Source organism: Bacillus stercoris (assembly GCF_029772985.1).
GTDB classification, from domain to species: domain Bacteria; phylum Bacillota; class Bacilli; order Bacillales; family Bacillaceae; genus Bacillus; species Bacillus stercoris.
This window is the reverse complement of sequence record NZ_CP121861.1, coordinates 3854916-3912586: the sequence shown is the minus strand read 5'-3', so window position 1 is coordinate 3912586 and position 57671 is coordinate 3854916. Positions and strand designations below refer to the sequence as shown.

Annotated in this window: 60 protein-coding genes and 2 riboswitches (2 of these 62 cut by a window edge); of the genes, 46 read left to right on the top strand and 14 right to left on the bottom strand. The window is 46.0% G+C overall.

Annotated elements, in window-relative coordinates:
• From QA442_RS20290 to sipU, 3 genes are all read left to right on the top strand, one after another.
• Window positions 1-973 carry the 3' portion of a mannitol-1-phosphate 5-dehydrogenase gene (locus QA442_RS20290; RefSeq protein WP_095431760.1) on the top strand. 149 nt of this gene lie to the left of the window's left edge, so 973 of the gene's 1122 nt are visible here — the last part of the coding sequence; the start codon falls outside the window, past its left edge; it ends in the stop codon at window positions 971-973.
• A gap of 93 nt (window positions 974-1066) precedes the next feature.
• Window positions 1067-2131 (top strand): tartrate dehydrogenase, encoded by a 1065-nt coding sequence (locus QA442_RS20285; RefSeq protein ID WP_095431759.1) that lies wholly within the window; start codon window positions 1067-1069, stop codon window positions 2129-2131.
• A 133-nt stretch (window positions 2132-2264) separates the two neighbouring features.
• Window positions 2265-2828, top strand: coding sequence for a signal peptidase I sipU (gene sipU / locus QA442_RS20280; protein ID WP_071581038.1), 564 nt, complete (start codon window positions 2265-2267; stop codon window positions 2826-2828).
• Window positions 2829-2889: 61 nt separating this feature from the next.
• Here the strand turns inward: sipU and QA442_RS20275 are convergent, their stop codons facing one another.
• Window positions 2890-3498: a dienelactone hydrolase family protein gene (locus tag QA442_RS20275; RefSeq protein WP_095431758.1), complete on the bottom strand. Its 609-nt coding sequence runs from the start codon at window positions 3496-3498 to the stop codon at window positions 2890-2892.
• An 85-nt stretch (window positions 3499-3583) separates the two neighbouring features.
• On the opposite strand from QA442_RS20275, the gene QA442_RS20270 reads away from it, so the two are divergent.
• Complete coding sequence (locus tag QA442_RS20270; protein ID WP_095431757.1) at window positions 3584-3976, top strand: 3-hydroxyacyl-ACP dehydratase FabZ family protein; 393 nt, start codon at window positions 3584-3586, stop codon at window positions 3974-3976.
• A gap of 32 nt (window positions 3977-4008) precedes the next feature.
• On the opposite strand, the gene QA442_RS20265 is transcribed toward QA442_RS20270, so the two are convergent.
• The gene (locus tag QA442_RS20265) at window positions 4009-4173 is read right to left on the bottom strand and encodes a hypothetical protein (RefSeq protein WP_014662796.1); all 165 of its coding nucleotides are present in this window, start codon (window positions 4171-4173) and stop codon (window positions 4009-4011) included.
• 132 nt (window positions 4174-4305) lie between these two features.
• Here QA442_RS20265 and QA442_RS20260 point away from each other — a divergent pair, with 132 nt between their 5' ends.
• The 9 genes from QA442_RS20260 to QA442_RS20220 all read left to right on the top strand — a co-directional run bounded on the left by QA442_RS20260 (window position 4306) and on the right by QA442_RS20220 (window position 11724).
• Window positions 4306-5055 (top strand): Cof-type HAD-IIB family hydrolase, encoded by a 750-nt coding sequence (locus tag QA442_RS20260; protein WP_095431756.1) that lies wholly within the window; start codon window positions 4306-4308, stop codon window positions 5053-5055.
• Window positions 5056-5256: 201 nt separating this feature from the next.
• Window positions 5257-6030, top strand: a complete 774-nt coding sequence (gene pxpA, locus QA442_RS20255; RefSeq protein WP_071578357.1) for a 5-oxoprolinase subunit PpxA — start codon at window positions 5257-5259, stop codon at window positions 6028-6030.
• Window positions 6031-6044: 14 nt separating this feature from the next.
• Window positions 6045-7259 carry an NRAMP family divalent metal transporter gene (locus QA442_RS20250; RefSeq protein ID WP_095431755.1) on the top strand — a complete coding sequence of 405 codons (1215 nt, stop codon included), beginning with the start codon at window positions 6045-6047 and terminating at the stop codon, window positions 7257-7259.
• Between the two features lie 23 nt (window positions 7260-7282).
• Window positions 7283-8056 (top strand): putative hydro-lyase, encoded by a 774-nt coding sequence (locus tag QA442_RS20245; protein ID WP_080478305.1) that lies wholly within the window; start codon window positions 7283-7285, stop codon window positions 8054-8056.
• A gap of 44 nt (window positions 8057-8100) precedes the next feature.
• Complete coding sequence (pxpB, locus tag QA442_RS20240) at window positions 8101-8823, top strand: 5-oxoprolinase subunit PxpB (protein ID WP_014662801.1); 723 nt, start codon at window positions 8101-8103, stop codon at window positions 8821-8823.
• A gap of 2 nt (window positions 8824-8825) precedes the next feature.
• A complete protein-coding gene (gene pxpC, locus QA442_RS20235; protein WP_080488047.1) occupies window positions 8826-9833 on the top strand; it encodes a 5-oxoprolinase subunit PxpC in 1008 nt (335 codons plus the stop codon).
• 15 nt (window positions 9834-9848) lie between these two features.
• Window positions 9849-10601 (top strand): IclR family transcriptional regulator, encoded by a 753-nt coding sequence (locus QA442_RS20230; RefSeq protein ID WP_071581032.1) that lies wholly within the window; start codon window positions 9849-9851, stop codon window positions 10599-10601.
• A 63-nt stretch (window positions 10602-10664) separates the two neighbouring features.
• The gene (gene lipC / locus QA442_RS20225; protein ID WP_071581031.1) at window positions 10665-11306 is read left to right on the top strand and encodes a spore germination lipase LipC; all 642 of its coding nucleotides are present in this window, start codon (window positions 10665-10667) and stop codon (window positions 11304-11306) included.
• A 172-nt stretch (window positions 11307-11478) separates the two neighbouring features.
• Window positions 11479-11724, top strand: a complete 246-nt coding sequence (locus QA442_RS20220; RefSeq protein WP_014662805.1) for a YczI family protein — start codon at window positions 11479-11481, stop codon at window positions 11722-11724.
• 5 nt (window positions 11725-11729) lie between these two features.
• On the opposite strand, the gene QA442_RS20215 is transcribed toward QA442_RS20220, so the two are convergent.
• On the bottom strand, window positions 11730-12017 hold the full coding sequence (locus QA442_RS20215; RefSeq protein ID WP_069839882.1) for an antibiotic biosynthesis monooxygenase family protein: 288 nt from the start codon (window positions 12015-12017) through the stop codon (window positions 11730-11732).
• 150 nt (window positions 12018-12167) lie between these two features.
• Between QA442_RS20215 and pbpC the strand changes: the two genes are divergently transcribed.
• The 4 genes from pbpC to QA442_RS20195 all read left to right on the top strand — a co-directional run bounded on the left by pbpC (window position 12168) and on the right by QA442_RS20195 (window position 19171).
• The gene (gene pbpC / locus QA442_RS20210) at window positions 12168-14174 is read left to right on the top strand and encodes a penicillin-binding protein 3 (RefSeq protein ID WP_071581030.1); all 2007 of its coding nucleotides are present in this window, start codon (window positions 12168-12170) and stop codon (window positions 14172-14174) included.
• Window positions 14175-14274: 100 nt separating this feature from the next.
• Window positions 14275-15177: an aldo/keto reductase gene (locus QA442_RS20205; protein WP_071581029.1), complete on the top strand. Its 903-nt coding sequence runs from the start codon at window positions 14275-14277 to the stop codon at window positions 15175-15177.
• A gap of 186 nt (window positions 15178-15363) precedes the next feature.
• Window positions 15364-17448, top strand: coding sequence for a mannitol operon transcriptional activator MtlR (mtlR, locus tag QA442_RS20200; protein ID WP_071581028.1), 2085 nt, complete (start codon window positions 15364-15366; stop codon window positions 17446-17448).
• A gap of 211 nt (window positions 17449-17659) precedes the next feature.
• Window positions 17660-19171 (top strand): class I adenylate-forming enzyme family protein, encoded by a 1512-nt coding sequence (locus tag QA442_RS20195; RefSeq protein WP_071581027.1) that lies wholly within the window; start codon window positions 17660-17662, stop codon window positions 19169-19171.
• Window positions 19172-19189: 18 nt separating this feature from the next.
• Here QA442_RS20195 and QA442_RS20190 read toward each other — a convergent pair whose 3' ends face one another.
• Entirely contained in the window at window positions 19190-19786 is a 597-nt protein-coding gene (locus tag QA442_RS20190) for a class I SAM-dependent methyltransferase (protein WP_071581026.1), read from the bottom strand.
• 154 nt (window positions 19787-19940) lie between these two features.
• Here QA442_RS20190 and QA442_RS20185 point away from each other — a divergent pair, with 154 nt between their 5' ends.
• The 5 genes from QA442_RS20185 to amj all read left to right on the top strand — a co-directional run bounded on the left by QA442_RS20185 (window position 19941) and on the right by amj (window position 23773).
• Complete coding sequence (locus QA442_RS20185) at window positions 19941-20801, top strand: SDR family oxidoreductase (protein WP_095431754.1); 861 nt, start codon at window positions 19941-19943, stop codon at window positions 20799-20801.
• Between the two features lie 15 nt (window positions 20802-20816).
• A complete protein-coding gene (gene lyxE / locus QA442_RS20180; protein ID WP_095431753.1) occupies window positions 20817-21320 on the top strand; it encodes a D-lyxose ketol-isomerase in 504 nt (167 codons plus the stop codon).
• Window positions 21321-21407: 87 nt separating this feature from the next.
• Entirely contained in the window at window positions 21408-21953 is a 546-nt protein-coding gene (locus QA442_RS20175; protein ID WP_095431752.1) for a GNAT family N-acetyltransferase, read from the top strand.
• Between the two features lie 83 nt (window positions 21954-22036).
• Entirely contained in the window at window positions 22037-22459 is a 423-nt protein-coding gene (locus QA442_RS20170) for a pyridoxamine 5'-phosphate oxidase family protein (protein ID WP_069839891.1), read from the top strand.
• A gap of 504 nt (window positions 22460-22963) precedes the next feature.
• On the top strand, window positions 22964-23773 hold the full coding sequence (gene amj / locus QA442_RS20165; RefSeq protein ID WP_003234394.1) for a lipid II flippase Amj: 810 nt from the start codon (window positions 22964-22966) through the stop codon (window positions 23771-23773).
• A 44-nt stretch (window positions 23774-23817) separates the two neighbouring features.
• Here amj and QA442_RS20160 read toward each other — a convergent pair whose 3' ends face one another.
• Window positions 23818-24108 (bottom strand): DUF3817 domain-containing protein, encoded by a 291-nt coding sequence (locus QA442_RS20160; RefSeq protein WP_095431751.1) that lies wholly within the window; start codon window positions 24106-24108, stop codon window positions 23818-23820.
• A gap of 184 nt (window positions 24109-24292) precedes the next feature.
• Between QA442_RS20160 and lrpC the strand changes: the two genes are divergently transcribed.
• The 10 genes from lrpC (at window position 24293) to QA442_RS20110 (ending at window position 38782) form a co-directional block, all read left to right on the top strand.
• On the top strand, window positions 24293-24727 hold the full coding sequence (gene lrpC, locus QA442_RS20155; protein ID WP_071581021.1) for a transcriptional regulator LrpC: 435 nt from the start codon (window positions 24293-24295) through the stop codon (window positions 24725-24727).
• Between the two features lie 64 nt (window positions 24728-24791).
• Window positions 24792-26975, top strand: a complete 2184-nt coding sequence (locus QA442_RS20150) for a DNA topoisomerase III (RefSeq protein ID WP_251199216.1) — start codon at window positions 24792-24794, stop codon at window positions 26973-26975.
• 201 nt (window positions 26976-27176) lie between these two features.
• Window positions 27177-28265 carry a lipoprotein YdaJ gene (locus QA442_RS20145; protein WP_095431749.1) on the top strand — a complete coding sequence of 363 codons (1089 nt, stop codon included), beginning with the start codon at window positions 27177-27179 and terminating at the stop codon, window positions 28263-28265.
• On the top strand, window positions 28246-29097 hold the full coding sequence (gene epsK, locus QA442_RS20140; protein WP_095431748.1) for a cyclic-di-GMP receptor EpsK: 852 nt from the start codon (window positions 28246-28248) through the stop codon (window positions 29095-29097). The genes QA442_RS20145 and epsK overlap by 20 nt, the downstream gene beginning before the upstream one ends.
• 10 nt (window positions 29098-29107) lie before the next feature.
• Window positions 29108-30817, top strand: a complete 1710-nt coding sequence (locus QA442_RS20135) for a DUF2334 domain-containing protein (RefSeq protein WP_095431769.1) — start codon at window positions 29108-29110, stop codon at window positions 30815-30817.
• Complete coding sequence (locus QA442_RS20130; RefSeq protein ID WP_069839898.1) at window positions 30810-32072, top strand: glycosyltransferase family 2 protein; 1263 nt, start codon at window positions 30810-30812, stop codon at window positions 32070-32072. Before QA442_RS20135 ends, QA442_RS20130 begins: the two co-directional genes overlap by 8 nt.
• 5 nt (window positions 32073-32077) lie before the next feature.
• Window positions 32078-34189, top strand: coding sequence for a cellulose biosynthesis cyclic di-GMP-binding regulatory protein BcsB (locus QA442_RS20125; RefSeq protein ID WP_071581017.1), 2112 nt, complete (start codon window positions 32078-32080; stop codon window positions 34187-34189).
• Window positions 34190-34324: 135 nt separating this feature from the next.
• Window positions 34325-34468: riboswitch (cyclic di-AMP (ydaO/yuaA leader) on the top strand.
• 193 nt (window positions 34469-34661) lie between these two features.
• A complete protein-coding gene (gene kimA, locus QA442_RS20120) occupies window positions 34662-36485 on the top strand; it encodes a potassium transporter KimA (RefSeq protein WP_014662824.1) in 1824 nt (607 codons plus the stop codon).
• 56 nt (window positions 36486-36541) lie between these two features.
• On the top strand, window positions 36542-36991 hold the full coding sequence (locus QA442_RS20115; protein ID WP_071581075.1) for an NUDIX hydrolase: 450 nt from the start codon (window positions 36542-36544) through the stop codon (window positions 36989-36991).
• A 66-nt stretch (window positions 36992-37057) separates the two neighbouring features.
• The gene (locus QA442_RS20110) at window positions 37058-38782 is read left to right on the top strand and encodes a pyruvate oxidase (RefSeq protein ID WP_095431747.1); all 1725 of its coding nucleotides are present in this window, start codon (window positions 37058-37060) and stop codon (window positions 38780-38782) included.
• A gap of 293 nt (window positions 38783-39075) precedes the next feature.
• Here QA442_RS20110 and QA442_RS20105 read toward each other — a convergent pair whose 3' ends face one another.
• The 4 genes from QA442_RS20105 to QA442_RS20090 form a co-directional block, all read right to left on the bottom strand.
• Window positions 39076-39342, bottom strand: a complete 267-nt coding sequence (locus QA442_RS20105; RefSeq protein WP_064671966.1) for a hypothetical protein — start codon at window positions 39340-39342, stop codon at window positions 39076-39078.
• A gap of 104 nt (window positions 39343-39446) precedes the next feature.
• Window positions 39447-40724 (bottom strand): Nramp family divalent metal transporter, encoded by a 1278-nt coding sequence (locus QA442_RS20100; protein WP_071581013.1) that lies wholly within the window; start codon window positions 40722-40724, stop codon window positions 39447-39449.
• A gap of 229 nt (window positions 40725-40953) precedes the next feature.
• A complete protein-coding gene (locus QA442_RS20095; protein WP_003246519.1) occupies window positions 40954-41211 on the bottom strand; it encodes a GlsB/YeaQ/YmgE family stress response membrane protein in 258 nt (85 codons plus the stop codon).
• A gap of 77 nt (window positions 41212-41288) precedes the next feature.
• Entirely contained in the window at window positions 41289-41741 is a 453-nt protein-coding gene (locus QA442_RS20090) for a DUF2188 domain-containing protein (RefSeq protein ID WP_095431745.1), read from the bottom strand.
• Between the two features lie 117 nt (window positions 41742-41858).
• On the opposite strand from QA442_RS20090, the gene QA442_RS20085 reads away from it, so the two are divergent.
• The 4 genes from QA442_RS20085 (at window position 41859) to QA442_RS20070 (ending at window position 44005) form a co-directional block, all read left to right on the top strand.
• Window positions 41859-42677, top strand: a complete 819-nt coding sequence (locus QA442_RS20085) for an EcsC family protein (protein ID WP_095431744.1) — start codon at window positions 41859-41861, stop codon at window positions 42675-42677.
• Window positions 42678-42805: 128 nt separating this feature from the next.
• Window positions 42806-43177 (top strand): glucose starvation-inducible protein GsiB, encoded by a 372-nt coding sequence (gene gsiB, locus QA442_RS20080; protein ID WP_024714471.1) that lies wholly within the window; start codon window positions 42806-42808, stop codon window positions 43175-43177.
• Between the two features lie 133 nt (window positions 43178-43310).
• Window positions 43311-43643, top strand: a complete 333-nt coding sequence (locus QA442_RS20075; protein WP_095432099.1) for a cupin domain-containing protein — start codon at window positions 43311-43313, stop codon at window positions 43641-43643.
• Window positions 43644-43645: 2 nt separating this feature from the next.
• Window positions 43646-44005: a YdbC family protein gene (locus QA442_RS20070; RefSeq protein WP_095432098.1), complete on the top strand. Its 360-nt coding sequence runs from the start codon at window positions 43646-43648 to the stop codon at window positions 44003-44005.
• Between the two features lie 36 nt (window positions 44006-44041).
• Here QA442_RS20070 and QA442_RS20065 read toward each other — a convergent pair whose 3' ends face one another.
• A complete protein-coding gene (locus QA442_RS20065) occupies window positions 44042-44863 on the bottom strand; it encodes a manganese catalase (RefSeq protein ID WP_095432097.1) in 822 nt (273 codons plus the stop codon).
• An 84-nt stretch (window positions 44864-44947) separates the two neighbouring features.
• Window positions 44948-46000, bottom strand: coding sequence for a C4-dicarboxylate TRAP transporter substrate-binding protein DctB (dctB, locus tag QA442_RS20060; RefSeq protein WP_095432096.1), 1053 nt, complete (start codon window positions 45998-46000; stop codon window positions 44948-44950).
• Between the two features lie 69 nt (window positions 46001-46069).
• On the opposite strand from dctB, the gene dctS reads away from it, so the two are divergent.
• The 9 genes from dctS (at window position 46070) to QA442_RS20015 (ending at window position 55898) form a co-directional block, all read left to right on the top strand.
• On the top strand, window positions 46070-47677 hold the full coding sequence (gene dctS, locus QA442_RS20055; protein ID WP_071581008.1) for a two-component system sensor histidine kinase DctS: 1608 nt from the start codon (window positions 46070-46072) through the stop codon (window positions 47675-47677).
• Window positions 47667-48341 (top strand): two-component system response regulator DctR, encoded by a 675-nt coding sequence (dctR, locus tag QA442_RS20050; protein WP_279473386.1) that lies wholly within the window; start codon window positions 47667-47669, stop codon window positions 48339-48341. The genes dctS and dctR overlap by 11 nt, the downstream gene beginning before the upstream one ends.
• Before the next feature lie 119 nt (window positions 48342-48460).
• The gene (gene dctP / locus QA442_RS20045) at window positions 48461-49726 is read left to right on the top strand and encodes a C4-dicarboxylate transporter DctP (RefSeq protein ID WP_095432095.1); all 1266 of its coding nucleotides are present in this window, start codon (window positions 48461-48463) and stop codon (window positions 49724-49726) included.
• A 147-nt stretch (window positions 49727-49873) separates the two neighbouring features.
• Window positions 49874-50926: an AI-2E family transporter gene (locus QA442_RS20040; protein ID WP_014662839.1), complete on the top strand. Its 1053-nt coding sequence runs from the start codon at window positions 49874-49876 to the stop codon at window positions 50924-50926.
• 48 nt (window positions 50927-50974) lie between these two features.
• Window positions 50975-51105, top strand: a riboswitch (cyclic di-AMP (ydaO/yuaA leader).
• Between the two features lie 72 nt (window positions 51106-51177).
• The gene (locus QA442_RS20035) at window positions 51178-52416 is read left to right on the top strand and encodes a dicarboxylate/amino acid:cation symporter (protein WP_041521244.1); all 1239 of its coding nucleotides are present in this window, start codon (window positions 51178-51180) and stop codon (window positions 52414-52416) included.
• Window positions 52417-52506: 90 nt separating this feature from the next.
• A complete protein-coding gene (locus QA442_RS20030) occupies window positions 52507-53433 on the top strand; it encodes an ABC transporter ATP-binding protein (protein ID WP_095432094.1) in 927 nt (308 codons plus the stop codon).
• A 19-nt stretch (window positions 53434-53452) separates the two neighbouring features.
• Window positions 53453-54193: a DUF2705 family protein gene (locus QA442_RS20025; protein WP_231560786.1), complete on the top strand. Its 741-nt coding sequence runs from the start codon at window positions 53453-53455 to the stop codon at window positions 54191-54193.
• A 94-nt stretch (window positions 54194-54287) separates the two neighbouring features.
• Window positions 54288-54623: a hypothetical protein gene (locus tag QA442_RS20020; RefSeq protein WP_003225151.1), complete on the top strand. Its 336-nt coding sequence runs from the start codon at window positions 54288-54290 to the stop codon at window positions 54621-54623.
• A gap of 129 nt (window positions 54624-54752) precedes the next feature.
• Window positions 54753-55898: an acyl-CoA dehydrogenase family protein gene (locus QA442_RS20015; protein ID WP_069148989.1), complete on the top strand. Its 1146-nt coding sequence runs from the start codon at window positions 54753-54755 to the stop codon at window positions 55896-55898.
• Between the two features lie 24 nt (window positions 55899-55922).
• On the opposite strand, the gene fbpB is transcribed toward QA442_RS20015, so the two are convergent.
• Together fbpB and QA442_RS20005 are read right to left on the bottom strand one after the other, a co-directional pair.
• Complete coding sequence (gene fbpB, locus QA442_RS20010) at window positions 55923-56102, bottom strand: Fur-regulated basic protein FbpB (protein ID WP_080478162.1); 180 nt, start codon at window positions 56100-56102, stop codon at window positions 55923-55925.
• A complete protein-coding gene (locus QA442_RS20005; RefSeq protein ID WP_003225157.1) occupies window positions 56056-56220 on the bottom strand; it encodes a Fur-regulated basic protein FbpA in 165 nt (54 codons plus the stop codon). Before QA442_RS20005 ends, fbpB begins: the two co-directional genes overlap by 47 nt.
• A gap of 246 nt (window positions 56221-56466) precedes the next feature.
• Here QA442_RS20005 and QA442_RS20000 point away from each other — a divergent pair, with 246 nt between their 5' ends.
• Window positions 56467-57339, top strand: coding sequence for a cation diffusion facilitator family transporter (locus tag QA442_RS20000; protein WP_095432093.1), 873 nt, complete (start codon window positions 56467-56469; stop codon window positions 57337-57339).
• A 14-nt stretch (window positions 57340-57353) separates the two neighbouring features.
• Here QA442_RS20000 and QA442_RS19995 read toward each other — a convergent pair whose 3' ends face one another.
• Window positions 57354-57671: the 3' portion of a thioredoxin family protein gene (locus tag QA442_RS19995; RefSeq protein ID WP_003234326.1), read on the bottom strand. The gene runs 3 nt beyond the window's last position; the window shows 318 of its 321 coding nt (coding positions 4-321); its start codon lies beyond the right edge, outside the window — the gene reads right to left on this strand; it ends in the stop codon at window positions 57354-57356.

Here is a 57671-nt window from a genome sequence, read left to right as displayed (position 1 = left end):
GGCAGAAGAAGGACGTTCATCAGAGGTCATTGGCCCGGTCAGCGCGATTAACAGCGGCAGCCAGCCGGAGGAGCTGTACCGGCTGATTAATGAGGCTTCGCTTATCACAACAGCTGTCGGCCCGAACGTGCTGAAGCTGATCGCTCCATCTATCGCGGAAGGTTTAAGACGGAGAAGCGCTGCCAACACACTGAATATTATTGCGTGCGAAAATATGATTGGCGGAAGCAGCTTCTTAAAGAAAGAGATATACAGCCATTTAACGGAAGCAGAGCAGGAATCCGTCAGTGAAACGGTAGGTTTCCCGAATTCTGCCGTTGACCGGATCGTGCCGATTCAGCATCATGAAGACCCGCTGAAAGTATCGGTTGAACCATTTTTCGAATGGGTCATTGATGAATCAGGCTTTAAAGGGAATACACCAGTCATAAACGGCGCGCTGTTTGTTGATGATTTAACGCCGTACATCGAACGGAAGCTGTTTACGGTTAATACCGGACATGCGGTGACAGCGTATGTCGGCTATCAGCGCGGACTTAAAACAGTCAAAGAAGCAATCGATCATCCGGAAATCCGCCGTGTCGTTCATTCGGCGCTGCTTGAAACTGGTGACTATCTCGTTAAATCGTATGGCTTTAAGCAAACTGAACACGAACAATATATCAAAAAAATCATCGGGCGCTTTGAAAATCCTTTCATTTCGGACGATGTGACCCGCGTAGCGAGATCGCCTCTCAGAAAATTGGGAGAGAATGATAGACTCGTAGGCCCGGCAAAGAAAATAAAAGAGCCGAACGCACTGGCGGAAGGAATTGCCGCAGCCCTGCGCTTCGATTTCACCGGTGACCCTGAAGCGGTTGAACTGCAGGCGCTGATCGAAGAAAAAGGATACAGCGGCGTACTTCAAGTGGTGTGCGGCATTCAGTCCCATGAACCGCTGCACGCCATTGTTTTAAAGAAACTCAATCAATAACCAACCACCACCCGTGACACAATGTCACGGGCTTTTTTTACAATCTCGCTATCTAGTATAATAGAAAACGCTTACGATAACAGGGGGAGGAGAATGACGATGAAACAATTCGAGATTGCGGCAATACCGGGAGACGGAGTAGGAAAAGAGGTTGTAGCGGCTGCTGAAAAAGTGCTTCATACAGCGGCTGAGGTGCACGGGGGTTTGTCATTCTCATTCACGGCTTTTCCATGGAGCTGTGATTACTACTTGGAGCATGGCAAAATGATGCCTGAAGATGGAATACATACGCTTACTCAATTTGAAGCCGTTTTCTTGGGAGCCGTCGGAAATCCGAAGCTGGTTCCCGATCATATTTCGTTATGGGGGCTGCTGCTGAAAATACGGAGGGAGCTTGAGCTTTCCATTAATATGAGACCAGCCAAACAAATGGCGGGCATTACGTCGCCGCTTTTGCATCCAAATGATTTTGACCTCGTGGTGATTCGCGAGAATAGTGAGGGTGAATACAGTGAAGTCGGCGGGCGCATTCATAAAGGCGGTGATGAAATCGCCATCCAGAATGCCGTGTTTACAAGAAAAGCGACAGAACGTGTCATGCGCTTTGCCTTCGAATTGGCGAAAAAACGGCGCGGCCATGTGACAAGTGCGACAAAGTCTAACGGCATTTATCACGCGATGCCGTTTTGGGATGAAGTCTTTCAGCAGACGGCCGCTGAGTATAGCGGAATTGAAACGTCATCCCAGCATATTGATGCGCTGGCCGCTTTTTTTGTGACGCGTCCGGAAACGTTTGATGTTATTGTGGCGAGTAACTTGTTCGGTGATATTTTAACCGACATCAGCTCGAGCCTGATGGGAAGCATCGGCATTGCGCCTTCTGCGAACATCAATCCATCCGGCAAATATCCATCCATGTTTGAACCGGTTCACGGCTCGGCTCCTGACACTGCCGGACAGGGCCTTGCCAATCCAATCGGCCAGATTTGGACAGCGAAGCTGATGCTTGACCACTTCGAGGAGGAAGAACTGGGGGCAAACATTCTGGATGTAATGGAGCAAGTAACTGCCGACGGCATCAAAACACGCGACATTGGGGGACAAAGCACAACGGCTGAGGTCACTGATGAAATCTGTGCGCGTTTAAGAAAGCTCTGATGAAACAGGCCGGGGAAGTTGGCTGCCCCGGCCTGTCCATTTGCTTACGAAAATTTCCCCAAAAGTCTAACCAAGCTGATCCAAATGCTGTATAATAATTTGGAATTCTTAGGAAAGCACTGGGTGAAGGAAGTTGAATGCAAAAACAATCACGTTAAAGAAAAAAATAAAAATCAAATGGATCGTTGTACTCAGTATCGTTATGATTGCAGCTCTCATTTTTACGATCAGATTGGTGTTTTACAAGCCCTTTCTCGTTGAAGGCTCATCGATGGCCCCAACGCTTAAAGATTCAGAAAGAATTCTGGTTGACAAAGCAGTCAAATGGACTGGCGGGTTTCATAGAGGCGACATCATAGTCATTCATGACAAAATGAGCGGCCGCTCTTTTGTCAAACGTTTAATCGGTTTGCCTGGTGACAGCATCAAAATGAAGAATGATCAGCTATACATAAATGATAAAAAGGTGGAAGAACCGTACTTAAAGGAGCAGAAACAAGAGGTCGAAGAGTCGGGTGGAACCTTAACAGGCGACTTCGAAGTTGAGGTGCCTTCCGATAAATATTTTGTAATGGGAGATAACCGTCTCAATTCACTGGATAGTAGAAATGGAATGGGCATGCCTTCTGAGGAAGATATCATCGGTACTGAATCTCTCGTCTTTTATCCATTCGGTGAGATGAGACAGGCAAAATAAAACGCAATGCAAAAAGTACATAGAACGTATGACGGCACTGATAAAAAAGCGCCGTGCACGTTTAAAAAAATGATGATGAAGCAGGGCGGAGACGTTTTTCCGCCCCGTTTTTTATGATGGAAAGCGTTTTGAAGAAAAGGGCCCTGTCGAAATAAACAGAATCAGGATTGGCGAAGCCGTGAAGCGCATCAAATTGATAAATCTTCAGATGGGCATGCTGTTTCTCCCGAAGTTTTTTGATCAGAAGTGCTACGTCAAACGATGGCTCATAAGAAGGGAAAAACAATAGGACCGGGCAGGCTGGCACGTGATGAAGAGAATCACGTATCCGGGAACCGTAATAACAAACAGCTCCGCTTACCTCGGGCATACTGCTGCATTTCCATGCGATGGTAGCCCCTACGCTGAATCCAATCACAAAGATGTGCCGTCCGGCGTTTTGCCTGATCACATTCTGGATGATGGTTTCTCCCGTTTTCAGCCGTTCATGTTGTGTAAATTGTTCGTATGCTGTTTTTTCCTCTAGCAGTGTGTAGACTTCATCCTGGCCGAGCAAGTTGGGCGTCAGCACATCATATCCAGCCATGTTGATCAGCCGGGCCATCTTTTTCATATGGCTGTTTACACCGTATATTTCGTGGACAAGAATGACAAGCGGTTTTGGGGACATAACGGCCTCCTTTTGTGTTTTTTCCATTATATCCTATCGTTACGCTTTAGGCTGATATATAATGGTCAAAAAAAGGAGATATACAATGAACCCATTATCTTTGCCTCACCGCTATCCTTTTTTATTTATTGATGGCGTGACAGAAAGTGAGCCCGGAAAACATGCGGCAGCTTATAAGCTGGTTAGTGAGAACGACTGGTTTATTACTGAGACGCAAACAGAAATGCCTTTTTCACTTGTGATTGAAGCACTTGCGCAAACCGCTGCTTTTACAGGGATTACAGATGAGAACAGCTTGGGGTTATTGTCTTCGGTGAAGAAAGCGGAAAAGCTGGGAGCGGCTGTGCCTGGTGACCGGCTTGATCTTACGTTTGAAGTCACGCGAAATCGGCGGGGATTTGTGTTCGGACATGCCAAGGCGTCAGTAGGAGAGCAGCCTGTTGCTGAAGCTGAAATCGGCATCTATATTGAAAAATGAAAAAAACCCTTCACAACATTTTGTGAGGGGTTCTATTTTGTGTCGTAATCCCGTTCGCTTTGAGAGTCATCTCTTTGCTGGCGTTTGTGTTTTTCATCATTCATATTTTCCTTCAGCTCTTCATTAGGAATTGGATCGGTTAAGTCGTTGTGCTCGGGATTTTCATTTGGTTTGTTTTGCTGTTTTCTTTCTTTCATGTTTGATCACCTCACCGTTTGTTTTCCTCTTATCCGTTCACCTCAAACATGGGAAATCGCTTTTTTGTCCCGCTGGGTATAATGTATTAGAATAGAGAGAAGCACAACAAAAAGATAAAGAGAGGTACATATATGTCTATTCAAAGAGAAGATGTAGATATCAAGCTGATCGCAATTGATATGGATGGAACATTGCTGAACGACGAGCAGCTGATCTCGGAGGAAAACCGCAAAGCCATTCGTGAAGCGGAGGATAAAGGTGTGTATGTGGTGATCAGCACGGGCCGGACGCTGATGACGTGCCGGGAGCTGGCGGAGTCGCTGAAGCTGTCATCCTTTCTAATCACGGCAAACGGCAGCGAAATCTGGGACTCGAATTTTAATTTGGTGGAACGGAAGCTGCTCCATACAGACCATATTCAAATGATGTGGGATTTGCGGAATAAACACAACACCAATTTCTGGGCTTCTACCGTGAACAAAGTATGGAGAGGCGAGTTTCCGGAAAACATTACGGATCATGAATGGCTCAAATTCGGCTTTGACATCGAGGATGACGACATCCGAAACGAAGTGCTGGAGGAGCTAAGAAAAAACAAAGAGCTCGAAATCACAAATTCAAGTCCGACAAACATTGAAGTCAACGCGCTCGGCATCAACAAAGCGGCAGCCCTTGCCAAGGTTACGGAAAAACTCGGCTTTGCGATGGAGAATGTGATGGCGATGGGCGACAGCCTCAATGACATCGCGATGATTAAAGAAGCGGGTCTGGGCGTCGCAATGGGTAATGCGCAAGACATCGTGAAAGAAACGGCTGATTGGATCACGGATACAAATATTGAGGATGGTGTCGCTAAGGCGATTCGCCATTGGGTACTATAAAAAAGAGAGTCCTAAGATGGACTCTCTTTTTGTTTGGCAGGTTTTCTTCTGGGACCATGGTAGGTTTTCTGACAAAAGTATTTCACAAACTAATATGCTTGACTTATAATGAAATAAAGTTCAAAAATTCGGAATAGTCGTTCCGAATTTCGGGACAATAAATACATAAAGCATATCGTTTGCTTTGGCAGGAGGGATTCTGTGTTTCAAATTGATTTAAACTGTGATTTAGGAGAAAGCTTCGGAGCCTACAAGATAGGCCTTGACCAAGATATTTTAGAGTATGTGACATCAGCGAATATCGCATGCGGATTTCATGCTGGAGATCCTAGTGTGATGCGAAAAACCGTCGCACTTGCAGCAGAAAGAGGCGTGAAAATCGGCGCGCATCCGGGTTTGCCGGATTTACTCGGTTTTGGGCGCCGCAATATGGCGATTTCACCTGAGGAAGCGTATGATCTTGTCATTTATCAAATTGGCGCGCTCTCTGGCTTTCTAAAAGCAGAGGGACTTCACATGCAGCACGTCAAGCCGCATGGTGCTTTATACAATATGGCGGCAGTCGATCAAAAACTGTCGGATGCGATCGCGAAAGCTGTTTATAAGATTGATCCCGGCCTGATTCTTTTCGGTCTTGCTGAGAGCGAGCTTGTAAAAGCGGGAGAACGGATCGGACTTCAGACCGCAAATGAAGTGTTCGCCGACAGAACATACCAATCGGACGGCACACTGACACCGCGCTCCCAGCCGGACGCACTCATTGAAAGTGATGATGCAGCCGTCACTCAGGTGATCAAAATGGTGAAAGAAGGAGCGGTCAAATCTCAACAAGGACATGATGTGTCATTAAAAGCAGATACGGTCTGCATTCATGGAGATGGAGCCCATGCGCTGACATTTGCCCGAAAAATCAGAAAAGAGCTTAAGGCGGCAGGAATTGAAGTGACAGCTATTTCAGAACAGAAGTCCACATAAAGGAGGAACAATAGATGGAGCAGGAGAAAAAAACAGCAGGAAAAAAAGCGGGCAGCTGGTCATTGCTGATGGGCGCCGCCTTTTTAATGGCAACCTCAGCAATCGGACCGGGTTTCCTCACTCAAACTGCAACTTTCACAAACACACTCGCGGCAAGCTTCGGTTTTGTCATCTTAATCTCTATTATTTTAGATATTTTTGCCCAAACCAATGTGTGGCGCATCATCGCAGTTTCTGGAAAACGCGGTCAGGAAATTGCGAATATGGTGCTTCCGGGACTGGGGTATTTCATCGCCATTCTCGTCGTGCTTGGCGGGCTTGCCTTTAATATTGGGAATATCGGAGGTGCCGGGCTGGGGCTTCAGGTGCTGTTCGGCATTAAACCGGAAACAGGCGCATTGATCAGCGCTGTTATCGCCATTTTGATTTTTGTCATTAAAGAAGCGGGAAAAGCGATGGATCGTTTTACGCAAATCGCGGGCTTTGCCATGATCATCCTAACGCTGTATGTCGCAATCACGTCTGCACCGCCAGTCGGACACGCTGTGGCGAACACGTTTGCCCCTGAACACGTCAGTATTTTTGCTATTGTTACACTGGTGGGCGGAACTGTCGGCGGATATATCACATTTGCCGGGGGACACCGTTTGCTGGATGCGGGTATTAAAGGGAAGGAATCCATTCCCCAAGTAACAAAAAGCTCGGTTGTCGGCATTTTAATTACCTCTGTCATGCGGATCGCTCTTTTCCTTGCGGTGCTTGGCGTTGTTTCAAAAGGCCTGCATATCGATGAAAGCAACCCTGCGGCTTCAGTCTTCAAGCTTGCTGCTGGAAATGTCGGTTATAAAATTTTCGGATTGATTATGTGGTCTGCGGCCATTACATCTGTGATTGGAGCAGCTTATACATCTGTTTCGTTTTTCAAAACCTTTTCTCCAAAAATTGAAAAGAATTCACGCGGCATTATTATCGGATTTATTGTGATTTCTACGTTAGCTTTTGTCACAATCGGACAGCCTGCGAAGATCCTCGTCCTTGTCGGATCGCTGAACGGCTTGATTTTGCCGATTGCACTCGGAACGCTGCTTGTTGCCGCCTACAAGAAAAACATTGTTGGTGATTATAAGCATCCGCTATGGCTGACAAGCACAGGCGCGCTTGTAGTGATTGTAATGGCAGTTATGGGAATCTACACGTTATGTACACAACTTCCTCAATTGTGGAGCTGATATAAGTGGAGCAATTAAACAAAATGGCGCCAAAAGATGTACGCGCCCTGATACGAGAGGGAAAAATAAACGGGCCGACCGCAGGCATGTCCGGCGGCTATGCCCAAGCGAATCTTGTGGTTTTGAAGAAGGACCTTGCTTTTGATTTCCTGCTGTTTTGCCAGCGAAATCAAAAGCCCTGCCCCGTGCTCGATGTGACTGAAACGGGTTCGCCTGTGCCGTCTCTGGCTGCGCCGGATGCTGATATCAGAACGGACTTTCCGAAATACCGTATTTACAGGCACGGTATCTTAACGGAAGAAGTATCTGATATTACGCCATACTGGGAGGACGATTTTGTCGGCTTTCTGATCGGATGCAGCTTCTCCTTTGAACAGGCACTGATCAACAATGGGATAGCGGTCCGGCATATTGATGAGGGGACAAATGTCCCGATGTATCAAACGAATATCGATTGTGTTCCGGCGGGGGCGTTTCACGGACGGATGGTTGTCAGCATGAGACCGGTTCCTGAACGGCTGGCTGTACGTGCCGCGCAAGTGACCTCGCGTTTTCCGGCTGTGCACGGAGGGCCGATCCATATCGGCAATCCGGGAGCAATCGGCATTCGCAATCTGGACAAACCGGATTTCGGAGATGCCGTTTCCATTCGTGAAGGCGAGGTTCCTGTTTTTTGGGCATGCGGAGTGACACCGCAAGCCGTGGCTATGAATGTAAAACCTGAAATGGTCATCACACATGCGCCGGGGCATATGCTCATCACAGATATTCGAGACGAGTCGCTTGCGGTGCTGTAACCTCTCGTCATCCTGATGAACGAGAATTAAAAGAGGTGAGAAAGATGACTGTACGATATCAAATCGAACAGCTCGGTGATTCTGCAATGATGATCCGATTCGGAGAAGAAATCAACGAACAGGTCAACGGCATTGTCCATGCCGCGGCCGCTTATATAGAAGAACAGCCATTTCCGGGATTCATTGAATGTATCCCGGCTTTTACAAGTCTAACCGTATTTTATGATATGTATGAAGTGTACAAGCATTTGCCTCGGGGTATAAGCTCACCTTTTGAGAAGGTCAAGCGCGATGTCGAAGAGCGGCTGGTAGAAATAGCTGAAGACTATGAGGTCAACCGCCGTATTGTGGAAATTCCCGTCTGCTATGGCGGTGAATTCGGTCCTGATTTAGAAGAGGTGGCGAAGATCAATCAGCTGTCACCGGAGGAAGTGATCGACATTCATACAAGCGGTGAATATGTGGTGTATATGCTCGGATTCGCGCCCGGTTTTCCTTTTCTAGGCGGGATGTCAAAACGCATTGCAGCTCCGCGAAAATCATCGCCAAGACCGTCGATTCCCGCAGGTTCGGTCGGTATTGCGGGATTGCAGACAGGTGTTTATCCGATTTCAACGCCGGGCGGCTGGCAGCTGATCGGCAAAACGCCGCTGGCGCTTTTCCGGCCGCAGGAAAATCCGCCGACATTACTGCGGGCGGGAGATACTGTGAAGTTCGTTCGCATCTCAGAAGAAGACTATCACGCCTATAAGGAGGAGTCCAATTGAGCATGAAAGTATTAAAGCCCGGACTGCTCACAACGGTTCAGGATATAGGCAGAACGGGTTACCAAAAATACGGCGTTCTGGCCAGCGGCGCCATGGACACGGTTTCACTGCGCATTGCCAATTTGCTGATCGGAAACGGCGAAAATGAAGCAGGTCTCGAAATAACGATGATGGGGCCGGGTCCGTCGTTTCATTTTGCAAAAACGACGCTGATTGCGGTGACAGGGGCGGACTTCACGCTGCGTATTAATGACGAGGAAGCGCCTTTATGGAAGCCTGTGCTCGTCAAGGAAAACAGCACGGTCAGCTTTGGCCCCTGCAAGCTCGGCAGCCGTGCTTATGTAGCCGCAGCCGGCGGCATCAATGTGCCTGCCGTCATGGAAAGTAAAAGCACATACGTCAGAGCAGGCATCGGCGGACTTCATGGCAGAGCGCTTCAAAAAGAAGATGAACTGTCTATTGGAGAGATGTCAGCTCTTTCGCAAACCATCCTTTCCCGTTTAAGTCCGCAGCTTGAAAAACAGGGATTTGCAGCACCGAAGTGGTCGGTCAGCCGCAGCAGATTTCTGCCGCTGAAGAAGAATCCCATCATTCGGGTGCTGGAAGGAAAGCAATTCGCCTTTTTCACAGAAGAATCAAAAACGCGTTTTTATGAAGAAGCATTTCGTGTCACGCCGCAATCCGACCGTATGGGCTACAGGCTCAAAGGAGAGCCGCTCGAACTGAAAGCCCCGCTTGAGATGGTGTCAGAAGCGGTTTCGTTTGGAACAGTTCAGGTGCCGCCTGACGGCAACCCGATTATCCTGCTTGCAGACCGGCAGACGACTGGCGGCTATCCGAGGATCGCGCACATCATATCCGCTGATCTTCCGATTGTTTCCCAAATCATGCCGGGCGAGCACGTCCAGTTTGAGCCTGTGTCCCTTCAGGAGGCAGAAGCGCTTGCGGTAGAACGGGAACAGCATATAAAAGAACTGAAAACGAGAATGAAGATGGAATGGCTGACATAGCAAAGGGGATGAATGATGCAGAATAAAAATAAAACCGTAGTCAAATCTATGGCGCTGCTCAATTTGTTTTTGCATAAACCAAGCCTAACCTTAAGTGAATTGGTGTCGCTGACTGAAATGCCGAAGACCTCTGTTCACCGGATGGTCAGCTCTTTGGAGGAAATGGGGTTCCTCAGTCGGGATGCGTCCGGCGCTTATTCGCTGGGATTGGTGTTTTTGGAATTCGGACAGCTTGTCGCTGACAGGCTGGATATCAGAAAAATAGCGAAACCCGTGATGGAAGAGCTGTGCCGGGAAGTGGACGAGGCTGTGCAGTTGATCATGAGGGACGGCAATGAAGCGATATACGTTGAGAAAATAGAAGGGACACAGACTGTGCGGCTGTATACGGCAATCGGCAGGCGTTCCCCACTGTATGCGGGAGCGTGCGCCAGAAGCATTCTGTCCTTTCTTCCCCGTGAAGAAATCGAAGCATACATCAAACAAACCGAGCTCATTTCGATTGGCTCCGGAACGATTACCGATCCCGAAAAACTGCTTCAGGAAATTGATGCCTCCGTGCAAAATGGCTATACTGTCAGCTATTCAGAGCTCGAAAACTATACGGCGGCGATCGGCGCCCCAATCTTTAACCATAAGCGCCAGGTGGCAGCCGGCATTAGTATCGCAGGCTTTGAAGCGAGATTTACAGAAGACAGGATGCCCTATTTAACAGAAAAGGTGAAGGACGCCGCTTTACAAATTTCAAGAAAAATAGGATATACATAAGTAGCCAATCTTTACTCTGCTGCGTACATTAACGTATCGACGTTCAGGAGTGGAGGAAAGAACATGGTGCTTCGATATACAGCTCTGGGCGATTCCTTGACGACAGGGAGAGGCTCCGGGCTGTTTTCACCCGGCTTCGTCCATCGTTTTGGAGACATGATGTCAGCTGACTTGAAAACAAAAACGGCAATAGCCATATTTGCCAGATCAGGCCTGAATACAGAGGAGATTTTGGGGCTCCTGTCATATTCCTATGTGCAAAAATGCATACGAGATGCTGATATGATAACGATCACAGGCTGCGGAAACGATCTTATCGATTCGGTCTTAGCCTACCAAACCTCTAAGGATGAAACAATTTTCAGCCGTGTATCCGCCCATTGCCATGAGAATTTTGAAAAGATGATTGCCAAGATCGCCGAGATCAAAGGAGAAAACCCTTCCCCGTACGCCATCCGTGTGTTCAACTTATACAACCCGTTTCCCGGCATTGAAATCGCCGGCAAATGGATCACATCCTTCAATTCACATTTAGCAACACTTGCATCAGCACCCCATGTCAAAATCGCGGATGCCTACAGCATCTTCAAAGGCAAGGAGCAGGAATACCTGTCCTTTGACGGTGTCCATCCGAACAGCAAAGGCTATCAAGCGATGGCTGAAGCCGTTCACAAGTTAGGCTATAAAGAATTGTCAGTTTCATAGAAAACGCGCCTCATGACAGGCGCGTTTTTTATGTGTGATCGAAATATTAAAAGAAACTTAAAATTCCCTTTCTTCTGTTCTACATCCCCAAAAAGTGCGCTAGAATAATGGAGGGCGTAGGCAAATATAGCCATAACGTTCAATATTTCGTATATAAGGAAGGATGGTCCTTTTGTTTCGCATTGTTAAAATGTCCTTTGCGGTTATCATTATTTTATTGGCGCTTATTGCTTTTAAATATACGGAACACACCTCTGTTATCCAATCGGTTATGCTTGTTTTTCTTGGTGCAGTCATGTTTATGCAGGGGCTTGAAGAACGCAAAAAAGAAAATGACGGCTCAGGCGCTTTTAATATTTATACCGCCGTTTTTGTATGGTCTGTCTCCCTTATCGGTTTTACACTTCATATTATATAAATCTATTACACATCCTGAAAATGCTCGACTGTCGGGAACGGGGTATAGAACCGATGAAGCAAGGCTTTCCACTCTTGATACTCTGAAGAACCGCGAAAGCCTTCCGTATGGTCCTCAAGTGTTTCCCACTCCACAAGAAGCAGATATTTATGCGTTTCCTCCATGCATTTTGATAACGAGTGAGTGATATAGCCCTTCATGCTGGAAATGATCGGCGCCGCTTGCCGGAACGCCGCCTCAAACTCTTGTTCAAGCCCTTCTTTAATGTGAAGCATTGCTGCCTCTCTGACCATGCTATCCCTTCTTTCTGTCTTTTCAAATAGTCTACAGCAAACGATAGGAGATTTCTGCAAAATCGGTGAACTTTTCCTTCATTTTCAAAAAAATCTTGCACGCACCAATTCAATTAAGAGAAAATAACAAGTGGAAGGCAGGGGAAAGTCATGTTAAAAAAGTGTATTCTACTAGTATTTCTATGCGTCGGGTTGATTGGATTGATCGGATGCTCCAAAACAGATTCACCAGAGGATCGCATGGAAGCATTCGTGAAACAGTGGAACGATCAGCAATTCGATGACATGTATCAAAGCCTGACTAAAGATGTCAAAAAAGAAATCTCCAAAAAAGATTTCGTCAACAGGTATAAAGCCATCTATGAGCAGGCCGGCGTAAAAAACTTGAAAGTCACTGCGGGAGAAGTAGATAAGGACGATCAAGACAACAAGACAATGAAACATATCCCGTATAAAGTCAGCATGAACACAAATGCCGGCAAAGTCAGCTTCAAGAATACTGCTGTGCTGAAATTAGAAAAAACAGATGACGAGGAGTCATGGAATATAGATTGGGACCCATCGTTTATTTTCAAGCAGCTGGCTGACGACAAAACCGTGCAAATTATGAGCATTGAACCGAAACGAGGCCAAATTTACGATAAAAATGGAAAAGGCTTAGCCGTCAATACAGATGTTCCGGAAATCGGGATTGTTCCCGGAGAGCTTGGCGATAAAAAAGAGAAAGTCATAAAAGAGCTCGCCAAAAAACTTGATTTGACTGAAGACGACATCAAGAAAAAGCTGGATCAAGGCTGGGTAAAAGACGATTCGTTTGTGCCGCTCAAAAAGGTCAAGCCTGACCAGGAGAAGTTAGTTTCTGAAGCGACGTCATTACAAGGCGTAACAAGAACGAATGTCAGCTCCCGCTACTATCCGTATGGCGAAAAGACAGCCCATTTGACAGGGTATGTCCGCGCCATTACAGCGGAAGAACTAAAGAAAAAGAAAGAAGGAACGTACAGCGATACGTCTAACATCGGCATCGCCGGACTTGAAAATGTGTATGAAGATAAGCTAAGAGGCACAACTGGCTGGAAAATTTACGTGCCGCAAACCGGGGAAGTCATCGCTGAAAAGAAAGCAAAGGACGGCGAGGATCTTCATCTTACAATTGATATTAAAACGCAAACGAAGCTGTATGATGAACTCAAGGATGACAGCGGGACGGCAGTCGCGCTGCAGCCGAAGACAGGCGAAACACTTGCACTTGTCAGCGCGCCTTCCTACGATCCGAACGGGTTTATTTTCGGCTGGAGCGATAAGGAATGGAAAAAGCTAAACAAAGATAAAAACAACCCGTTTTCAGCGAAATTCAATAAGACATATGCACCAGGTTCCACCATTAAACCGATTGCAGCTGCTATTGGAATCAAAAACGGCACCCTTAAAGCCGATGAAAAGAAAACAATCAAAGGTAAGGAGTGGCAAAAAGATTCGAGCTGGGGCGGCTATTCAGTGACACGTGTGTCTGAGAGACTTCAGCAAGTCGATTTGGAAAATGCCCTTATTACGTCAGACAATATTTATTTTGCCCAGAATGCGCTTGATATGGGAGCGGACACCTTCACAAAAGGCTTGAAGACATTCGGTTTTTCAGAGGACATTCCGTATGAATTCCCGATCCAGAAATCGTCTATTGCAAATGACAAGCTTGATTCAGACATTTTGCTTGCGGATACGGGCTACGGACAAGGGCAAATGCAAATGTCTCCGCTTCACTTGGCAGCTGCTTACACGCCATTTGTTGACAATGGAGACCTTGTCAAACCGAAGCTGATCAAAAAAGACTCGCAAACAGCTGATGTTTGGCACAAGCAAGTGGTCACGAAGGAAGGAGCGGCAGACATTACAAAAGGTCTGAAGGGCGTTGTCGAGGATGAGCGCGGATCAGCCTATCAGCCTGTCGTGAAAGGAATCACAGTGGCCGGAAAAACAGGAACAGCCGAGCTGAAAACATCCAAAGATGATAAGGATGGCGCGGAAAATGGCTGGTTTGTCGGCTACGATTACAAAAACAAAGACCTGCTTGTCGCCATGATGATCCAAAATGTGCAGGACCGCGGCGGCAGCCACTACGTCGTTGAGAAAGCGAAAAAGCAATTTCAATCGAATTAAAATGTCTTTTTAAAAGGGGCGAAAGGAAAAAGGGGATCTGAGGCCGAATGAACTAGTAAGGGGCAAAACCCGGTTTATACAAGGAAAAGAGGGATTTTGCATGCAACGTATTCAATTGGCGGAGGATCTTCAATTTTCAAGAGTCGTACACGGCCTTTGGCGGCTGAATGAATGGAACTATTCAGATGCTGAACTGCTGAGTCTCATTGAATGGTGTATCGATCACGGCATCACGACCTTTGATCATGCGGATATTTATGGGGGCTATACGTGCGAAAAGCTGTTTGGAAACGCCCTCGCCCTTTCGCCCGGATTAAGAGAAAACATAGAGCTGGTCACAAAATGCGGCATTGTTCTTGAATCGCCTGAACGGCCAGCTCACAGATCGCATCATTATAACACAAGCAAATCGCATATTTTGGCATCCGTTGAGCAATCACTTATGAACCTTAGGACGGATTATATCGATGTGCTGTTGATTCACAGACCGGACCCGCTCATGGATCCGGAGGGGGTAGCAGAGGCGTTTCAAGCGCTGAAATGCTCTGGCAAGGTCAGGTACTTTGGTGTTTCAAATTTTAAAGATCACCAGTATCGGATGCTGGAATCGTATTTGCCTGAGAAGCTCGTGACCAACCAGATTGAGCTTTCCGCATATGAATTAGAAAATGTGCGCGACGGCACTTTGAACCTCTGTCAGGAAAAACGGATACCGCCCATGGCTTGGTCGCCTCTGGCAGGCGGCAAAGTTTTCACTGGTGACACGGAAAAAGACCGGCGTGTCCGCACGGCGCTTGAATCCGTTCAAGCAGAGATCGGCGCCGCTTCTTTGGACGAGGTCATGTACGCATGGCTGTATACGCATCCGGCAAACATCATGCCGATTGTCGGAAGCGGAAAGCGCGAGCGGATTACCGCCGCGATAAACGCGATGTCATACAAGCTTGACCAAGATCAATGGTTTCGTATTTTTACAGCCGTACAGGGTTACGATATTCCATAAAAAGCATCAGCTTACCAGCTGGTGCTTTTTCAATGTTGTCACACCGCTTAGTGCCAAATTACCATTTATAAGTGATTGATTCTTATTTGAAAGCGTTTTATATTAAAAGGAAACCTCTCTATATCCTCTACTGCATCTCCTTGCGACTTCATCCGCACATCAAGATTGTCTAGGAGGTCTTTTTTTATGTATATGACTGCCAGAGAACAAAAGCTGTTAAAGCACTTGTTATTACAAAATAGATATATAACCGTAACTGAGCTTGCTGAGCTGATGGAGGTCAGCACGAGAACCATTCACAGGGAGCTCAAATCAATTAAGCCGCTGATGGAAACCGTCGGGCTTACGCTTGATAAACAGCCCGGCAAAGGGTTGAAAGCAGTGGGAAGTCCCGAGGATAAACAAAAGCTGCTCACCGATTTATCATATGAACAGCATGAATACAGCGCGGACGAAAGGAAACTGCTCATTCTTTGTTCGCTATTAGAGTCTCAGGAGCCCGTCAAACTGTACACGCTTGCTCATGATCTTCAGGTGACAAATGCCACGGTAAGCTATGACTTAGACGAGCTGGAGAAATGGATTTCTCCCTTCGGATTGACACTGATCCGCAAAAGAGGTTTTGGCATCCAGCTCATAGGGCCGGAGAATGCGAAACGGAAAATTGTCGGCAACTTGATTGTGAACCGCCTTGACATCCAAATGTTTTTGGAAGCGGTTGAATTAAACATCAAAGGAAAACCTGATTCTTCAGAGAAAATGTTCGGTGTTGTCAGCAAAGGTGAGCTGCTAAAAATGGAGCGCATCTTATTTCAGCTGAAGGAAAAAATCGCTTTTTCATTGTCCGACAGCTCCTATATAGCGCTCGTTGTCCATCTGACGTATGCGATCGAACGGATTAAGCTTGGGGAAACCATCACCATGGAGCAAAATGAGCTTGAGGAGATGAAGAATGCGAGAGAATACAGCTCGGCTCTTGAAATCGCAGGCGAGCTTGAACGAGCCTTCGGCGTGACGATACCGGAGGCGGAGGTCGGCTATATTACAATCCACCTTCGAAGCGCCAATCGAAAATACAAAACAGAATACAAAGCGCAGGAAATTGAGCTGGAAACAGCCCTGCAAACAAAGCGGCTCATTGCCTTTATTTCAGATAAAATCCGAATGGATCTCACGAAAAACTACTCTTTATATGAAGGCTTGATCGCCCATTTGGAGCCGGCCGTCAGCCGCATAAAAGAAAATATTGAGATATACAATCCGATGAAGGAACAGATCAAGCGCGATTATTTTCTGCTTTACATGGCCATCGAAGAAGGCGTCGAAAAATATTTTCCGGGCATGTCCTTTTCTGATGATGAAATTGCTTTTATCGTTCTTCACTTTGGCTCGGCTCTTGAAATCAAAAAAGAAGAAGCAAAAGTGAAAGCGCTTGTCGTCTGCTCAAGCGGGATCGGCTCTTCGAAAATGCTTGCCTCAAGGCTGAAGAAAGAACTGCCGGAAATTGAATCGTTTGATATGTCATCCCTGATCGAGCTAAAGGGGAAGGATGTTCAAGCGTATGATATGATTGTATCCACTGTTCCGATTCCTTATGAAAACATTGATTACATCATGGTCAGCCCGCTATTAAATGAGGAAGACGCAAACCAGGTCAAGCAGTATATCAAGCGGAAAATTCCCCTTATTCTTAACAAAAAAAGAAGCCCCAAGGAAGAAACGCAGCAAGCTGATGCACCTGATATGCTGGAAGCGGCGGAAAGCATAGGTCGGTATATGGAGGTTATTCAAGATGTTTTGCGCCATTTTTCACTAACTCAACTCAAAACAAACCCGGATCATAGCATGCTTCTATTAGAGCTTTTTCAGCAGCTGAAAAAGGATGGCTTGATCCGTGATCCAAAAAAAGCCGCGGTTTGCCTGGCTGAGCGGGAGAAACAAGGGGGATTGGGCATCCCAGGAACAAACATGGCGCTTTATCATCTCAAAAATGATGAAATCGTCCTGCCTTTTTTCAAAATGTTTGATCTCAGCGCCTCCTATGAAGTGGATGGCATGGACGGAAATACCCTCATCATGACACGCATCCTCGTCATGATGGCGCCTGGTTCATTATCTGCTGAAGGCTCGGAAATTTTAAGCGCGATCAGCTCGGCAATTATCGAGAGCGGAGAAAGCATGGCGGGGTTTCAGGAAGAAGGAGAACAAGAATTGTATCAGCGGTTAAACCGCATATTTTTCACTTGGATGAAAGAAAAAAACATACTGTAATCCTTCATGGCACACGTCAAAAAATTGGTGTGTGTTTTTCTGTGGACGGGGAACAAAATAAGAAAATGTGGGACTATTTTATCATTCAGTATTGGAATAATTCCAAAATGAAATAGTTTTACAAGTTATCTTTTTTGGGTTAAAATGGGTGAGGTAAGGAAGAAAATCTAACAAATTATTGAAGATTCAAGAGAATATAGGAGATGACGATATGGAAACATTACAGCATCTGATTCTGCATGACATGCCGGATAGCGAAGAAATAGAGGCTGTAAAAAGCGGAGACCATACACTGACATATAAAGGTTACCGTAAACGGATTAATCAGCTGGCGAATGCCATGCTGCAAAAAGGAATTCAAAAGGGCGACCGTGTTGCATTGCTTTGCAAAAACGGCCATCCCGCATCAACTGTTATGTTCGCCGCGCTTGAAATAGGTGCTGTTGTTGTACCTGTCAGCTGGCAGCTGAAACCATATGAAATGACAGGCATTTTAAAAGCAAGTGAACCGAAAGCGATGTTTTACGGAGCGGAGTTTAAAGAGACGCTGGAGGAAATTCTTCCTGAATTGTCCTCACTGTGTTTAACAATGGAGACAGGAACAGCTTACGAAACATCTGCTGAATTTGAAGCGCTGTTTGCCGGTCCTGATCAATTGCCGGAAACGGAAATGGTTTCCCCAGATGATACAGCACTTCTCATGTTTACGTCTGGCACAACGGGAAACCCGAAAAGATGCATGATCACACATGGCGGCATATACAGATACGTCAAAAAATCCAACAGCTCAGTAACACGGATGAAGGGCCTTCGTTTTCTCGCGTGCCATCCGATTTATCATACGAGTGCGCTCATTTGCATCATGCTTGGAACGTTTGCAGGAACAACCTTTGTGTTCACAAAGGATCAGGATCCTGTTCACATGCTGAAGGTCATTGAAGAGGAGAAAATTCAGACCGTGATGGCTCTTCCTGTGTTTTACACGTATTTGCTTGAAGCGTGGGAAACGCACCAAACTGACTTATCTTCGCTTGTTATTTTAATGACAGGCGGAACGAAAGTGCCGAGCAGCCTAATCCGCCGCTATCTTGATATCGGCATTCCGCTCGCGCATGGCTATGGAAGTACTGAGGCTTGGGGAATCAGCACATGGATGCCTGATATGGGAATGGATAAAGCGGCATCTGCGGGGAAACCTGTGGAAGGCGTTAAAGTCAAAGTGGAAGATCCTCTGACGGGAGAAGAACTCCCCCAAGGAGAAATCGGCGAAATCGTTGTTCATACTCCATTCTTATTTAAAGGCTATGAAGACAACCCTGAAGCAACAGCGAAAGTGCTGCAAAACGGATGGTTCAGAACCGGAGATTCAGGCTATGTGGATGAAGATGGCTTTATTTTCATCACTGGACGCTACAAGGATGTCATTATTTACGGAGGTGATAACGTCTATCCTGATCAGGTTGAAGAAGTTATCCAGCAGATCCCGGGAATCCTTGAAACGGCGGTGGTCGGAATACCAGACCCGCTTTACGGTGAAAAACCGAAAGCTTTTATCGTGAAAAATGGCGGCCAGCGCATAACGGAAGAGGATGTTATCGCATTTTGTAAAGAGCGCCTGTCCGCTTACAAAATACCTGAAGTTGAATTCGTTAACGAACTGCCGAAAAACAACCTCGGCAAGGTGAAAAAAGACGTCCTGCGCAACCAGGCTGTACATTCATAAAAGAAGAAGCCCGCCACTTTATGTGGCGGGCTTCTTTGCAGTCGCACAAACGGCAAGCTCAGGCCTAATGTTCTTAAATTGTATATCAATGTCCTCGAAGCCGGCTGCTTTGAAGTCGGCAATCATCTGTTTTCCAAATGATTTTGTTTTCTCAGGACTGGCATCCGCTTCCCGCGGCTGCATCGTAATGGCTGCTTTGCCGCCGGGCTTTAATGCACGATAAATCTGTTTCATGCCTTTTGTTTGGTCATTCCAAATGGTGTAGTTGTTAACGGAAATCACTTTATCATAAAACGAGGCGGAAAGAGGAAATGTCTCGACGCTTCCTTGTATCAGGCGCACACCCTCTGATTTCACTCTGCGGGCGGCCAGCTTCAGCATGGCTTCTGACACATCAATCCCATGAAGATGAACATCCTTTTCGCGTTTCAATATCTGCTGCATGCAGTATCCAGGGCCAAACCCGACTTCTAAAATGCTGTCCCCGCGCATGATCTCAAGCTGATTGATTGTCCACTGATTCAGTGTTTGATTTTCAGCAGCCATGATGTACCCGGCAATCATGCCGATGACGCCCTTTGGCCTGCTGAATCTTCTAGAAAGCATGTTAATCATTCAGCAACCAACCCCCTTTTTGAGTTATTTCCTCCCAGCGTTCCATGTGAAACATTTTTCTGATAAAGCAATGCGAAGGTGCCGAGCCATGTTTATCCAAAGAGCGTGTGAGGTACACAACAAATAGACAAGAAACCAAAGGAGGAGAATCATCATGGCACATTATCCAAAAGAACTGCCGGCACAAACCCAAAATCGCCAGCCGGGAATTGAAAGCGAAATGAATCCAAGTCCGGTGTATGAGTACGAGGATTATAAAGGAGCAGACAAATTAAAAGGAAAAGTTGCGCTCATTACAGGCGGCGACAGCGGGATCGGACGCGCGGTTTCGGTCGCTTATGCAAAGGAAGGCGCTGATATCGCCATTGTATATAAGGATGAGCATGGAGACGCCGAAGAGACGAAGAAACGCGTTGAACAAGAAGGTGTAAAATGCCTGCTGATTGCCGGTGACGTTGGTGAAGAGGAATTCTGCAATGACGCGGTTGAAAAAACGGTCAAAGAACTAGGCGGCCTTGACATCCTTGTCAACAATGCCGGTGAACAGCATCCGAAGGAAAGCATCAAAGACATTACAGGTGAACAGCTTCACCGCACATTCAAAACAAACTTTTATTCTCAATTTTATTTGACTAAAAAAGCAATTGATTACCTGAAACCGGGCAGCGCCATCATCAATACGACATCCATCAACCCGTACGTAGGGAACCCGACACTGATTGATTATACAGCGACAAAAGGCGCGATCAATGCCTTTACAAGAACAATGGCACAGGCGCTTGTCAAAGACGGCATCCGTGTGAATGCAGTAGCGCCGGGACCAATCTGGACGCCATTAATCCCAGCTACGTTCTCTGAAGAAACAGTCGCCCAATTTGGGCAAGATACGCCGATGGGACGTCCTGGACAGCCTGTTGAGCACGTCGGCTGTTATGTGCTGCTGGCATCAGATGAATCATCTTACATGACAGGCCAGACACTGCATGTCAACGGCGGTAATTTTGTGACGACATAAGAGGGAGTGTGACATATGGGTATCACGAAAGAAGAAGTGAACAGCTACTATCAAAAGGCAGGCATTGTATTAACGGACGAGGAAGTAGACCAAATCCAGCTGATGGACTACGGCTTAGGAAAAGAAAAAACAGTCGGGCTCCAGCTCTTTGTCTACGTCAATACAGACCGTTATTGTTCAAAGGAGCTGGTGCTGTTTCCGGGACAGACTTGCCCGGAACACCGCCATCCGCCGGTCAACGGCCAGGAAGGCAAGCAGGAGACCTTCCGCTGCCGCTACGGAAAAGTGTATCTTTACGTAGAAGGAGAAAAAACGCAGCTGCCAAAGGTTCTCCCTCCTCAGGAAGACAGAGAACACTATACGGTCTGGCACGAAATTGAGCTGGAACCGGGCGGGCAATATACGATTTCCCCGAATACAAAGCATTGGTTTCAAGCCGGTGAAGAGGGAGCCGTCGTGACGGAAATGTCATCGCCGAGCACAGATAAACATGATATCTTTACCGATCCAAGGATATAAGGATGAGGCTTTGCAGCCCATCCTTTTTTGTATTGAAAAAAACGGAATCATCGCTATAATGGGTAAAAAAGGAAAGAGGGCGAGGCAATGTTCACTTGCAAGGTAAATGAGCACATCACCATCCGATTATTGGAGCCGAAGGATGCGGAGCGGCTGGCCGAACTCATTATCCAAAATCAGCAGCGGCTTGGCAAGTGGCTGTTTTGGGCGGAAAATCCAAGCAGCGCTGAAACGTACAGAGAAACGATCATTCCAAATTGGCGGTGGGAATATGCTGATCTGACCAGCATTGAAGCGGGGCTCCTTTATGACGGCAGCCTATGCGGCATGATCGGACTGCATAACCTTGATCAAGTGAATCGAAAAGCGGAAATCGGATACTGGATTGCCGAAGAATTTGAAGGGAAAGGCATTATTACAGCTGCCTGCCGAAAACTCATTACGTATGCTTTTGAAGAGCTTGAGCTGAATCGTGTGGCGATCTGTGCGGCTGTCGGAAACGAAAAAAGCAGAGCGGTTCCGGAGCGGCTCGGCTTTCTAGAGGAAGGAAGGGCACGGGACGGCTTATTCGTAAACGGCAGGCACCATGATCTTATCTATTACAGCTTGCTAAAGCATGAATGGAAAGGATGAAAATAAAGAGCACACTTTCTTGTTTAAATCTTCCCCGGATGTGGAAAAGTAACAGCGGAGACGTTAAAAAGGAGTGATTCGAGATGAATCAGAAAGACATAAAACAAAAAGTGCTTGATGTTCTAGATCACCATAAAGTAGGTTCGCTCGCAACGGTTCAAAAGGGCAAACCGCATTCCCGCTACATGACTTTTTTCCATGACGGGCTGACGATTTACACACCGACAAGCAAGGAAACTCATAAAGCGGAAGAAATTGAGAACAACCCCAATGTCCACATTTTATTAGGCTATGATTGTGAAGGCTTTGGCGACGCCTATGTCGAAGTTGCCGGAAAAGCCAAAATCAACAATTCGGCAGAACTCAAGGACAAAATATGGAGTTCCAAATTAGAGCGCTGGTTTGACGGCAAGGATGATCCGAATCTGGTGATTCTTGAAATTGAACCGGAGGATATCAGATTAATGAATGCCGGGGAGAAAACACCGGTCTCACTCGAACTATAAAAAATTTGTGTTTTCAGGGGCGATATGTTATTATGAATAGCTAGTAAGAAAAATAAGCAAATAAAAAAGAAAGTAAACTTCTTTTTTCTGTTTTGAGAGAGAAGCTTACCGCTTCCCAAGCAGCATAATCAGCTGCCCTTATTCTTTTCCTTCATAACAAATCGCCCCTAACGATGAGATGGAAAAAAGACTTTTTTGTTTTACAATTCACACCGGCGCGGCTTCGGAGCCGCAGTGACGATTGAGAGGTAGGGCTTTCGTTGTCTTGTGTTCAAGAAATTTCCATGGTGTTTACTTTCCAGAAAGATTCTTCGGAACAATGCTTTATGAATCTAACCCGCCCGAGCAGGCGGATGATATAATCTTTATTTGCGTATAGAAAAGAATAAGACAAACCGCCCGGCGTTCGCCGGCGGTTTTTTTATTGCAAAAAACACATCGTACTGAAACCTAATTGCCTTCTTTCCAGTCTTATCTCTAGGATGAAATTGGAGGAAGAATAACGTGCATGTCATTACAACACAAGTACTTTTTATATTTTGTTTTTTATTGCTGATTCATTCGATAGAAACCTTAGCCTATGCCACAAGGCTTTCCGGGGCCCGCGTTGGATTTATTGCGTCCGCGCTTTCCCTGTTTAATGTCATGGTCATTGTGTCCAGAATGTCGAACATGGTGCAACAGCCCTTTACCGGGCATTTAATTGATGATGCGGGAAAAAACGCACTGGCGATTGTAGGGGAGCAGTTCCGCTTTTTAATTTTCGGATCGACAGTCGGCACCATTTTGGGCATTATCCTGCTCCCGTCTTTTGTCGCTCTTTTTTCACGGGCGATTATTCACTTGGCGGGCGGCGGCGGCTCTGTTTTTCAAGTATTTCGAAAGGGATTCTCGAAACAAGGATTCAAAAATGCCCTTTCCTATTTACGTCTGCCGTCCATTTCATATGTAAAAGGATTTCATATGCGCTTGATTCCGAAGCGTTTGTTTGTCATCAACATGCTGATTACATCGATTTATACGATTGGTGTGCTTTCGGCTTTATACGCAGGCCTGCTGGCGCCGGAGCGCAGCACGACAGCCGTCATGGCTTCGGGTTTGATCAACGGAATTGCGACGATGCTGCTGGCCATTTTTGTTGATCCTAAAGTATCCGTTCTAGCCGATGATGTGGCAAAAGGAAAACGAAGCTATATCTATTTAAAATGGACCTCTGTCACAATGGTCACATCAAGGGTGGCGGGCACACTCCTCGCCCAGCTCATGTTTATTCCGGGGGCCTACTATATCGCGTGGCTGACAAAGTGGTTTTAATAAAAAAGGCTGGATCATAAAAATCCAGCCTTTTTTGCGTTCCCTTATTTATATTTCCTTAATCCGCGGTCGTACAAAAAATTTCCGAATGGGACGAAAGCGACGATGAAGCCGGCGGCTGACCATTTCAGTGGCCATTTGACAGAGAAGGTTGCATAAGCCAAGACAAGCAAATACAAAATGAACAACCCTCCGTGAACCGAACCGACAATTGTCACTGCAAGCGGAAGGCCTGCCCAATATTTAAGCGGCATAGCGATGAACAGCAGGATTAAGAGTGACATTCCTTCAATAAAACCCATCGTGCGAAGTCTTCCGATCGGCGTGTGCAGCATAAATTGCCCTCCTTGTGGACACGTTTTCATTTTATACTATAAACAATCCGGAGGGGCATATGACAGCTTTCGAAAAATGTTCGGAAAACATTCATTTTTACATGCCTTTTTCAGGGAACTGTACTTGTCATTTACAAAAATACCCGAGATAATGTGTACAAAATCATAAAAGAAGGATGTTGAAATGAAACTTGACCAGATTGATCTGAATATCATTGAGGAGCTGAAGAAGGACAGCCGGTTGTCGATGAGGGAATTAGGCAGAAAAATTAAGCTGTCACCTCCATCTGTGACAGAACGGGTAAGGCAGCTTGAATCGTTTGGCATCATCAAGCAATACACGCTGGAGGTCGACCAGAAAAAACTGGGCCTTCCCGTTTCCTGCATTGTGGAAGCAACCGTCAAAAATGCGGATTACGAGCGGTTCAAAAGCTATATTCAAACATTGACGAATATTGAATTTTGCTACCGAATTGCGGGTGCAGCCTGCTATATGTTGAAAATCAATGCCGAAAGCCTCGAAGCGGTAGAAGATTTCATTAACAAAACATCGCCCTACGCGCAAACCGTCACTCACGTCATTTTCTCAGAAATTGACACGAAAAACGGGCGCGGTTAGAGAGTGCCGCGCGAAGTCTGTTATAATAACAGGATGAGCGTGAAAGAAAGAGAAGTGATCAAGCATGTCAAAAACAGTTGTATTAGCTGAAAAACCTTCAGTCGGCCGGGATTTAGCCCGGGTGCTGAAGTGCCATAAAAAAGGAAACGGTTATCTCGAAGGTGATCAATATATTGTGACCTGGGCTTTAGGTCATTTGGTGACACTTGCTGATCCGGAAGGCTATGGAAAAGAATTTCAATCATGGCGTCTGGAGGATCTGCCAATTATCCCAGAACCATTAAAGCTTGTGGTGATTAAAAAAACCGGAAAGCAGTTCAATGCGGTCAAATCGCAGCTTACCCGTAAAGACGTCAATCAGATTGTCATCGCGACTGACGCAGGCCGGGAAGGAGAGCTTGTTGCGCGCTGGATCATTGAGAAAGCGAATGTCCGCAAGCCAATCAAGCGGCTGTGGATTTCTTCTGTAACGGATAAAGCGATCAAGGAAGGATTTCAAAAGCTTCGCAGCGGCAAAGAATACGAAAACCTGTACCATTCTGCTGTCGCCAGAGCGGAAGCGGATTGGATTGTAGGGATTAATGCGACCCGTGCGCTGACAACCAAATTCAATGCCCAGCTCTCATGCGGGCGTGTGCAGACCCCGACGCTTGCCATGATTGCAAAGCGCGAGGCAGACATTCAAGCGTTTACGCCAGTCCCGTATTACGGCATACGTGCAGCAGTCGACGGCATGACGCTGACGTGGCAGGATAAGAAATCAAAGCAGACGAGAACGTTCAATCAAGACGTAACAAGCCGTTTGCTAAAAGACCTCGAAGGAAAGCAAGCGGTCATAGCCGAGCTGAAAAAAACAGCGAAAAAAAGCTTTGCGCCTGCGCTTTATGATTTAACGGAGCTGCAGCGTGACGCCCACAAGCGCTTCGGTTTTTCTGCTAAAGAAACGCTTTCTGTGCTGCAGAAGCTGTATGAGCAGCATAAGCTCGTCACATATCCGCGGACGGACTCTAGATTTTTATCCAGTGACATCGTCCCGACGTTGAAAGACCGTCTGGAAGGCATGGAAGTAAAACCGTACGCCCAATATGTCAGCCAAATTAAAAAACGCGGCATCAAATCCCATAAGGGCTACGTCAATGACGCGAAGGTGTCAGACCACCATGCGATTATCCCGACCGAAGAGCCGCTCATTCTGAGCAGTCTGAGTGATAAGGAACGAAAGCTGTATGACCTGATTGCGAAACGTTTCCTTGCAGTATTAATGCCTGCATTCGAATATGAAGAAACAAAGGTCATCGCAGAAATCGGCGGAGAAACCTTTACGGCAAAAGGCAAAACCGTACAGTCGCAAGGATGGAAAGCCGTTTATGATATGGCGGATGAGGATGATGAGCAGGACGATGACAGAGATCAGACACTTCCTGCGCTTCAAAAAGGCGACACACTTGCCGTCCGCACGTTAACGGAAACAAGCGGCCAAACGAAGCCGCCCGCCCGCTTTAATGAAGGGACCCTGCTGTCAGCGATGGAAAACCCAAGCGCATTTATGCAGGGAGAAGAGAAAGGCCTCGTCAAAACGCTTGGAGAGACAGGCGGCCTCGGCACGGTGGCAACGCGTGCCGACATCATTGAAAAACTGTTCAACAGCTTTTTAATCGAGAAAAAAGGCCAGGATATTTTTATCACTTCTAAAGGAAAACAGCTCCTGCAGCTTGTTCCGGAGGATCTGAAATCACCGGCTTTAACGGCAGAATGGGAGCAAAAGCTGTCTGCGATCGCGGCCGGCAAATTGAAAGCGGCTGTCTTTATTAAAGACATGAAGGCTTACGCTCACCAAACGGTAAAAGACATCAAAAACAGCAGCCAAACCTTCCGACACGACAACATCACGGGAACGGCATGTCCGGAATGCGGCAAAATGATGCTGAAAGTAAACGGCAAACGCGGGACGATGCTCGTGTGCCAAGACCGTGAATGCGGAAGCAGAAAAACGATTGCCCGAAAAACAAACGCGCGCTGCCCGAACTGCCATAAAAGAATGGAGCTTCGCGGCCAAGGTGAGGGCCAGACCTTTGCGTGTGTGTGCGGCCACCGTGAGAAGCTCTCTGTATTTGAAAAACGAAAAAACAAAGACAAAGCGCGTGCTTCCAAACGGGACGTGTCCTCTTATTTGAAAAAACAAAATAAAGATGAGCCGATTAACAACGCGCTGGCAGAACAGCTGAAAAAACTCGGTTTGGATAAATAATAAAAAACCTGTGCCTATCGCACAGGTTTTTCTATTGGACTTAGGTCCCGTTTTTTAAATGTTCAAAAAGGGAAAAAAAAGCTAGCAATCTGCATTTTTTTCTTTTATAGTAAATGTACTTTGTAACATGGCAGTCATATTTTCTTCTATAACTATTTGTGAGCGTCTGATTCGCTTCAGGCGACAAAGGGGGATTTGCCTGTGAGGCATGCACTAATTGCTGTCATCTTATTCTTCTTATCTATCGGACTTTCCGCAGGGTGTGCTGAAGCTGGAAATAAGGCCCAAAATCAGTCGGCGGCAGAAGTGAACACCAGCCCGCTGCAGCCAGCGGAATATTTCATCTATCATAATCTAATGAATGAACAAGGGCTGATCAAAACCGATTTTTCAGACCAGCCTTCGTATTTATCGGAATCTCTCGGCCTGTGGATGGAGTTTCTGCTCAGCAAAAATGACGCACCGCATTTCCAAGACCAATATCAGCATCTGACTGATTCATTTCTGATGAGCAATCATTTGGTGACGTGGAAGATTCAAAGTGGCCAAGCGAGCGGGACAAATGCGCTGATAGATGATATGAGAATTATGCTGTCTCTTGACCAAGCCGCCGCAAAATGGGTCCGCAGCGACTACGCGCAAACGGCTAAGGATATCGGCACGGCTTTGAAGACATACAATATGAACAACGGGTTATTTACTGACTTTTACGACTCACAGGCCGCTTCAAAGGATGTGACGCTTTCATACGTCTTGCCTGATGCCTTAGCTGTCTTAAAGAAGAATGGAATCATAGACGAAGAAACAGAACAGCGGAATGCCAATGTTCTCTATTCAGCTCCTTTAAAAAATGGCTTTCTGCCGAAGACATACAGCTCGGAGACGAAGGAATACACATATGACAGTGAAATCAACCTGATTGATCAGCTTTACACTGCTTGGCATTTGCCGGAAGGGGATGAAAAAGCATCTGTTTTAGCGGACTGGATCAAGCAGGAATTTCAGACAAACGGAAAACTGTACGGGCGATATTCGGCAGATACGAAGGAGCCTGCCGTCCAATATGAATCGCCATCCGTATATGCATTAGCCGTATTGTTTTTGACAAAACAGCATGAAAACAGCTCTGTCATCAAAGCCATATATGACAGAATGAATGACTTTGAAATTCATGATCCGGTGAAATCGTATTATGGAGGCTATATGAGCGGCACTCAGACGCATTCATTTGATAATCTGCTGCCGCTGTTAGCCGAAAGGAAGCTTTTTAATGAAAATATCATTCAATGAATCACAAAAATTATTTGCTTATTTTTCAGGGCTCATCGCGGCCCTGTCTCTGTTTATTTATTATGTGTCAGCCCAGCAATCGGAAGGCGCCCTGATCCTTTGCATCACGTTTGTCGTCATCGCCGCAGGCATCTGGTTCGGCCCGATTTACGCGCTGGCGGTGACCTTAATCGTACTTTTTGTTCTCGGCACCTTAATGATGTTTTTCCAGACTGGACAGGCATCGCTCTTTCCAGCTGAGGAAGGGCTGCAAGTGCTTGTCGTGTGGGGAATCGCGCTTTTGCTGTTTTCTTTTATTTCCGGAAGAATCCACGATATCACAGCAGAGCTTCGGCGCTCAATCACACGGCTTCAATCCGAAATCAAAAGTTTTGTTGCTGTTGACAGAGTGACCGGGTTTGATAACAAGCAAAGGATGCAGCTGGAACTTTCAGAAGAAATGAAGCGGGCGGAGCGCTACGGCAATTCTTTTGTGTTTTTGCTGCTCCATATGCATTATTTCAAAGAGTTTAAGTCCTTGTACGGTGAAAAAGAAACGGATCGCCTCTTCCAATATGTCGGTCAGCAAATCAGGACGAGTGTTCGGGAAACGGATAAGAAATTCCGCCCCTCTGACGAGCGTATCGGGATCGTGCTGACGCACACGCCTGCTGAACATATGCCAGCCGTTCTGACTAAGCTGAAGAAACAATTGGATACATATCAGCTGGAAAATGGAAAGTATGTCTCGCTTACGTTCCACGTTTGCTATTTGCCCTACCGGAAAGATATCAAAACAGCTGATCAATTTTTAGAAGAACTGGAAAATGAGATGATGATGAATGAACTATAAAGGAATCACACTGCTCTGCATCATGCTGCTTCTGTTTTCAGCGATTGCGTCTTTTCCCGTTTCAGCGCAAGCGAAGGAGCGGGATGCCGGCATTCTCATCATCTATTCAACCTTGGACGGCAAAGAGTCGTCTCAAGTCAAAATGCTCGATTTGCTTGCGGGACACTTTACATCCCATGTGACAGTCAAAAGAGATTCAGATGTTGAAGCGTCGGATTTCAAAGGAAAAGATCATGTGATGTATTACGGCCAAACGAAAAGAAAGCTCAGCAAAAAATTGCTGTCTCTTATCAGCAGCGTAAAAAAACCGGTTGTCGCCATTGGCTATAACGCAGGACAAATCAGCCAATTTTCCGGGCTTTCATTAGCCCGCAAAGAAAATGTGTTTCAGGTTCACAGCAGGCCGGAAAAGGCCGATGTGTCTCTGGAAAGCGGGCTTAATGTGCTGAGCGTATCAGGCCTGAAAGGAACGGCGCTTTACACCTTCAAAGCCGATGACGGCAAAACGCATTCTTTTATATGGAAAACAAAAAAAGGGAATGTGTACATTGGATTAACGAATTTGTTAAATGACAATTTGATCGTGGCGAAACAGCTCAGAGAAGCCTTCGGAGAGAAGGCGGGGACGACGTTATTGTATTTGCGTCTCGAGGATATCAGCCCGATGTCTGATGAAAAATTGCTGCTTCAAGCCGGTACATATCTGCATAAGCGGCATATTCCTTTTATCCTGGCGGTCATTCCGGTTTACTTGAATCCGGAAACAGGCGACAAAGTGTATTTGTCTAATCAACCGAAGATGGTCAAGGTGCTGAAAAAGCTGCAAAGCATGGGTGGCAGTATCATTGTTCACGGCTATACTCACGCTTATCGCTACAGTGAAACAGGAGAGGGCTTTGAATTTTGGGATGCAAAGGCGGATCAGCCGATTACATCCGGAAATGCCGAAGATCCCCCGTCCATTTTGGAGAAGGCACAGGACTTCCCGAACGAACAAGCCTATCACAGCTATCTCGAACCATTTCGGGAAAAGGAAGAAACGTATACAAAGCAAAAACTGACGCGGGCCATTGAGGATTTGACATCATCGGGTCTTTACCCGCTGGCGTTTGAAGCGCCGCATTACACGATGTCCGAATACGGCTATCAAATCGCTTCACAGTATTTTTCAAGCATTTTTGGCCAGGTTCAGCTCAGCGACACAACGTGGAAAACCTCCGGTGCACCTCCGTTCGTGACCGCTCCCTCGATGCTGCATGGAATGACGCTTTATCCGGAGACGATCGGCTTTGTTGATACATCAAAGCAAAACCCGCTCGGCGAGATGGAGGAGCATATCTCTCAGATGATTGATTTTGAAGGCGGAGTAGCCGGTGGATTTTATCACCCGTACCTTGGGATGAAATATCTGCCGGAGCTGGTTGATCAGATGGAACGCATTCCAGACAGTGAATGGCTCGATTTAAAGAAAACGCAACAAACCGTCAAAACAGACAAAGTGGAAATTCATACAAGCGGTGATGGAACGATTCAGGTGAAAAACGGCGTAAGCGCCATAGACGAGTTTTTCGATCATCATCGGCAAACCCCTCTGGAAAAGGCATTATGGATTCTCTCCGCTGTCGTGCTCTTATTTGTCATCATGTTTGTCAGTTATACGTTTTACTTGAGAGCCACATTGAAAAAACGAATTTTTAAGGAGAGAAGAAGCCTTGGGTAATACGCTGTTCTTTATCTCGCTAAGTTTAATATGGGTGATGCTTCTCTACCACATGTTCCTCATGCAGGGCGGGTTCCGCCACTATATGACCTTCGAACGGAATATCCCGAAGTGGAGAGAAAACATGAAGGAGCTGCCAAAGGTCAGCGTCCTCATCCCGGCGCATAACGAAGAGGTTGTGATTCGGCAGACGCTGAAGGCGATGGTCAACCTTTATTATCCGAAGGACCGTCTGGAGATTATCGTCGTGAATGACAATTCGTCAGACCGGACGGGTGATATCGTCAATGAATTTTCCGAGAAATACGATTTCATCAAAATGGTGATTACGAAGCCGCCGAACGCAGGTAAAGGAAAATCCTCTGCACTTAACTCGGGTTTTGCCGAATCGAATGGCGATGTGATCTGTGTATATGACGCCGACAATACGCCTGAGAAAATGGCCGTGTATTATCTCGTGCTCGGCCTGATGAATGACGAAAAGGCAGGCGCCGTGGTAGGGAAATTCCGCGTCATCAATGCGGCAAAGACGCTGCTGACGAGGTTTATCAATATCGAAACGATCTGTTTTCAGTGGATGGCTCAGGGAGGCAGATGGAAGTGGTTTAAAATCGCCACGATCCCAGGAACCAACTTCGCGATTCGCAGAAGCATTATCGAAAAGCTCGGAGGCTGGGATGACAAAGCGCTCGCTGAGGATACGGAGCTGACCATTCGGGTGTACAATCTCGGCTATCACATTCGCTTTTTCCCTGCGGCCATCACGTGGGAGCAGGAGCCGGAAACATGGAAGGTATGGTGGCGCCAGCGCACCCGATGGGCGCGCGGCAATCAATATGTCGTGCTCAAATTTTTGGCGCAGTTTTTTAAGCTGAAACGAAAACGGATTATCTTTGATTTGTTTTATTTTTTCTTTACGTACTTCTTGTTTTTCTTTGGCGTGATCATGTCGAATACGATTTTTGTAGTGAATTTGTTTTATGATTTGCATTTATCGGTTGGATTTTTGGCAATGATTCTCTGGATTTTGGCATTTTTCTTATTTATGACAGAGGTCATGATTACGTTGAGCATTGAAAAAACAGAAATGAACAGGCAAAACTTTTTTATCGTATTTCTCATGTACTTCACATACTCGCAGGCATGGATTGTGCTTGTTATCTACTCTTTATTCGTAGAAATCAAGCACCGTTTATTCAAGCAGGAGGTCAAATGGTACAAGACAGAACGATACAATCAACATAAAAGCGGGTGACCTTTTTGAAACAAATAATGATTTTTCTCACAAGCTTCATGCTGCTGGCGATGGCTGGACAACCGGCTCTTGCCAAGGATGTACAGGTCAGCGGTTCGCTTCTTGGGAAAAGCAGCCAAGAACAAGCCAAACAGCAGGTGCTGACAAGCGAGCTGATTACACTGTATGGATCAAAAGACAGCGCGGAGCTGACGTATCAGATCCCGGCAGGCGCCTCTTCAGGCAATCAGCAATTGGTCATTGAATACGAAGCATCAAATCTTTTAATTTCTCCTTCATCGTTAACGGCTGTCATTGATGATGAACCAGTCAAAACGTTAAAGCTTGATGGTGATTCCAAGCGGAAAACAGTGAAGCTGAATCTGAATAAAAACCAGTCAGCGCAAGGTTATCACAACGTATCGCTGAAATTTTACGGCGTAATGAAAGAGGGCGTGTGTGTCAGACAGGATACGTCTGGCAACTGGATCAAAATTTATCCGGACAGCCGGCTGACACTTGCTGAAAGCGGTGAAGCGAAAGGAACGTCGCTGGACCATTATCCGTACCCATTCGCCCAATCTGGAAACACAAGCGAAGAAACCGCCCTCGTCATTCCGGATGACCCAAGTTCGGCGGAAATTGAAGCTGCGGTTAAAACAGAAGGCTATTTGAAAACGGTGGACAGCAGTGTCAGGATTGCGTATGTCACAGAATCTGAGCTGAAAAAAATCGATAAGCCGACGATTGTTATCGGAGTGGACAAGCATTGGAACGGCAAAGTGAAAAAACTGATGAAACAAGCCGGCTTGCAGGCAAAAGGAGAAGAACTTCTGCTTGCTGAGCGGGTGCTGAAAGCAGAGGGCAAGCAGCAGCCGGTTCTGTTTGCGCAAGCTGCATCCGAGGACGTGCTCGCTAAAAAAATCAGCGTGATGACAGATCAGACATACACAGGCCAGCTCAGCGGCGATACACTTTCAATCAGCAAGCTTAAGCAGACAGAAAAAAAAGAAAGCGATAAGCTGACCCTCGAGAATTTTGGAGCGGGCGATATCACAATTGGAGCCGATAAAACATCTTCAGCACATTATTTTTATCCGGCTTCGGCGGTTTTAGATGAAAACCAATCAGCGAAGCTGTCGCTTAAACTGAAAAAGTCTGAAACGATTCAAGCTTCAACGGACGAAAGTGAATCGCCTTCTCAGGCTTCAGAGCTGAAAGTGATGATCAACGGCCAGCCGCACTCGGTCCGGCTTGATGACTTAGGAAAAGAAGATAAAAACGGATTCTATCATGTTACGGTGAAAGTGGACCCTAAGCTGCTGCAAAAAAACCGCTACATTGATATTCAGTTCGTCACAACCGGGTTAAAGGAAAACAACCCTTGCAACACGACTGATGAAGAAAAGTGGGTCTTTATTGATAAAAGCAGTACATTATCATACGCCATCAAAGGGATGTCCCCGTCAGCGGATTTTCAGGAGTGGCCGCTTCCTTACGCCGGAAATCAGGATCAAACAACGGTAATCGTGCTTCCTGACACCGTAAGCCAATCGAAGCTTGAGGAGCTTTCTCTCGTAACAGAATCCTTTGGCAGCGAAGCACAGCATTCATACACGGTAAAGAAATCATCTGACGTTACAGCAAACGATGCGAAAGGCCGAAACCTCATTTTTATAGGGGGGATCAATCAATTTTCTCTTCTGAAGGAGAAATCATCAGACCTGCTTGTGCCGCAGGCAAAAAACGGCTCGTTTGATGTATCTGATTTCGAGATGCTGAATGAGACGACAAAACAAGTGGTATTTACCCAAGCATCGCCTTGGGATTCACACTATACAATGGCTGTTTTTGCACCGGCAAAAGGAGAAGGCACGGCTGTCACGAAAGAGATCATCAATTATCTGAACAGCAACGATGATTCGGCAACCGTCCTTAATGAAACAAATAGCCAGCAGGTGTTTACAAACCACCAGCAGCTCAAATCGGAGACAGTCAGCTCCGGCGCAGAACAACCAACACAGGATCATAGCCAGAAATGGATGTATATTGGTGTGCTGGCACTTATTATGGTGATTGCGGCAGTGTTCATTTGGGTTGCCGTAAGACGAAGAAAAAGAAAGACAGATACAGAATAAAAACAGAGGCAATCTAGCCTCTGTTTTTTTATTTTTGGTATGTAAATTCCATTTGTGGAACCTATCATTTTATTTTTTCCGCCCGGCCAATAAGCCTCTTTACAACGTGTGGGAACGGGAGTATGATCTCTTTTAGAAAACAAATCGCTTAATCTGAAATCAGAGCGGGGGACCCATTAGAATGGCTTTTTGCCGTTGGGGTGAATCCTTTTTAGGTAGGGCTAACTCTCATATGCCCGAATCCGTCAGCTAACCTCGTAAGCGTTCGTGAGAGGAGATGAATGAAACCTGTGTTCGATGTTATGGCACAGGGGCATCCGTTTGCCTCTGTGTTTTTTGCCGTTCATTTTTAGGAATGTAAATCGCATACAGAGACATCATAGCAGAAAGGACTATTGCAAAATGTGAGAGCAAGACACTGATGTTTTATTGTTTTAATTGAAAAATGAGAAATTAAAAGGGGAAGACATCGATGTATCATTCAATCAAACGTTTTTTGATTGGGAAACCACTAAAATCTCAAGCAGCGGGAGAGCAAAAACTGACGAAATTAAAAGCCTTGGCTATGCTTTCCTCAGATGCGCTGTCATCTGTCGCATATGGGACAGAGCAAATTTTAATCATTTTAGCAACAATCAGTGCTGCCGCATTTTGGTACTCCATTCCGATTGCGGTCGGCGTTCTCATATTACTGCTCGCACTGATTCTTTCATACAGGCAAATTATTTACGCTTATCCGCAGGGCGGCGGGGCTTATGTTGTTTCGAAAGAAAACCTCGGTGAAAAGCCGGGATTGATCGCGGGCGGTTCATTGCTTGTCGATTATATTTTAACGGTAGCGGTAAGTATTTCCGCAGGAACGGACGCCATCACGTCGGCCTTTCCTGCATTGCATGATTATCATGTGCCGATCGCTATTTTTCTCGTGTTAGTGATTATGATTTTGAACCTGCGCGGGCTTTCGGAATCGGCATCCATTCTTGCCTACCCGGTTTATCTGTTTGTGGTGGCGCTATTGGTTCTCATTGCAGTCGGGTTGTTCAAGCTCATGACAGGACAAATAGACCAGCCGGTTCATCATACACCGCTTGGCACACCTGTAGCCGGCATTACGCTGTTTTTGCTGCTTAAGGCTTTTTCCTCCGGATGCTCAGCGTTGACCGGAGTTGAGGCCATTTCTAACGCCATTCCTGCTTTCAAAAATCCGCCTGCGCGAAACGCGGCAAGAACGCTTGCGATGATGGGGATTTTGCTGGCGATTCTGTTTTCCGGCATCACGGTGCTCGCATACGGATATGGAACGGCGCCTAAGCCCGATGAAACAGTGGTTTCACAAATTGCGTCCGAAACCTTCGGGCGGAATGTGTTCTACTATGTCATCCAAGGTGTCACATCGCTTATTTTGGTCCTTGCGGCAAATACGGGATTTTCAGCTTTCCCGCAGCTTGCCTTCAACCTGGCGAGAGACCAGTATATGCCGCGAATGTTTACAGTTCGGGGTGACCGCTTAGGCTTCTCAAATGGGATTATCTTTTTAGGCTTTGCCTCCATTATTCTCATTATCTTATTCGGAGGACAGACGGAGCACTTAATCCCGTTATATGCTGTGGGCGTATTTATTCCATTTACGCTTTCACAAACCGGCATGTGCATAAAATGGATCAAGCAAAAACCAAAAGGCTGGATCGGAAAAATGCTGATCAACTCCTGCGGCGCTCTGATTTCGTTTATGGTTCTATCTATCCTTTTTGTGACAAAGTTTAATGTCGTATGGCCTGTGTTAATCTTTATGCCTATCGTCGTTTTGCTGTTTTTTGCGATTAAAAATCACTACACAGCGGTTGGTGAACAGCTTCGCATCGTAGACAAAGAGCCGGAAGAAATCAAAGGCACCGTTGTGATTGTGCCTGTAGCAGGTGTCACCACCGTCGTGCAAAAATCGATTCACTATGCGAAATCACTGTCCGATCAGGTGATCGCCGTTCACGTGTCATTTGACAGAGAACAGGAAAAGAAAGTCGAAAAACGCTGGGAAGAGCTCAATAATGGAGTGCGTCTCGTTACCCTTCACTCCTCGTACAGAAGCCTTGTCCATCCGTTTGATAAATTTTTAGAAACAGTTGAGGCGAAAGCGAAGAAGGAGCAGTTTTCTGTCATGGTGCTGTTTCCGCAATTTATAACGAAAAAACGCTGGCACACCATCCTTCACAATCAATCGGCCTTCCTCCTCAGAGTTCGGCTGTTTTGGAAAAAGGACATAATGGTTGCCACACTGCCGTATCATTTTAAAAAGTAAAGTCTAGGACCAAGGGAATCACCTTGGTCTTTTTTGCGGGAAAGAGAGGAATGGCGGTGTATACACAAGGTGCTTTTGTAATCGTACTGAACGAAAATCAGCAGATTCTATTGGTCAAACGAAAAGATGTCCCTTTATGGGATCTGCCGGGCGGCAGGATTGATTCCGGGGAATCGGCTGAGGCAGCGGCGGTACGTGAGGTATTGGAAGAGACGGGATACAATACAGCGCTTTCCGCGAAAATAGGTGTCTATCAAAGGCCAAAGTTTCTAGATGAACAGCATGTGTTTTTCGGAAGCATAACAGGCGGACAAGCAATAGCGGACGGCACAGAGACAGCACAATTAAAGTGGTTTTCTCCGCGGCGCTTGCCGCTTTTTATGGTGCCGAACCGAAAACGGCAAATCAAAGATTACGTGAATGGCGCCTTAGATGCAACCATCACCCTCAAGGACGTCGGCATGCTTGCGGCGATCGATCTGTTGAAAAGAAGACTGGGCAAGTGATTCACGTCTCCGGGTTTTAAAGCCTTTCTCCTGTGGTATTGAAAAAAGGAAAAAGGAGGATACGTTATGGCACACAAAACTGCAGGACAAGCAATGACAGAGCTGCTTGAACAATGGGGAGTTGATCATGTTTACGGCATCCCCGGAGATAGTATAAATGAGTTTATTGAGGAATTAAGACACGAAAGAAATCAACTGAAGTTCATTCAAACACGCCATGAAGAGGTAGCGGCACTGGCAGCCGCGGCTGAAGCAAAACTCACCGGCAAGATCGGAGTCTGTCTGTCGATCGCAGGGCCGGGAGCAGTGCACTTATTAAATGGTTTATATGATGCAAAAGCGGACGGCGCCCCTGTGCTGGCCATTGCAGGACAGGTTTCATCAGGTGAAGTCGGACGTGATTATTTCCAGGAGATCAAGCTGGAGCAAATGTTTGAGGACGTGGCTGTGTTCAACAGAGAGGTACATAGCGCGGAAACACTGCCGGATCTCTTGAATCAGGCGATCCGCACCGCCTACAGCAAAAAAGGCGTTGCGGTATTGAGCGTGTCAGATGATCTGTTTGCGGAGAAAATCAAACGCGAGCCCGTGTATACTTCACCAGTGTATATGGAAGGGAACCTTGAACCGAAAAAAGAACAGCTCGTCACCTGCGCGCAATATATTAATAATGCTAAGAAGCCGATTATCTTGGCGGGGCAGGGAATGAAAAAGGCGAAACGGGAGCTCTTAGAATTTGCGGACAAAGCCGCCGCTCCGATCGTAGTCACACTACCGGCAAAAGGCGTCGTTCCCGATAAGCACCCGCATTTTCTCGGCAACCTAGGGCAAATTGGCACAAAGCCGGCTTACGAGGCAATGGAGGAATGTGATTTATTAATCATGCTCGGAACGTCATTCCCGTACCGCGATTATTTGCCAGATGATACGCCGGCTATCCAGCTCGATTCAGACCCGGCGAAAATCGGAAAACGCTATCCGGTGACAGCGGGCCTTGTCTGCGATTCGGCCCTCGGCCTGCGCGAATTGACAGAGTATATTGAACGCAAGGAAGACAGAAGATTCCTGAATGCCTGCACAGAACATATGCAGCATTGGTGGAACGAAATTGAAATAGATGAGACAGAGGCAACAACACCGCTTAAACCCCAGCAGGTCGTGGCACGTCTTCAGGAAGCGACTGCTGAGGATGCGGTGCTCTCTGTAGATGTCGGCACTGTGACAGTTTGGATGGCGCGTCATTTCAAAATGAACGCGAACCAGGATTTCATCGTTTCCAGCTGGCTTGCGACAATGGGCTGCGGTCTGCCGGGAGCGATCGCGTCAAGCTTGGCCGAACCTGAGCGCCAGGCGATCGCTGTTTGTGGTGACGGGGGATTTTCCATGGTCATGCAGGATCTTCCGACCGCCGTCAAATATAAGCTCCCGGTCACTGTCGTTATTTTAAACAACGAAAATCTCTGCATGATCGAATATGAGCAGCAGGTTAAAGGCAATATCGATTATGTCACGCAACTCCAAAATGTCGACTATGCCGCATTTGCAGAAAGCTGCGGAGCAAAAGGTATCAAAGTGACCAAAGCGGAAGAGCTTGCGCCGGCTTTCCATGAGGCGCTGCGCTCTGACCAACCGGTCGTTGTGGATGTCATGATTGGGAACGAACCGCCGCTGCCTGGCAAAATCACCTACGGGCAGGCAAAAGGCTTCAGCAAGTACATGCTGAAAAACTTCTTCGAAAACCAAAAAATCGAAATGCCGTCACTGAAGAAAAGTTTGAAACGGTTATTCTAAAAAAGAGGCCCTTTTAGAGGCCTCTTTTTTGTGTTGGAAACAAATGTATTTCGGGTTATCATTGTATTATGTTGGTATGAGGAGGATTACATGTTTGAGTTCATAAAATTATCGTTGTATGCATTAGGATCTGCAGGAATGATCTATGCGTCATATTACGATTTTCGCCATGCTCAGAACGGGCAAAAGGACAAATGCATCTTCTTTCAAAGCAAAAAGACCAGCGCATTTGTCCTTGTATGTTTCATTTGTTTATTCTTATCAAATCTTACAGAGCTCTTCTCAGTATAGGGTTATTTCTCTTTTTTCTTCAGCCCGAAAAAGAAAGGAAAAGCAGAACCGACCAAGAAGGTGCCGAATAAAAACATGCCGCCGATAAACACGTGAAAATTCGTGTGTCCGGCTGTAAACGCGGTGATCAAGGAAATGACACTGAGCACGATCATGGCAATGCCGGGCGCGACTCTCATTTTCCCCTTGGATTTATAGGCAGCGACAGAACATATAATGCCGATGACAATAGGAACAATCCACAAATAAAACAAAATAAATACTGACATCATCAAAACTCCGATTTTTTCTTCTATCATAACAAATTTCTGTCAAAAAGGGTATCAATGAGCTTTTGCCAAAAATAAAAAACCGGCTTTTGCAGCCGGTTTTTTTATCGAAACGTATCTACAATTAAAAACACATTCAAAGCGACAATCAATACTGCAATCAGCCAAGACACCACTGTGACCCATTTGGCGTTGATCAGAGATCCCATGATCCGTTTATTGCTTGTAAACAGAATCAGCGGAATGAGGGCAAAGGCGATCCCGAAAGACAGCACGACCTGGCTCAAGACGAGAGCGGTCGTCGGATTTACGCCAGACGCGATGATCAAGATCGGCGGAATGATCGTGATAAACCGCCGTACATACAGCGGGATGCGGTAGTTGATAAATCCTTGCATAATCACGTCGCCTGAAAGTGTGCCGACAGACGAACTGGATAGCCCGGCAACGAGCAGCCCAATTCCGAATAAAGCCGCAGACATAGGGCTGACAAGATGTCCGAATTGCTGAAACGCGACATCAAGGTCCTCAACAAACAGGCCGTTTTTGTAGAATAATGCAGCAGCCACAATCAGCATACTTGCATTAATAGCTCCTGCAATTAGCATCGCTATTAAAATATCAATAAATTCAAATCTGAAGATTTTTTTCCGTTCTGCATCCGTTTTACCGACCACCCGCCGCTGTGTAAGGGCAGAGTGCAAATAAATGGCGTGCGGCATAACAGTTGCGCCGAGAATACCCGCGGCAAGAAGCACACTGTCAGTGCCATGAAATGCCGGGACAAAAAGTCCCTTCATCACTGACACGGCATCAGGCTTTGCGAAAAAGGTCTGCAGTGCAAAGGCGATCACGACCACAAACAGCATACCGGCGATGCCGGCTTCAAGTGAGCGATAACCGCGGCGCTGAAGCTCCAAGATCGCGAAAGAACCGATCGCCGCTATAATAGACGCTTCAAGCATCGGAATGCCGAACAGCAAATACAGTCCCAGAGCCGCTCCGATAAATTCCGCCAGATCAGTTGCGATAATGACCAGCTCGCCCTGAATCCATAATCCAATCGAGACAGGCTTCGGGAATTCTTCACGGGCAACCTCAGGCAGATTTTTGCCTGTCGCAATCCCAAGTTTGGCGGATAGAGATTGAATTAAAAGCGCCATGATATTGGAAAATAATATTACCCATAAGAGCATATATCCGTATTTAGAACCCGCCGAGATATTCGTTGCGAAGTTGCCGGGATCAATATAGGCGATGGCTGCTATAAATGCAGGGCCAAGAAAAGGGAGCAGCCCTCTGAATCCTCTGATTTTCCCGTCAAGCGCATCTTGGACGGCTTTGGAACGGGGAGATTGTGCTGTGATGTCCTTGTTCATCATGTCTCACCTGAATTCTGATTGTTTTTGCCGTACAACAAAGAGTTTCCTTAAGGCAAATTATTTTATCTACATCATATGACCATCCCGGTTTCTTGTCAACCGAAAATGTTCAAAATACATTCCTGAATTTTTCCCTGTTATGTAACATGATATGTAGGGATTCGGGATAAGGTCCCATATAAAAAGACATCGTTTCAGTTCGAAACGATGCCTCCTGTATCTAATGAGTTTAGGCTTCTTTCCGCAGCCCGCGGAATATAAGGCCCAGCAAGAACACGAAGATGGCTGCCCCGATGATGGCCGGGAAAATAGCAAAGCCGGCGAGGCTCGGTCCCCATGTGCCAAGAAGTCCGTGCCCAATCCAAGCGCCGATCAGCCCGGCAATCATAGAGCCGAAAATTCCTCCCGGCAGCCGGTTTCCTACAATGGCGCTTCCAATTAATCCGATAACGATAGCAACAACTAATGAAACCAAAAAGCTAAGCATCATGATCACCTCTCATAAATGATTTACCAATCAATAACCGCTCCTGATTATTTCGAAACACCTAAAAGCACATCGCTTTATGATCCCGTTTTGATCGTTCTCTGCACACTGCCGTCAGCCAAATGGACAACGACCTCAGTGCCTTTATGCGCAGCGATTTCCTTTGCCCGTTCAATCGCTTCTCTCTTTGTATCCTTGATGTCAGACGCACGTTTGGCTCCCTCGGCTTTGACTGCCCAGCCGTTTTTATGCTTGATGACATGCTCTGCTTTATGCATGAGTTCTGGGTCTCCGCCGCTGTTGGAACCATCATCGCGTTCTGTCTCGTCATCATGTTTAAGAAAATCATCAATTTCATCTGTAGATGCGTTTTCCGCCCATTCTTTCGCTTTGCTTGTTGCGATCGGGATCGCACGTCCGTCCTCATAGCCCTCATCAATCATCGCATTCGCAATCTCAATTGCTTTTTTCTTGACCGGCTTCTCAAGGTTTTTTAATGAAGAGGGATAATCCTTCATTGACCATGGCATGTCCATCACTCCTTTTCTTTTTATAAAAATGGTACCCGCAGGTGAAAAATAAAAACGCATCCGAAAAAATGAAGGTATACTATATAGTAGAAAAAACGGAAGGGAAGTGCGGATTGGGTGCCAACAGAACGAAAAGAAGACTTACATCAGCAATTAAAAGAGATAGAGAAATGGGAAAAAGATCAGCAAAAAGTCTGGTTTTGGGAAAAGCTCAGCCGTCTCCCGTTTCAACTCCTGGACAAGCTGACACCGGAATTCATCCAGAAAAAGATCGGCAAGCTCTTGGATGAGGTCGGCAGCTTTGTTCAAACAGGCGGACAGTACCTGACATCTGAAAAACAGATTATCAGGATATTTCAAAAGAAACTGCCGGAAGAGATCTTTGAATCGCTGGAGGACGTCCGAAAAGCGCCTCTTCCTGTCATGGATGAAATTGCGGAAGGAATGGGCAAAAACAGAATCAACGCAGCAACCGTTCAAGGCGCGACAACCGGTGTGGGCGGCGTGTTTACACTGGCGGCAGACATTCCGGCAGTGCTTGGCTTATCACTAAAAACATTACAGGATATCGCAGTTGCATACGGCTATGACCCAAAGGAGAAAAAAGAACGTGTCTTCATTGTGAAATGTTTGCAGCTGACGTCGGCTGATGTTGTCGGCAAAAGATCGATTTTGCAAGAATTAAAACACTACGATCAAGACCGTACATATAAGAATGTCGCATCTCAAATTCAAGGCTGGCGAGAAGTCGTTTTAGGCTATCGGGACACGTTTGGCTGGAAAAAGCTATTCCAGCTGGTGCCGGTCGCCGGAATGGTTTTTGGCGCTGCTGCCAATCGCTCAACATTAAACGACATTACCGAGACAGGCATGATGCTGTACAAAAAGAGGCGCATTCTTGAACGACTGAAAGAAACAGAACGAGAGATGGAATAGCAGAAAGCAGACGGACACCGCGAACCGCCTGCTTTTTTTATTGAAAACACACCCAATGTGTTTTGTTTGTTTAAAAGAATTGATAGCGGGAATACAACAACCAACACCAATTAAAGGAGGAATTCAAAATGGCAGACAATAACAAAATGAGCAGAGAAGAAGCAGGTAGAAAAGGCGGAGAAACAACAAGCAAGAACCATGACAAAGAATTCTATCAAGAGATTGGGAAAAAAGGCGGAGAAGCCACTAGCGAAAATCATGACAAAGAATTCTATCAAGAAATTGGCGAAAAAGGCGGAGAAGCCACAAGCCAAAACCATGACAAAGAGTTCTATCAAGAAATCGGTGAAAAAGGCGGAGAAGCCACTAGCGAAAATCATGATAAAGAATTCTATCAAGAAATCGGCCGTAAAGGCGGAGAGGCTACAAGCAAAAATCATGATAAAGAATTCTACCAAGAAATCGGCTCAAAAGGCGGAAACGCCCGCAACAACGACTAATCAAAAGCATAAAGGCAGACAACCTGTAAATAAAAAGCGATCCGGCACATCAGCTGGATCGCTTTTTATTTCGGGAATTTTCTCAATTTATGCGAAAATTGCGATACAATAAGTGAAAAAGGGGTTTTCGCTAATGTCCGAAATGCAAAATTTGCACGCCATCGCAAACGAAGTCAAAGAAAAACACGCCAATTTTTCAATTTCAGAGGTCAACGACCACTGCGTGCGCCTTGCGGTGTTTACAGGAGAATATGACTGGCACCATCACCCTGACTCAGACGAATTGTTTATTGTTCTTGAAGGTGAGCTGTTGATCGACTTTAAGGACAAAGAAACCGCGGTGCTCAAAGCAAATGACAGCCTCCTCATCCCGAAAGGCACGGTTCACCGCACACGCTCTTACGTCAGAACGGTGAATCTCTGTGTCGAGCATAAACAAGCCAAAACCGTCATCATAGAGGAGTAGCCATGCTGATCAAAAGGATTGTATGTGAAGTAGACACTGCAAATGCTGAAGCGTTTGCAAAAGCGCAGTCAGAGTGGGAAGCACTATCACATGTAAATGGCTTCATCAAACAGGCCGGCGGCTGGCGAAAAACGATAGACGGGCCGCTCACCGCAGAAATCATCAGTGTATGGGAAAACAGAGCCGCCTATGATTATTTTATGGAGAACGAACATGACAGCATATACGAGGAAAACGAACAGAAGGCTGTGATTCTTTCGATAGAGGTGACGCTGTACGAAGAGGATAAACCGTTCGTTCACGATTTGTTACATAACCCAGACATCCAATACGAACCAGACTGGACGGTTCTGAAGGCATAATCAAAGCCCAAAACATCATGTTTTGGGCTTGTGTCTTTACTCGCGTCCCGGAAGTGTATTATGGACAAAAGGCGGTGCTGGTTTTAACTCCGGTTTTTCTCCAAACGTTTTTGCTTCTTTCACATATTCAAAGGCTTCTCCATCAGGCGCTTTTTCATTCAGCCAGTTTTGCTTGGCGCTTTCTTCGCCTTCAGAGAAATTGATAAGCTGATGTGAGAACTCTTGTTTTTCGAGCGCTTTCGGGAATGTGCCCGGCACAATCGGACCTTCCTGTGCTTCTAATTCTTTAATGGCGGCGAGCCATTGATTTTGGTGCATCGTGTCACGCGCCAGCAGGAAGCTGAGCATATCTTTGACGCCTTTGTCATCCGTCATTTCAAACAGGCGTGCGACCTGCAGGCGTCCCTGTGATTCCGCATTCAGGTTGGCGCGGAAGTCTGCCAGCAGGTTTCCGCTTGCTACGATATAACCGCCGCTCCAAGGTACGCCTGTACTGCTTTCCGGCATGGCGCCAAGTCCTGATACAATCGCATGGTGAGGGTTCATGCCGCCCAGGATGGAGCCGATGACCGGATCTTCAGCGGCTTTTTCCTGCTGATCAAGAGGGGCGTCCTCTAGAAGTCTGGCGATCATCGTTGCGATCATTTCAACATGCCCGAGCTCCTCGGTTGCCGTATCCATCAGCAAATCCTTGTATTTTTCATTTCCTCTTGTGTTCCAGCCTTGAAATAAGTACTGCATGGCAACTGAAATTTCTCCGAATTGCCCGCCTAAAATTTCTTGCATTTTTTTAGCGAATAATGGATCTGGACGATCTGGTTTAGCAGGATGCTGCAGCATTTTTGTGTGCTTAAACATGTACCCATCTCCTTTTTCGTTTATCTCTTTTTATATTTCCGCTCGTTTGAAAGATAAACGAAAACCAGCGTATCGAGATGGGAACTATGAATCTTTTCGCAGCTCCAACAGTTCCTTGATCAGCTTTCGGCCAAAGATTGGCTCGTACTGCCGGTAAACAGGATCAAGACGCTTCATCCATTCTTTTTTCTCTTTATCTGACAGCTCATAAATATGTATAGCAGAATTCTTTTTGATTTCCTCCAGCTGCTCCTTGTTCATTTGTTCGGCATACGTTTCATTCCACTCTGTCGTCTCCTTCATCGCTTCAGTCAAAATGCGTCTTGTTTCTGGTGTTTGCGTCTTCCAGAAGTGCTCATCAGTCATGACAGCGTAGCCGAGGTAACCGTGGCTGCTTATTGTCAAATAGTCCTGAACATTATAAAATTTTTTAGAATAGATGTTTGAGATTGTATTTTCTTCACCATCAACTACATTGTTTTCTAGCAGCTGAAAGGTAGAATTGAAGGATTCCTGATGGGGTATTGCGCCAAGCAGCTTGAACTGATCCTCTATCACATCGCTTTGCATAATGCGCAGGTCCTGCCCTTTTAAATCATCCGGTGTTTTGACCGGCCCTTGATTTGTCGTGATTTGTTTAAAGCCGTTTGTCCAATAGGCCAGTCCTTTTAATTGGTTTTTCTTTAGAGAATCAAACAGCTGTGTGCCGATGCTTCCGTTCAGCCCTTTTTTGGCGGCATTGTAATCTGTAAAAGCATACGGCAGATCCAGCACTCCCCATTCAGGCGAGAGCATGCCGAGCTTCGATGTGGAGGGGGCGATAAATTGAACATCGCCGTTTTGCAATGCTTCGATTTCTTCAATGTCCGAGTACAGGCTTCCATTCGGAAATACTTCAATTTTTATTTTCCCGCCTGATTTTTCGTTCACCAAATCAGCGAATTTATTGGCGGCCAGCCCTTTTGGCGTATTTTCAGCAACCACGTGGCTGAATTTAAAGACGATTTGATCCTGCAAGCCTTCCTGGTCGTCATCATAAACAATCTCTTTATTGCCGGTATGATCATGGAATCCGATAAATAAAGCGGTTGCAATTCCAGCGATCATCAGCGCGAGACATGCAAGCAAACTCTTCATGAAAAGCCCTCCCCTATGTTAAGGATAATGGGGGCAATGACATTCGTAAAGACCTGAAAGGAGAAGCTGATGAACAAAAAGAAGCTCTCAATCCGTTGGAAAATCACGATCTTATCCTATATACTCGTCATTTTCTCCTTTTTGATCGGCGGCATTGTGCTCATCGGCAACATTCAGCATACAGAGGAGCGGGAGCTGAAAAAGCGGCTGATGAATACGGCCCGGACGGTGTCAGAGATGACAGAAGTAAAAGAAGCTTTGGCGCAAAAAAAACGAACAGAAGCGGTTCGCCATGCGGTTGAAGAAATCAGGATGATTAATGAAGCAGACTATATTGTCGTCATGGATATGAATCACATCCGATATACGCATCCTGTCAGCACTAGCATCGGCAAGAAATCAGAGGGAGCAGACGAGGAGGCGGCGTTTGCGGAGCACATTTATTTCTCTGAAGCAAAGGGTGAGATCGGCACGGCGGTTCGCGCTTTTTATCCGGTTAAGGATCACGACCTCAACCAAATTGGCGTGGTGCTTGTCGGAAAAACACTGCCGGGGATTGCTGACATCCTGCTTCATTTAAAGCGTGATATCGCATTCATCGTTGTGCTGACACTCGGCTTCGGGCTTGCGGGTTCCTTTTTGCTTGCCCGTCATATCAAAAAACAAATGTTTCAGCTTGAGCCACATGAGATTGTCAGAATGTATGAAGAGCGGACGGCGACGTTTCACTCGATGAATGAAGGGGTGATCGCCATTGACAACCGTCTCATCATTACGATTTTCAATGAAAAAGCGAAACAGATCTTTGAAGTGCAGGGGGATCTGATCGGCAAGGTGATCTGGGAGGTTCTCAAGGATTCGCGCCTGCCCGAAATCGTGGAGCGAAACAAAGCGGTTTATAATGAAGAAATTCGTGTCAGCGGTAAGGTCATCATGAGCAGCAGAATACCGATCGTCATGAAGAAAAAAGTGATCGGCGCCGTCGCGATTTTTCAGGACAGAACGGAAGCAGCCAAGATGGCAGAGGAATTGACTGGTGTCAGAAACTTTGTGGAGGCGCTTCGTGTCCAAAATCACGAGCATATGAATAAGCTGCACACGATCGCCGGTCTCATCCAGCTGGGGAAGTCTGAAAAAGCCTTGCAGCTTGCATTCCAGGCATCAACTGAGCAGGAAAATGTGACTGAATTTTTGCACCGCTCGATTCAAAATGACGCTGCGGCCGGCCTTCTATTAAGTAAAATCAGAAGGGGAAGGGAGCTCGGCATTGCTGTTCATATAGATGAAAACAGCAGTCTTCAGCAATTTCCCGAGCATGTTGATCAGCATGATATCGTCGTGCTTTTGGGGAATCTGATTGAAAATGCCTTCGGTTCATTTGAAACCGTTCAATCTGATGACAAACGAATTGACATTAGTATCGAACAAACGGATGATATCCTTGCTATTTTAATAGAAGATAACGGCTGCGGGATTGAACAGGCACATATGCCGCACCTTTATGACAAAGGTTTTACAGTCAATAAAACAGGCGGCACAGGCTATGGCCTGTATTTAGTGAAACAAATCATAGACAAAGGATCGGGCACGATAGAAGTTGATTCACATGCGGGGCAGGGGACATCTTTTTCTATCGTTTTTCCAATGAAGGGGGAGGAAGCACAGCATGGCTCGTAAAGAATGGAAGGTTCTGCTCATTGAAGACGATCCGATGGTTCAAGAGGTCAATAAGGATTTTATTACAACTGTTAAAGGCTTTACTGTCTGTGCAACAGCAGGAAACGGAGAGGAAGGCATTAAGCTGATTAAAGAAGAACAGCCCGATCTCGTCATTCTCGATGTGTACATGCCGAAAAAAGACGGCATCAAGACCTTGCAGGAGATCAGAAAGCAAAAGCTTGAAGTGGATGTCATTGTCGTCTCCGCTGCAAAAGACAAGGAAACGATCTCTCTTATGCTGCAAAACGGGGCGGCTGACTATATCTTAAAGCCGTTTAAGCTTGAGCGAATGAGACAGGCGCTCGAAAAGTACAAGCAATATAAACAAAAAATCGAAGCGAATGATACGCTGTCCCAGGAACAGCTCGATGCGATCCTGAATATTCCGCAGCAGGCCGTACAGGATCTGCCGAAAGGGTTGAATCACTTCACGATGAATGAAGTCACTGCATTTTTGAAACAGCAAACCGCATCCCTTTCTGCGGAAGAGGTCGCCAAGGCGCTCGGCATCGCCAGAGTGACAGCCAGACGATATCTTGATTACTTAGAAAAAACCGGGATCATCAAATTGGACGTTCAATATGGCGGAGTCGGCCTCAACCGCTACGTGTTAAAAGGATAAACCTGAGACCAAAAAGACCAAAATGTCCGTTATGATCATAAACTTCCTCAGACTATATGAAAACGCTATCATTATAGTAAGAAAGACACAAAGGCGAATAGGACAGGGGGATGAAGGAGATGAAACTGTTTAAAAATTTAACAGTTCAGGTCATAACCGCGGTCATCATCGGGGTCATTGTCGGGCTGGTCTGGCCGGATGTCGGCAAAGAAATGAAACCGCTTGGCGATACATTTATCAACGCTGTTAAAATGGTGATCGCACCAATCATTTTCTTCACAATCGTTCTCGGGATTGCAAAAATGGGCGATATGAAGAAGGTTGGAAAAGTAGGGGGAAAAGCGTTTATCTATTTTGAGGTTGTCACCACCCTCGCACTCATTATCGGTTTATTTGTCGTCAACATCATGAAGCCGGGTGCGGGTCTTGATTACAGCAAGCTTGAAAAGGGAGATGTATCACAATACACGCAAAATGGCGGTCAGGGAATCGACTGGATTGAATTTGTGACACACATTGTTCCGTCCAACATGGTTGATGCCTTCGCAAAAGGGGACATTTTGCAGGTCTTATTCTTTTCTATTCTTTTCGGAGTCGGTCTTGCGGCATTAGGTGAAAAAGGGAAAAGCGTCATTGATTTCTTCGACAAGGTTTCTCACGTCTTTTTCAAAATTATCGGCTACATTATGCGAGCTGCGCCAATCGGGGCATTTGGGGCGATGGCGTATACGATCGGGCACTTCGGTCTCGATTCCATCAAACCGCTGGCAAGCTTAATGATGTCTGTTTATATTACGATGTTCCTGTTCGTATTTGTTGCTTTAAATATCATCTGCAAGCTTTACGGATTCAGCCTGTGGAATTACCTGCGCTTCATTAAAGATGAGCTTCTGATCGTGCTTGGCACAAGCTCTTCCGAATCGGTGCTTCCGCGTATGATGGATAAAATGGAGCGCTACGGCTGTTCCAAATCCGTTGTCGGGCTTGTGATTCCGACGGGCTATTCATTTAACCTCGACGGCACATCCATTTATTTATCAATGGCGACGGTCTTTTTGGCACAGGTGTTTGGAGTAGACCTCAGCATCGGCCAGCAAATTACGATTATCCTCGTGCTGATGCTGACATCGAAGGGAGCGGCAGGTGTGACGGGGAGCGGATTTATCGTCCTTGCCTCAACGCTGTCAGCGCTTCAGGTCATTCCGCTGGAGGGCCTTGCACTCCTGCTTGGTGTCGACCGTTTCATGAGTGAAGGAAGAGCCATTGTGAACCTGATCGGAAACGGAATCGCCACGATCATTGTTGCAAAAAGCGAAAATGAATTTGATGAAGCAAAAAGAGTAGAGGCTGTTGAAGGCATGAAAAAAATGAAAACAGCAGTTTGAAAAAAGAACGGCCCATTCATGGGCCGTTTTTTTAATTGTTTAAGAATTATTAAGGTAAGGACAGAGACCTCAGCATTTTTTTGTTATATAATTTACAAATGGATACTATATTGAATGAAGGACGTTTGTCCTAACAGGAGTGTATAAATGGCCGCTTTAGTTAAATTTTTTCAGCACCCGGGAGTAAGACGTTTCTCCATCTTTGTCGTGTTAACTGGTGTGTTATATCTATTTAAGAGCATGATCAACTTAATATTGCTTACCTTCATTTTCACGTTTTTAATGGATCGTTTGGAGCTTGTCGTGCGGCAGTTTGTAAGCCAGTTCTTCCGCGTAAGCCAGCGGGTTGTCATTACGTTTCTTTACATGCTGCTTGCTGTGCTGCTAACAGTCGGAGGTTTTGTATTTTATCCGGTCGTCGCCGCGCAGATCCAGCAGCTGGTTAAGCAGATTAAACATATTGCGTATCACCCTGACAGCATCCCTTTCTTTGATGAGATCACCAGTGTTTTCGGAGATATCAACATCAGTTCATATGTCAAAGAGGGCTTCAATGTAGTGTATACGTATCTGGCCGATATCAGCACATTCGGTTTGCAGGTCGTGATGGCGCTTATCCTCAGCATGTTTTTCTTATTTGAGAAAAAACGCCTTTCTGAATTCATGGCGAAATTTAAAACGAGCAAACTGAGGGTCTTTTATGAGGAAATTGCTTTTTTCGGAAGCAAATTTGCCAGAACGTTCGGCAAGGTGCTTGAGGCACAATTTATCATTGCGCTCGTCAATTGTATTCTGACGTTTATCGCGCTTTGGATTATGCACTTCCCGCAGCTGTTTGGGCTGTCTATTATGGTGTTCTTCCTTGGACTGATCCCTGTGGCAGGCGTCGTCATTTCCCTAATTCCGCTCAGCATTATCGCCTACAGCACTGGCGGCGGAATGTATGTGCTTTACATTGTGCTAGTCATATTCGCCATTCATGCGATCGAAACCTATTTCTTAAATCCAAAGCTGATGTCTGCGAAAACTGAGCTGCCAATCTTTTTCACCTTCACAGTACTCATTTTCTCTGAACATTTTTTCGGCATTTGGGGCTTAATTATCGGGATTCCGATCTTTGTATTTCTCCTTGATATTCTTGATGTCACCAACAAGGAGGATCGACCTAAAAGATCCAGAGAAAAAAGTAACAAAAAATAGTTTACAAAATTGGATCTTTTCTGTATAAATAAAATAGATCATATAATAGTAAGCCACACGCTTAATCCTATAACAAGGAGTGGGGGACCCGATCTTTTGGGGTTAATTTTTCATCTGAAAAACGGACATCTCTTCGTCCGAACCCGTCAGCTAACCTCATCAGCGTGAAGAGAGAGTCCTGTGGTTTGATTGTATAGCCAAAGCCCGCGGGAGTCTCTCGCGGGCTTTTTTCAAAAGAGGGAGGAATGCGGATGAAGCTGGCTACAAAGATTATCATTGCATTGGTGCTGGGTGCTGTAACGGGGATTATTCTTAACGTAACATCACCTGAATTATTTGAAAATTTAAATAAGTTTGTATTTGGTCCTCTAGGCACCATCTTTTTAAACCTCATTAAAATGCTTGTCGTTCCGATTGTCTTTTTCTCACTGACGCTGGGAGTAGCCGGGCTGGGCGATCCTAAGAAGCTTGGCAGAATCGGCGTGAAAGCCATTTCTTATTTTCTCATCACGACTGCAGTCGCGATTACGATTGCCATCATTTTAGCTCTTGTCATCAAACCGGGAGAGTTCGGAACGTATGATACTTCATCTGCCGAATTCACTGCTGAAAAAGCCCCAAGCATTGCAGACACTCTGTTAAACATTATTCCGACCAACCCTGTTCAAGCGATGACGGAAGGAAATATGCTGCAAATTATTGCTTTTGCCATTTTTGTCGGACTTGGGATTACAATGCTCGGAAAAAAAGCGGATATGCTTCTCAAAGTCGTTGAACAAGGAAATGAATTGATGATGTACTTGGTGAATCTTGTCATGAAGTTCGCTCCGTATGGTACATTCGGTCTGATTGCGACAGCTATCGGAAGCCAAGGATTCAGTGCAATGAAAGCGATGGGATTGTACATGGTTGTGGTAACCGTTGCATTGCTGATACATGCAGTCGTTACCTACGGATCTACAGTAGCGCTTCTAGCTAGAAGAAATCCGATCACGTTCTTTAAAGATTTCTCAGAGGTTATGGTTGTGGCGTTCAGTACCTCCAGCAGCAATGCGACACTCCCGGTATCTATGGATGTGGCCCAGAAAAAATTAAAAGTGCCTGAGCCAATCAGCAGCTTCGTCCAGCCGCTCGGTGCGACAATTAATATGGACGGAACAGCCATCATGCAAGGGGTAGCCACCGTCTTCATCGCGCAGGTGTTCGGGCATGATCTGACATTCACGCAGCTGCTGATGGTAATACTGACGGCTGTGCTGGCAAGTGTCGGAACCGCTGGTGTTCCGGGAGTCGGTTTGATTATGCTAGCCATGGTGCTTCAATCTGTCGGCCTGCCTGTCGAGGGAATCGGATTGATTCTTGGAATTGACCGCTTGCTTGATATGCTCCGTACAGTGGTGAACACAACAGGTGACGCGGCCTGCGCTGTCATCATTACAGAAACCGAAAAGAATAAGCAGACTGAGCAAGCGCCGACTCTATCGGTTTAACCAAACATTTGGAAGCAACAAATGCTATAATACAAACAGTGCCTAATTTTGGGCACTGTTTATTTTTGGTTGAAAAAGGAGGAAGGCTTTATGGCTGAGCCGATTTTACATATTGAAGGCCTCGATAAAAAGATTGGGTCTAAAGCGATTTTAAAACAGATCAGCATGGACGTCATGGAGGGTGAAATCATCGGTCTGCTCGGTCCGAATGGTTCCGGAAAAACAACACTTATCCGTATCATCGTCGGGCTGCTAAAACAAAACAGCGGAAGCGTGACAATCAGCGGATTCCAGCATGATACAGAGTTTGAAAAAGCGATGGAAGCGGTTGGAGCGATCGTTGAGAACCCTGAGTTCTATCCGTACCTGACAGGCTGGGAAAACCTCAAGCACTTTGCGAATATGCACAAAAAAATAGCGGATGAACGGCTTGATGAAGTGGTGGAGCGTGTCGGGCTGACGTCAGCGATTCATGATAAGGTGAAAACCTATTCCCTTGGAATGCGGCAGCGTCTGGGAATAGCCCAGGCAATTCTTCACCGGCCGAAGCTTCTCATTCTAGATGAACCGACAAACGGCCTCGATCCTGCGGGGATGAAGGATTTTCGCGATCATATTAAGGAGCTCGCAGAAGTGGAAGGAACAGCAGTCCTGTTCGCCACTCATTTATTGCGCGAGGTTGAAGATCTGTGCGACCGTGTCATCATCATTCAAAAGGGTGAGATCAAAGCGGAAGTCAGCTTACAAGGAACTGGTCAAACCACAGAAAAAGCGATTATAGAAGTGCAGCCGCAAGAAAAAGCGCTCAATTGGCTGACAGGCAATCAATATCAAACTGAGCGCCAAGCTGGGACGATTGTAGTTGAGGTGGCAAAAGAAAACATTCCGGAGCTGAACCGATCACTTGTCGGACAAGGTCTGAATGTATTTTCCATTACGCCTTACACGCAATCACTGGAAGACGAATTTATAAAAGCGACGACTGCTCATCAAGAGGAGGGAGAAGAGCTTGTCTAAATTAATTTGGAATGAACATATGAAACTTTTTAATCGGAAGGTCACTTTGGTTTCTCTGATCCTGATGGCTGTCTTCCAATTCTTCATGGCATTGATCATTAAACGGATTGTCGTCAGTGCCGGGACAGATGAAAACTTCATCGGTTATTTATCGTATACACCGAGCCTGAACATTTTGCTGCAGGCCTTAACGATCGTGATTGCTGCGACAATTATTTCGATGGAATTTGATAAAAAGACGATCAAATTTTTGCTCATTCGTCCGGTTAAACGCCAAAAGGTTTTTTGGTCAAAATTAATCACAGTCGTAATGGTCAGCTTTTATTTGTATGTGGCATACTACATTTTGGCTTTATTATTCGGTCTCGTGTTTTTTGGCACATCCGTGACCTCTGAATCACAGACATTGCTGATCAACACCTTGGCGCTGATCGGATCAAACTGGCTTGAAGCCGTGATGATGGGATTATTCGGCCTGCTTTGTTCTTCGCTGTTCCGAAATAGCGCGGTAGCAGTTGTTGTTTCCTTTGTCGTTTTATACGGAGCGAGTACACTTGTTCAGCTCATGAAGTTGTTTGAAAACAAGTGGGGAAGCTTTTTGCTTTTTGCGAACACTGACTTTACACAATACAGAAGCGGAGAGACAGCGTTGTTTTCAGGCATGACGCCATTGTTTTCAATTGGGATTCTCATCATACACGCGATATTCTTCATCGTCGTTGGCTGGTGGTGCTTCTGTAAACGGGATGTTCGGGTCTAAAGGCAAGGAATGACATTTTTGTGAAAAAGCTCACGTAAATCAATATCATTTGATATTTTGGTTTATACTAAAGGTACTGACGGAGGTGTCTCGATTGAGGAACTTTATTACCGCTTTACCGATCGTATTGCTGCTTGGATTCTCATTTGTGTCATTCATGTTTCAGTTTGAACATCTTGTTTATTTCAGACTCGCGCTAGGGTTGTTTTCTCTCGTGGGGCTGTACATGATATATAAAATGAAGACGGGCATTCGCTATTTTATCATCTATCTGTATGCCAGCTGGATTGTGTTGGCTGCAGTGACCGCTTTTGAAGAGCCGATTTTCTCAAGCTTTTTCTTTGGCGGCCTGGTGATGACAATGGGTTACCTGACATATATGCTGATTTATCTCGGCATGAAACAAGACCGGGATGCAAATCCTGTGTAATCGCGCTGTTCCCTAGGGGAACGGCGTGTTTTTCTATACTGGACAAAAAGATTAACAGTTGCGGAAAAATGGCAGGAAATCTATAATACATATTAAATTTATCGGAATTAAAACTTGGGGGGCTGCCGGATGTCATTATTTATACAAAACGATCAACAGCGGCAATGGATGGAGAAAATCGGACGGATTGCGGATGAATTTCAGCAAACTGCTGCTGAAGATGACGAACAGGGACGTTTTCCTGTGGAGAAAATACAAAAACTGCGTGATGCTGGCTATACGGCATTAACATTGCCAGCTTCTCATGGCGGAGGGGGCATTTCTGTTTACGAAATGCTCTTGTTTCAAGAACGGCTTGCACGGGGAGATGCTCCTGCGGCTCTTAGCATCGGCTGGCATTTGAGCGTAATCGGGGAGCTTGGAGAAGGAAACAGCTGGGATGAAGACGTATTTGCATTTGTTGCCAAGGAAGTCCAAAACGGAGCCGTCATTAACAGGGCGGCGACTGAAGCGAAAACCGGAAGCCCGACGAGAGGAGGGCGTCCGGGTACAAATGCCGTCAAAAAGGATGGCAAATGGGCAGTGAACGGAAGAAAAACCTTTACGACGATGTCACAAGCACTGGATTATTTTTTAGTAACCGCATGGATTGAAGACAAACAAACAACAGGCGTGTTTCTCATTCATAAAGATGATCCCGGTTTGTCGATTGAAGAAACGTGGGATATGATGGCGATGCGGGCGACAGGGAGCCATGATCTTGTACTGAACGAAGTCATGCTTGAAGAGAATAAGCTGGTTGAATTGCTTCAAGGGCCTCGTGGAGCTAAGCCGAATGGCTGGCTGCTTCACATTCCGGCGATTTATCTTGGTGTGGCACAAGCTGCGCGTGACTATGCAGTGCAATTTGCCTCTGAGTATTCTCCAAACAGTTTGAAGGGACCGATCAAGAATGTCCCGGCCGTACAGCAAAGGACAGGTGAAATGGAGCTTGAACTGCTTAATGCCAGACACTTTCTTTTCCATATCGCTCAATTATATGACGATCCGGAACGGCGTCCACATTTGACAAGCGAGCTCGGTGCAGCGAAACATATCGTCACAAACGCTGCGTTGTCTGTTGTTGATAAAGCGATGAGAATTGTCGGAGCCAAAAGCCTTGAACGAACCAACCCGCTTCAGCGCTATTACCGTGATGTACGCGCCGGTCTCCATAACCCGCCGATGGATGACGCCGTGATACACACCCTGGCAGCAGAAGCGTTTGAGTCATAAAAAAAAGAGCCTTTCCGGCTCTTTTTATGTATTGTTTTGCTCTTGCAGATTTTTTTGATGCTTGCGGTCGATCCTGTCATAAATAACATTCATCAGCTTTGGATTGCCCATAATCGCCTCTTTGTTTTCCTGGATCAGCTGTTGGTAAGTTTTTATTTTACGCTTCGGCATGCTCCGGCGCCCTCCTGACATGTTTGTATTCACTTTCTAACTCCGTCAGCGACAATTCATACAGATGACGCTTTGACTTTTTGTATATACCATTCTGTATTAACAGATGAATGAGCTGTTTTTTTCTGATTTCTGCAGACTGAGGTGTCATTGTGTCACCAACCTCCAATCAAACGATATTGATAATCATTATCAATTAACTTCAGTATACAATGCCCGCAATAGCCTGTAAAGATGAAAACAGTCCTATTCTTTGCCAATTTACAAACATTCAACAAATCGACAAAAAGTTTCCCGGGCAATATTTGCTGTCGAAATGTCCCGCTTCATTGAACGCAGTTCTGCTATTTTTCATGTTTTGAACCATACTATGTAATAGAATGGAGGCTGGTATACAATGGAGCGGACAGAAAATCTGAAAAAGGGAGAAAAAGGGGCGCTCCTCAATATTTTTGCATATGTCATCCTTGCTGTTGTGAAGCTAGTCATTGGGATTCTATATCATTCTGAAGCGCTGAGAGCAGACGGGTTAAATAATGGAACAGATATTGTTGCGTCCTTAGCGGTGTTCATAGGATTGCGGATTTCCCAAAGGCCGGCTGACAGCGATCATCCATACGGCCATTATCGGGCTGAAACAATTTCGTCTCTTATTGCGTCTTTTATTATGATGGCAGTCGGCATTGAAGTGTTAATCGGCGGAGGAAAAGCGATTGCGGGTGGCACAACGGAAACGCCAAATCTTATCGCGGCATGGACGGCGTTAGGCAGTGCTGTGTTTATGTATGGCATCTATGTATATAACAAAAGGCTGGCAGCGTCCATTAAAAGCTCTGCCCTGATGGCAGCGGCAAAGGACAGCAGGTCAGACGCTTTTGTAAGTGCCGGCGCGTTTGTCGGTGTTTTTTCGTCCCAGCTGCAGCTGCCGTGGATTGATCCGGTAACGGCTTTTATCATCGGCATCATCATTTGCAAAACGGCGTGGGATATCTTTAAAGACGCTTCACATTCTTTAACAGACGGCTTCCATTTAAAAGATCTTGAGCCTTACAGACAAACCGTCGCGAGGATCGGAAATGTGCATCGCTTAAAGGATGTGAAAGCGAGGTATTTAGGCAGCACAGTTCATATCGAAATGGTCATTACGGTTGATCCGAAGCTTACAGTAGAAGAAGGTCATGGAGTGGCTGATGAAGTAGAAGACAAAATAAAACATGAACACGATGTCACTCATGTTCATGTTCATGTAGAGCCCGACGACATAAAATAAGGCTGTTTAACGAATTAGCTTATATGTTCAGATAAAAATTCAGTCACTTCTTCAGGCGTTTTGGCATTGGCGCTGTGAAGATGAGCTGTTTTTTCACCGTTTTTGAAGATAAGCAGGCTGGGAATGCCCATCACTTGGTATTTTTCAGCCAAGTCAGGAAGCTCGTCCTTATTCAGCTCATACCAGTCGTTTTGATTATATTCTTCCAAAATATCGCCGATGAACATATTCATGCGTGTGCAGTCTGGGCACCAATCAGCATAAAACTTTACAATGATTTCTTTATCAGATTGAATCAGTTCATTAAATTGTTCGTTCGTTGTGATTTTTTT

What these genes read in the sequence shown, in the direction of transcription:
- QA442_RS20100 (WP_071581013.1), bottom strand. Translation starts at nt 40,724, where the DNA reads ATGATGAACAAGGACATCACAGCACAATCTCCCCGTTCCAAAGCCGTC.
- QA442_RS20035 (WP_041521244.1), top strand. Translation starts at nt 51,178, where the DNA reads ATGAAGCTGGCTACAAAGATTATCATTGCATTGGTGCTGGGTGCTGTA.
- QA442_RS20195 (WP_071581027.1), top strand. Translation starts at nt 17,660, where the DNA reads ATGGAAACATTACAGCATCTGATTCTGCATGACATGCCGGATAGCGAA.
- QA442_RS20270 (WP_095431757.1), top strand. Translation starts at nt 3,584, where the DNA reads ATGAACCCATTATCTTTGCCTCACCGCTATCCTTTTTTATTTATTGAT.
- QA442_RS20040 (WP_014662839.1), top strand. Translation starts at nt 49,874, where the DNA reads ATGGCCGCTTTAGTTAAATTTTTTCAGCACCCGGGAGTAAGACGTTTC.
- QA442_RS20015 (WP_069148989.1), top strand. Translation starts at nt 54,753, where the DNA reads ATGTCATTATTTATACAAAACGATCAACAGCGGCAATGGATGGAGAAA.
- QA442_RS20065 (WP_095432097.1), bottom strand. Translation starts at nt 44,863, where the DNA reads ATGTTTAAGCACACAAAAATGCTGCAGCATCCTGCTAAACCAGATCGT.
- QA442_RS20025 (WP_231560786.1), top strand. Translation starts at nt 53,453, where the DNA reads ATGAAACTTTTTAATCGGAAGGTCACTTTGGTTTCTCTGATCCTGATG.
- QA442_RS20185 (WP_095431754.1), top strand. Translation starts at nt 19,941, where the DNA reads ATGGCACATTATCCAAAAGAACTGCCGGCACAAACCCAAAATCGCCAG.
- QA442_RS20285 (WP_095431759.1), top strand. Translation starts at nt 1,067, where the DNA reads ATGACGATGAAACAATTCGAGATTGCGGCAATACCGGGAGACGGAGTA.
- dctP (WP_095432095.1), top strand. Translation starts at nt 48,461, where the DNA reads ATGAAACTGTTTAAAAATTTAACAGTTCAGGTCATAACCGCGGTCATC.
- QA442_RS20070 (WP_095432098.1), top strand. Translation starts at nt 43,646, where the DNA reads ATGCTGATCAAAAGGATTGTATGTGAAGTAGACACTGCAAATGCTGAA.
- dctS (WP_071581008.1), top strand. Translation starts at nt 46,070, where the DNA reads ATGAACAAAAAGAAGCTCTCAATCCGTTGGAAAATCACGATCTTATCC.
- QA442_RS20190 (WP_071581026.1), bottom strand. Translation starts at nt 19,786, where the DNA reads ATGATTAACATGCTTTCTAGAAGATTCAGCAGGCCAAAGGGCGTCATC.
- kimA (WP_014662824.1), top strand. Translation starts at nt 34,662, where the DNA reads ATGTATCATTCAATCAAACGTTTTTTGATTGGGAAACCACTAAAATCT.
- pxpB (WP_014662801.1), top strand. Translation starts at nt 8,101, where the DNA reads ATGACTGTACGATATCAAATCGAACAGCTCGGTGATTCTGCAATGATG.
- epsK (WP_095431748.1), top strand. Translation starts at nt 28,246, where the DNA reads ATGAAAATATCATTCAATGAATCACAAAAATTATTTGCTTATTTTTCA.
- QA442_RS20090 (WP_095431745.1), bottom strand. Translation starts at nt 41,741, where the DNA reads ATGCCATGGTCAATGAAGGATTATCCCTCTTCATTAAAAAACCTTGAG.
- QA442_RS20250 (WP_095431755.1), top strand. Translation starts at nt 6,045, where the DNA reads ATGGAGCAGGAGAAAAAAACAGCAGGAAAAAAAGCGGGCAGCTGGTCA.
- pbpC (WP_071581030.1), top strand. Translation starts at nt 12,168, where the DNA reads ATGTTAAAAAAGTGTATTCTACTAGTATTTCTATGCGTCGGGTTGATT.
- QA442_RS20150 (WP_251199216.1), top strand. Translation starts at nt 24,792, where the DNA reads ATGTCAAAAACAGTTGTATTAGCTGAAAAACCTTCAGTCGGCCGGGAT.
- QA442_RS20000 (WP_095432093.1), top strand. Translation starts at nt 56,467, where the DNA reads ATGGAGCGGACAGAAAATCTGAAAAAGGGAGAAAAAGGGGCGCTCCTC.
- QA442_RS20275 (WP_095431758.1), bottom strand. Translation starts at nt 3,498, where the DNA reads ATGTCCCCAAAACCGCTTGTCATTCTTGTCCACGAAATATACGGTGTA.
- QA442_RS20160 (WP_095431751.1), bottom strand. Translation starts at nt 24,108, where the DNA reads ATGCTGCACACGCCGATCGGAAGACTTCGCACGATGGGTTTTATTGAA.
- dctB (WP_095432096.1), bottom strand. Translation starts at nt 46,000, where the DNA reads ATGAAGAGTTTGCTTGCATGTCTCGCGCTGATGATCGCTGGAATTGCA.
- QA442_RS20005 (WP_003225157.1), bottom strand. Translation starts at nt 56,220, where the DNA reads ATGACACCTCAGTCTGCAGAAATCAGAAAAAAACAGCTCATTCATCTG.
- QA442_RS20075 (WP_095432099.1), top strand. Translation starts at nt 43,311, where the DNA reads ATGTCCGAAATGCAAAATTTGCACGCCATCGCAAACGAAGTCAAAGAA.
- QA442_RS20265 (WP_014662796.1), bottom strand. Translation starts at nt 4,173, where the DNA reads ATGAAAGAAAGAAAACAGCAAAACAAACCAAATGAAAATCCCGAGCAC.
- QA442_RS20110 (WP_095431747.1), top strand. Translation starts at nt 37,058, where the DNA reads ATGGCACACAAAACTGCAGGACAAGCAATGACAGAGCTGCTTGAACAA.
- QA442_RS20215 (WP_069839882.1), bottom strand. Translation starts at nt 12,017, where the DNA reads ATGGTCAGAGAGGCAGCAATGCTTCACATTAAAGAAGGGCTTGAACAA.
- gsiB (WP_024714471.1), top strand. Translation starts at nt 42,806, where the DNA reads ATGGCAGACAATAACAAAATGAGCAGAGAAGAAGCAGGTAGAAAAGGC.
- pxpC (WP_080488047.1), top strand. Translation starts at nt 8,826, where the DNA reads ATGAAAGTATTAAAGCCCGGACTGCTCACAACGGTTCAGGATATAGGC.
- QA442_RS20170 (WP_069839891.1), top strand. Translation starts at nt 22,037, where the DNA reads ATGAATCAGAAAGACATAAAACAAAAAGTGCTTGATGTTCTAGATCAC.
- QA442_RS20095 (WP_003246519.1), bottom strand. Translation starts at nt 41,211, where the DNA reads ATGCTTAGCTTTTTGGTTTCATTAGTTGTTGCTATCGTTATCGGATTA.
- QA442_RS20245 (WP_080478305.1), top strand. Translation starts at nt 7,283, where the DNA reads ATGGCGCCAAAAGATGTACGCGCCCTGATACGAGAGGGAAAAATAAAC.
- QA442_RS20230 (WP_071581032.1), top strand. Translation starts at nt 9,849, where the DNA reads ATGCAGAATAAAAATAAAACCGTAGTCAAATCTATGGCGCTGCTCAAT.
- lyxE (WP_095431753.1), top strand. Translation starts at nt 20,817, where the DNA reads ATGGGTATCACGAAAGAAGAAGTGAACAGCTACTATCAAAAGGCAGGC.
- mtlR (WP_071581028.1), top strand. Translation starts at nt 15,364, where the DNA reads ATGTATATGACTGCCAGAGAACAAAAGCTGTTAAAGCACTTGTTATTA.
- QA442_RS20105 (WP_064671966.1), bottom strand. Translation starts at nt 39,342, where the DNA reads ATGTCAGTATTTATTTTGTTTTATTTGTGGATTGTTCCTATTGTCATC.
- QA442_RS20175 (WP_095431752.1), top strand. Translation starts at nt 21,408, where the DNA reads ATGTTCACTTGCAAGGTAAATGAGCACATCACCATCCGATTATTGGAG.
- QA442_RS20205 (WP_071581029.1), top strand. Translation starts at nt 14,275, where the DNA reads ATGCAACGTATTCAATTGGCGGAGGATCTTCAATTTTCAAGAGTCGTA.
- QA442_RS20260 (WP_095431756.1), top strand. Translation starts at nt 4,306, where the DNA reads ATGTCTATTCAAAGAGAAGATGTAGATATCAAGCTGATCGCAATTGAT.
- lrpC (WP_071581021.1), top strand. Translation starts at nt 24,293, where the DNA reads ATGAAACTTGACCAGATTGATCTGAATATCATTGAGGAGCTGAAGAAG.
- dctR (WP_279473386.1), top strand. Translation starts at nt 47,667, where the DNA reads ATGGCTCGTAAAGAATGGAAGGTTCTGCTCATTGAAGACGATCCGATG.
- lipC (WP_071581031.1), top strand. Translation starts at nt 10,665, where the DNA reads ATGGTGCTTCGATATACAGCTCTGGGCGATTCCTTGACGACAGGGAGA.
- QA442_RS20030 (WP_095432094.1), top strand. Translation starts at nt 52,507, where the DNA reads ATGGCTGAGCCGATTTTACATATTGAAGGCCTCGATAAAAAGATTGGG.